This window comes from Rhizobacter koreensis (assembly GCF_013366375.1).
Lineage (GTDB): Bacteria > Pseudomonadota > Gammaproteobacteria > Burkholderiales > Burkholderiaceae_C > Schlegelella_A > Schlegelella_A koreensis.
On record NZ_JABWMJ010000007.1, the window covers coordinates 169,048 to 223,645 of the forward strand.

The 54,598-nt window shown below is 72.0% G+C and carries 56 protein-coding genes, 2 tRNA genes and 1 riboswitch (2 of these 59 running past the window's edge); of the genes, 32 read left to right on the forward strand and 26 right to left on the reverse strand.

Annotated elements, in window-relative coordinates:
* On the forward strand, nt 1–627 hold the 3' portion of the coding sequence (rarD, locus tag HQN59_RS15720; RefSeq protein ID WP_176070068.1) for an EamA family transporter RarD. Its footprint begins 276 nt before the window's first position; 627 of the gene's 903 nt are visible here — the last part of the coding sequence; its start codon lies off the left edge, out of view; its stop codon occupies nt 625–627.
* Nucleotides 628–689: 62 nt separating this feature from the next.
* On the opposite strand, the gene HQN59_RS15725 is transcribed toward rarD, so the two are convergent.
* Nucleotides 690–1,202, reverse strand: a complete 513-nt coding sequence (locus HQN59_RS15725) for a carboxymuconolactone decarboxylase family protein (RefSeq protein WP_176070069.1) — start codon at nt 1,200–1,202, stop codon at nt 690–692.
* 74 nt (nt 1,203–1,276) lie between these two features.
* Complete coding sequence (locus HQN59_RS15730; protein WP_176070070.1) at nt 1,277–1,825, reverse strand: peroxiredoxin; 549 nt, start codon at nt 1,823–1,825, stop codon at nt 1,277–1,279.
* A gap of 262 nt (nt 1,826–2,087) precedes the next feature.
* Between HQN59_RS15730 and HQN59_RS15735 the strand changes: the two genes are divergently transcribed.
* The 3 genes from HQN59_RS15735 to HQN59_RS15745 all read left to right on the forward strand — a co-directional run bounded on the left by HQN59_RS15735 (nt 2,088) and on the right by HQN59_RS15745 (nt 4,032).
* Nucleotides 2,088–2,163 (forward strand) — tRNA-Ala (locus HQN59_RS15735).
* Nucleotides 2,164–2,441: 278 nt separating this feature from the next.
* Nucleotides 2,442–3,200 (forward strand): acetoacetyl-CoA reductase, encoded by a 759-nt coding sequence (phbB, locus tag HQN59_RS15740; RefSeq protein WP_176070071.1) that lies wholly within the window; start codon nt 2,442–2,444, stop codon nt 3,198–3,200.
* A gap of 88 nt (nt 3,201–3,288) precedes the next feature.
* On the forward strand, nt 3,289–4,032 hold the full coding sequence (locus HQN59_RS15745) for a DUF6781 family protein (protein WP_246294948.1): 744 nt from the start codon (nt 3,289–3,291) through the stop codon (nt 4,030–4,032).
* 52 nt (nt 4,033–4,084) lie between these two features.
* Here the strand turns inward: HQN59_RS15745 and HQN59_RS15750 are convergent, their stop codons facing one another.
* The gene (locus tag HQN59_RS15750) at nt 4,085–5,650 is read right to left on the reverse strand and encodes a UbiD family decarboxylase (protein WP_176070072.1); all 1,566 of its coding nucleotides are present in this window, start codon (nt 5,648–5,650) and stop codon (nt 4,085–4,087) included.
* Between the two features lie 238 nt (nt 5,651–5,888).
* On the opposite strand from HQN59_RS15750, the gene HQN59_RS15755 reads away from it, so the two are divergent.
* From HQN59_RS15755 to tolA, 17 genes are all read left to right on the forward strand, one after another.
* On the forward strand, nt 5,889–6,812 hold the full coding sequence (locus tag HQN59_RS15755) for a lytic transglycosylase domain-containing protein (protein WP_176070073.1): 924 nt from the start codon (nt 5,889–5,891) through the stop codon (nt 6,810–6,812).
* A 29-nt stretch (nt 6,813–6,841) separates the two neighbouring features.
* Nucleotides 6,842–6,956, forward strand: a riboswitch (ZMP/ZTP riboswitch).
* A 57-nt stretch (nt 6,957–7,013) separates the two neighbouring features.
* Complete coding sequence (gene glyA, locus HQN59_RS15760; protein WP_176070074.1) at nt 7,014–8,264, forward strand: serine hydroxymethyltransferase; 1,251 nt, start codon at nt 7,014–7,016, stop codon at nt 8,262–8,264.
* A 12-nt stretch (nt 8,265–8,276) separates the two neighbouring features.
* A complete protein-coding gene (gene nrdR, locus HQN59_RS15765) occupies nt 8,277–8,720 on the forward strand; it encodes a transcriptional regulator NrdR (protein WP_176070075.1) in 444 nt (147 codons plus the stop codon).
* 140 nt (nt 8,721–8,860) lie between these two features.
* A complete protein-coding gene (locus HQN59_RS15770; RefSeq protein ID WP_176070076.1) occupies nt 8,861–9,418 on the forward strand; it encodes a GspH/FimT family pseudopilin in 558 nt (185 codons plus the stop codon).
* A 15-nt stretch (nt 9,419–9,433) separates the two neighbouring features.
* Nucleotides 9,434–9,883: a type IV pilin protein gene (locus tag HQN59_RS15775; protein WP_176070077.1), complete on the forward strand. Its 450-nt coding sequence runs from the start codon at nt 9,434–9,436 to the stop codon at nt 9,881–9,883.
* Nucleotides 9,864–10,610: a prepilin-type N-terminal cleavage/methylation domain-containing protein gene (locus HQN59_RS15780; protein WP_217704167.1), complete on the forward strand. Its 747-nt coding sequence runs from the start codon at nt 9,864–9,866 to the stop codon at nt 10,608–10,610. Before HQN59_RS15775 ends, HQN59_RS15780 begins: the two co-directional genes overlap by 20 nt.
* An 8-nt stretch (nt 10,611–10,618) precedes the next feature.
* Nucleotides 10,619–11,866 (forward strand): pilus assembly PilX N-terminal domain-containing protein, encoded by a 1,248-nt coding sequence (locus tag HQN59_RS15785; RefSeq protein ID WP_259372736.1) that lies wholly within the window; start codon nt 10,619–10,621, stop codon nt 11,864–11,866.
* Between the two features lie 132 nt (nt 11,867–11,998).
* On the forward strand, nt 11,999–13,279 hold the full coding sequence (locus tag HQN59_RS15790) for a prepilin-type N-terminal cleavage/methylation domain-containing protein (RefSeq protein WP_176070080.1): 1,281 nt from the start codon (nt 11,999–12,001) through the stop codon (nt 13,277–13,279).
* A 172-nt stretch (nt 13,280–13,451) separates the two neighbouring features.
* Nucleotides 13,452–14,522, forward strand: a complete 1,071-nt coding sequence (gene ribD / locus HQN59_RS15795) for a bifunctional diaminohydroxyphosphoribosylaminopyrimidine deaminase/5-amino-6-(5-phosphoribosylamino)uracil reductase RibD (protein WP_176070219.1) — start codon at nt 13,452–13,454, stop codon at nt 14,520–14,522.
* 141 nt (nt 14,523–14,663) lie between these two features.
* Nucleotides 14,664–15,290 carry a riboflavin synthase gene (locus tag HQN59_RS15800; RefSeq protein WP_176070081.1) on the forward strand — a complete coding sequence of 209 codons (627 nt, stop codon included), beginning with the start codon at nt 14,664–14,666 and terminating at the stop codon, nt 15,288–15,290.
* Nucleotides 15,291–15,574: 284 nt separating this feature from the next.
* Nucleotides 15,575–16,711, forward strand: a complete 1,137-nt coding sequence (ribBA, locus tag HQN59_RS15805; protein ID WP_176070082.1) for a bifunctional 3,4-dihydroxy-2-butanone-4-phosphate synthase/GTP cyclohydrolase II — start codon at nt 15,575–15,577, stop codon at nt 16,709–16,711.
* Nucleotides 16,698–17,162 (forward strand): 6,7-dimethyl-8-ribityllumazine synthase, encoded by a 465-nt coding sequence (ribH, locus tag HQN59_RS15810; protein WP_176070083.1) that lies wholly within the window; start codon nt 16,698–16,700, stop codon nt 17,160–17,162. Before ribBA ends, ribH begins: the two co-directional genes overlap by 14 nt.
* Nucleotides 17,159–17,704, forward strand: a complete 546-nt coding sequence (gene nusB, locus HQN59_RS15815) for a transcription antitermination factor NusB (protein WP_176070084.1) — start codon at nt 17,159–17,161, stop codon at nt 17,702–17,704. Before ribH ends, nusB begins: the two co-directional genes overlap by 4 nt.
* Nucleotides 17,705–17,746: 42 nt before the next feature.
* Nucleotides 17,747–18,169, forward strand: a complete 423-nt coding sequence (gene ybgC, locus HQN59_RS15820; protein WP_176070085.1) for a tol-pal system-associated acyl-CoA thioesterase — start codon at nt 17,747–17,749, stop codon at nt 18,167–18,169.
* Nucleotides 18,166–18,855 (forward strand): protein TolQ, encoded by a 690-nt coding sequence (gene tolQ, locus HQN59_RS15825; protein WP_176070086.1) that lies wholly within the window; start codon nt 18,166–18,168, stop codon nt 18,853–18,855. Before ybgC ends, tolQ begins: the two co-directional genes overlap by 4 nt.
* Before the next feature lie 10 nt (nt 18,856–18,865).
* A complete protein-coding gene (locus HQN59_RS15830) occupies nt 18,866–19,297 on the forward strand; it encodes an ExbD/TolR family protein (protein ID WP_176070087.1) in 432 nt (143 codons plus the stop codon).
* A gap of 3 nt (nt 19,298–19,300) precedes the next feature.
* On the forward strand, nt 19,301–20,425 hold the full coding sequence (gene tolA / locus HQN59_RS15835) for a cell envelope integrity protein TolA (protein ID WP_176070088.1): 1,125 nt from the start codon (nt 19,301–19,303) through the stop codon (nt 20,423–20,425).
* A gap of 41 nt (nt 20,426–20,466) precedes the next feature.
* On the opposite strand, the gene HQN59_RS15840 is transcribed toward tolA, so the two are convergent.
* From HQN59_RS15840 to HQN59_RS15855, 4 genes are all read right to left on the reverse strand, one after another.
* Complete coding sequence (locus HQN59_RS15840) at nt 20,467–21,198, reverse strand: DUF3047 domain-containing protein (RefSeq protein ID WP_176070089.1); 732 nt, start codon at nt 21,196–21,198, stop codon at nt 20,467–20,469.
* 166 nt (nt 21,199–21,364) lie between these two features.
* Nucleotides 21,365–21,727 carry a GFA family protein gene (locus HQN59_RS15845; protein ID WP_176070090.1) on the reverse strand — a complete coding sequence of 121 codons (363 nt, stop codon included), beginning with the start codon at nt 21,725–21,727 and terminating at the stop codon, nt 21,365–21,367.
* A 142-nt stretch (nt 21,728–21,869) separates the two neighbouring features.
* Nucleotides 21,870–25,121, reverse strand: a complete 3,252-nt coding sequence (locus HQN59_RS15850; RefSeq protein WP_176070091.1) for a bifunctional diguanylate cyclase/phosphodiesterase — start codon at nt 25,119–25,121, stop codon at nt 21,870–21,872.
* Nucleotides 25,122–25,369: 248 nt separating this feature from the next.
* The gene (locus HQN59_RS15855; RefSeq protein ID WP_342451221.1) at nt 25,370–26,587 is read right to left on the reverse strand and encodes an SUMF1/EgtB/PvdO family nonheme iron enzyme; all 1,218 of its coding nucleotides are present in this window, start codon (nt 26,585–26,587) and stop codon (nt 25,370–25,372) included.
* A gap of 134 nt (nt 26,588–26,721) precedes the next feature.
* Here HQN59_RS15855 and HQN59_RS15860 point away from each other — a divergent pair, with 134 nt between their 5' ends.
* The 5 genes from HQN59_RS15860 (at nt 26,722) to HQN59_RS15880 (ending at nt 31,011) form a co-directional block, all read left to right on the forward strand.
* Nucleotides 26,722–27,237, forward strand: a complete 516-nt coding sequence (locus HQN59_RS15860; RefSeq protein ID WP_176070092.1) for an MgtC/SapB family protein — start codon at nt 26,722–26,724, stop codon at nt 27,235–27,237.
* 185 nt (nt 27,238–27,422) lie between these two features.
* Entirely contained in the window at nt 27,423–27,899 is a 477-nt protein-coding gene (locus HQN59_RS15865; protein WP_176070093.1) for a hypothetical protein, read from the forward strand.
* 147 nt (nt 27,900–28,046) lie between these two features.
* Complete coding sequence (gene selD / locus HQN59_RS15870; protein WP_176070094.1) at nt 28,047–29,099, forward strand: selenide, water dikinase SelD; 1,053 nt, start codon at nt 28,047–28,049, stop codon at nt 29,097–29,099.
* Between the two features lie 32 nt (nt 29,100–29,131).
* Nucleotides 29,132–29,599 (forward strand): DUF3717 domain-containing protein, encoded by a 468-nt coding sequence (locus HQN59_RS15875; RefSeq protein WP_176070095.1) that lies wholly within the window; start codon nt 29,132–29,134, stop codon nt 29,597–29,599.
* On the forward strand, nt 29,596–31,011 hold the full coding sequence (locus HQN59_RS15880; RefSeq protein ID WP_176070096.1) for an MATE family efflux transporter: 1,416 nt from the start codon (nt 29,596–29,598) through the stop codon (nt 31,009–31,011). The genes HQN59_RS15875 and HQN59_RS15880 overlap by 4 nt, the downstream gene beginning before the upstream one ends.
* Before the next feature lie 33 nt (nt 31,012–31,044).
* Here the strand turns inward: HQN59_RS15880 and HQN59_RS15885 are convergent, their stop codons facing one another.
* From HQN59_RS15885 to serS, 8 genes are all read right to left on the reverse strand, one after another.
* Nucleotides 31,045–32,571: an ATP-binding protein gene (locus HQN59_RS15885; protein WP_176070097.1), complete on the reverse strand. Its 1,527-nt coding sequence runs from the start codon at nt 32,569–32,571 to the stop codon at nt 31,045–31,047.
* 1 nt (nt 32,572) lies between these two features.
* On the reverse strand, nt 32,573–33,301 hold the full coding sequence (locus tag HQN59_RS15890) for a response regulator (RefSeq protein WP_176070098.1): 729 nt from the start codon (nt 33,299–33,301) through the stop codon (nt 32,573–32,575).
* 33 nt (nt 33,302–33,334) lie between these two features.
* Nucleotides 33,335–33,880 (reverse strand): Spy/CpxP family protein refolding chaperone, encoded by a 546-nt coding sequence (locus tag HQN59_RS15895; RefSeq protein WP_176070099.1) that lies wholly within the window; start codon nt 33,878–33,880, stop codon nt 33,335–33,337.
* 115 nt (nt 33,881–33,995) lie between these two features.
* Nucleotides 33,996–34,964 carry a hypothetical protein gene (locus tag HQN59_RS15900; RefSeq protein WP_176070100.1) on the reverse strand — a complete coding sequence of 323 codons (969 nt, stop codon included), beginning with the start codon at nt 34,962–34,964 and terminating at the stop codon, nt 33,996–33,998.
* A gap of 285 nt (nt 34,965–35,249) precedes the next feature.
* Complete coding sequence (locus tag HQN59_RS15905; RefSeq protein WP_176070101.1) at nt 35,250–36,323, reverse strand: alpha/beta fold hydrolase; 1,074 nt, start codon at nt 36,321–36,323, stop codon at nt 35,250–35,252.
* 257 nt (nt 36,324–36,580) lie between these two features.
* Nucleotides 36,581–36,730, reverse strand: coding sequence for a hypothetical protein (locus HQN59_RS15910; RefSeq protein WP_176070102.1), 150 nt, complete (start codon nt 36,728–36,730; stop codon nt 36,581–36,583).
* A 258-nt stretch (nt 36,731–36,988) separates the two neighbouring features.
* Nucleotides 36,989–37,079: transfer RNA gene (locus HQN59_RS15915), tRNA-Ser, on the reverse strand.
* A gap of 162 nt (nt 37,080–37,241) precedes the next feature.
* Nucleotides 37,242–38,537: a serine--tRNA ligase gene (gene serS, locus HQN59_RS15920; protein ID WP_176070103.1), complete on the reverse strand. Its 1,296-nt coding sequence runs from the start codon at nt 38,535–38,537 to the stop codon at nt 37,242–37,244.
* 265 nt (nt 38,538–38,802) lie between these two features.
* Here serS and HQN59_RS15925 point away from each other — a divergent pair, with 265 nt between their 5' ends.
* Nucleotides 38,803–39,729, forward strand: coding sequence for a diacylglycerol/lipid kinase family protein (locus HQN59_RS15925; RefSeq protein ID WP_342451222.1), 927 nt, complete (start codon nt 38,803–38,805; stop codon nt 39,727–39,729).
* On the opposite strand, the gene HQN59_RS15930 is transcribed toward HQN59_RS15925, so the two are convergent.
* Entirely contained in the window at nt 39,678–41,045 is a 1,368-nt protein-coding gene (locus HQN59_RS15930) for a hypothetical protein (RefSeq protein ID WP_176070105.1), read from the reverse strand. The two genes, HQN59_RS15925 and HQN59_RS15930, sit on opposite strands and share 52 nt — an antisense overlap.
* Nucleotides 41,046–41,194: 149 nt before the next feature.
* Nucleotides 41,195–41,998: a metallophosphoesterase family protein gene (locus tag HQN59_RS15935; protein WP_176070106.1), complete on the reverse strand. Its 804-nt coding sequence runs from the start codon at nt 41,996–41,998 to the stop codon at nt 41,195–41,197.
* 150 nt (nt 41,999–42,148) lie between these two features.
* Here HQN59_RS15935 and HQN59_RS15940 point away from each other — a divergent pair, with 150 nt between their 5' ends.
* From HQN59_RS15940 to HQN59_RS15950, 3 genes are all read left to right on the forward strand, one after another.
* The gene (locus HQN59_RS15940) at nt 42,149–42,502 is read left to right on the forward strand and encodes a hypothetical protein (protein ID WP_176070107.1); all 354 of its coding nucleotides are present in this window, start codon (nt 42,149–42,151) and stop codon (nt 42,500–42,502) included.
* 93 nt (nt 42,503–42,595) lie between these two features.
* A complete protein-coding gene (locus tag HQN59_RS15945; RefSeq protein WP_176070108.1) occupies nt 42,596–43,375 on the forward strand; it encodes a TerC family protein in 780 nt (259 codons plus the stop codon).
* 51 nt (nt 43,376–43,426) lie between these two features.
* Nucleotides 43,427–44,122, forward strand: a complete 696-nt coding sequence (locus HQN59_RS15950) for a Bax inhibitor-1/YccA family protein (protein ID WP_176070109.1) — start codon at nt 43,427–43,429, stop codon at nt 44,120–44,122.
* Between the two features lie 108 nt (nt 44,123–44,230).
* On the opposite strand, the gene HQN59_RS15955 is transcribed toward HQN59_RS15950, so the two are convergent.
* From HQN59_RS15955 to thiD, 9 genes are read right to left on the reverse strand one after another with little or no spacing between them, the layout of a single operon-like run.
* On the reverse strand, nt 44,231–45,271 hold the full coding sequence (locus HQN59_RS15955) for a Bug family tripartite tricarboxylate transporter substrate binding protein (protein ID WP_176070110.1): 1,041 nt from the start codon (nt 45,269–45,271) through the stop codon (nt 44,231–44,233).
* On the reverse strand, nt 45,271–46,500 hold the full coding sequence (locus HQN59_RS15960) for a thiamine phosphate synthase (RefSeq protein ID WP_176070111.1): 1,230 nt from the start codon (nt 46,498–46,500) through the stop codon (nt 45,271–45,273). The genes HQN59_RS15955 and HQN59_RS15960 overlap by 1 nt, the downstream gene beginning before the upstream one ends.
* Nucleotides 46,497–47,264, reverse strand: coding sequence for an SDR family oxidoreductase (locus tag HQN59_RS15965; RefSeq protein WP_176070112.1), 768 nt, complete (start codon nt 47,262–47,264; stop codon nt 46,497–46,499). The genes HQN59_RS15960 and HQN59_RS15965 overlap by 4 nt, the downstream gene beginning before the upstream one ends.
* A gap of 10 nt (nt 47,265–47,274) precedes the next feature.
* Complete coding sequence (locus HQN59_RS15970) at nt 47,275–48,273, reverse strand: ABC transporter substrate-binding protein (protein ID WP_176070113.1); 999 nt, start codon at nt 48,271–48,273, stop codon at nt 47,275–47,277.
* Entirely contained in the window at nt 48,270–49,031 is a 762-nt protein-coding gene (locus HQN59_RS15975) for an ABC transporter permease (protein ID WP_176070114.1), read from the reverse strand. The genes HQN59_RS15970 and HQN59_RS15975 overlap by 4 nt, the downstream gene beginning before the upstream one ends.
* Complete coding sequence (locus HQN59_RS15980; protein WP_176070115.1) at nt 49,028–49,777, reverse strand: ATP-binding cassette domain-containing protein; 750 nt, start codon at nt 49,775–49,777, stop codon at nt 49,028–49,030. Before HQN59_RS15980 ends, HQN59_RS15975 begins: the two co-directional genes overlap by 4 nt.
* Nucleotides 49,774–51,240: an acyl-CoA reductase gene (locus HQN59_RS26180; protein ID WP_176070116.1), complete on the reverse strand. Its 1,467-nt coding sequence runs from the start codon at nt 51,238–51,240 to the stop codon at nt 49,774–49,776. The genes HQN59_RS15980 and HQN59_RS26180 overlap by 4 nt, the downstream gene beginning before the upstream one ends.
* A complete protein-coding gene (locus HQN59_RS15990) occupies nt 51,237–52,331 on the reverse strand; it encodes a LuxE/PaaK family acyltransferase (RefSeq protein ID WP_425342736.1) in 1,095 nt (364 codons plus the stop codon). Before HQN59_RS15990 ends, HQN59_RS26180 begins: the two co-directional genes overlap by 4 nt.
* 59 nt (nt 52,332–52,390) lie before the next feature.
* The gene (gene thiD, locus HQN59_RS15995; protein WP_176070222.1) at nt 52,391–53,236 is read right to left on the reverse strand and encodes a bifunctional hydroxymethylpyrimidine kinase/phosphomethylpyrimidine kinase; all 846 of its coding nucleotides are present in this window, start codon (nt 53,234–53,236) and stop codon (nt 52,391–52,393) included.
* Nucleotides 53,237–53,793: 557 nt separating this feature from the next.
* On the opposite strand from thiD, the gene HQN59_RS16000 reads away from it, so the two are divergent.
* Both HQN59_RS16000 and feoB read left to right on the forward strand, forming a co-directional pair.
* Nucleotides 53,794–54,054, forward strand: a complete 261-nt coding sequence (locus HQN59_RS16000) for a FeoA family protein (protein WP_176070117.1) — start codon at nt 53,794–53,796, stop codon at nt 54,052–54,054.
* Nucleotides 54,054–54,598, forward strand: the 5' portion of a protein-coding gene (gene feoB, locus HQN59_RS16005; RefSeq protein WP_176070118.1) for a ferrous iron transporter B. Its footprint extends 1,333 nt past the window's final position; 545 of the gene's 1,878 nt are visible here — the first part of the coding sequence; the start codon lies at nt 54,054–54,056; its stop codon lies off the right edge, out of view. The genes HQN59_RS16000 and feoB overlap by 1 nt, the downstream gene beginning before the upstream one ends.

The window sequence follows — 54,598 nt, forward strand, 5'->3', positions numbered from 1 at the left end:
ATCGTCGAGTCGAGCCTGGGCTACTTCATGACGCCGCTCGTCAACGTGCTGCTCGGCTACACGGTGCTGCGCGAATATCCGCGCCGTGCGCAATGGGTCGCGCTCGCGATCGCGAGCGTCGGCGTGGTCTGGATGACGGTCGCGACCGGTGCGCTGCCGTGGATCGGGCTGATCCTTGCAGCGACGTTCGGCGTCTATGGTCTGTTGCGCAAGGTGGCCGCGATCGACGCCCTCGAGGGGCTCACGCTCGAGACGACGTTGCTGGCGCCGTTCGGCATCGCAGGGCTGTGGTGGTGGTGGGGCAGCGGGCCGACGAGCTTCCCGAGTGCCGGTCCGGCGGTGACCGTCTGGCTGCTCGGCCTCGGCCCGATCACCGCGGTGCCGCTGCTGCTGTTCGCGGTCGGTGCGCGGCGCCTTTCGATGGCGTCGCTCGGGATGATGCAGTACCTGGGGCCGACGCTGCAGTTCCTGGTCGGGGTCTGGATTTTCGACGAGCCGTTCGGGCCCGACCGCCTCGTGGGCTTCGGCCTCATCTGGATCGCGCTCGCGGTCTACAGCGCCGATGCCCTCCGCAACGCGCGCCTGACGCGGCGCGACGTCGCGGAGCCGGCGACGAGCGCCGGCTGATCAGATCGGGCCGGCGGGCGCCGGCCGAGTCGCGCTGCCGGCGACGCGCGCCGGCCCTGCCGTCAGTTGGCGGCGATCACCTGCGCCGCGGCGTTGACGACCGCGGCGATGCGGCCGATGTCGCGCAGCTGCTGGGTGGTGCGGCCTTCCTTCTTCAGAAGGGCGTAGTGCGACGACACGCAGAAATGGCACTTGCCGACGATCGACGCAGCGAGCGCGTAGGCCTCGAACTTCGCCTTCGAGACCCCGCCCGACGTCGCGTACGCGTTCATGCGCAGCTCGGCGCGCTGCGTCTTCAGGTCCTCGTCGTTCGCCATCTCGACATACGGGTACCAGACGTTGTTCATCCCCATCAGCGCGGCCGCGGTCAGCGCGGCGTTCGCCTCGCCTTCGGGCAGCGCCGCCTTGAACGCGTCGACCAGCGGCTTGCTCTTGGCGGCGAAGGCGGCGGCGAGCGCGACGCCGAGCGCGTCCTCGGGCGCGAGGCTCGAGCGCGCGATCACGCCGTCGAGGTTCAGGCGAATGTCTTTCGCGTAGTCGGGGATCTGTTCCTTGATCGCGTTGAGGAATTCCATGGTTCAGCTCCGTTGCAGGATGAAAAAAGGCCCGCCGAAGCGGGCCTTCGTGCGAAGGACGGGTTCGGTGCCGATCAGAGCGTCGAGCCGCCGACGCTGCGGTTGCACGGGCAGAGCTCGTCGGTCTGCAGGCCGTCGAGAATGCGCAGCACTTCGTCCGGGCTGCGACCCACGTTCAGGTTGTTCACGCTGACGTGCTGGATCGTGTTGTCCGGGTCGACGATGAAGGTCGCGCGCAGGGCGACGCCTTCGTTCTTGTCGCGAACGCCGAGCTGGTCGACGAGCTGACCGCGGCTGTCGGCGAAGCTCCAGTGGGCCAGGCTCTTCAGCTCCGGGTGCTCACGGCGCCAGCCGAGCTTCGAGAACTCGTTGTCGACCGAGCCGCCGAGCAGGACGGCATCGCGCTCCTCGAACTGCTTGGCGAGCTTGTCGAAGCCGACGATCTCGGTCGGGCAGACGAAGGTGAAGTCCTTCGGCCAGAAGTAGATGACCTTCCACTTGCCGGGAAAGCTCGACTCGGTGATGGTCTCGAACGCCGAAGCGCCGTTTTCCTCGTGCTGGTTGAAGCCGGGCTTGACGCCGACGACGGAGAAGGATTCGAGCTTGTCGCCAATGGTTTTCATGGTGTGACTCCGTTGTAGAAGTTGAGGGAAGGTTCGGACAGACGCTATTATGGCTATCAGAACCGAAATGTCCATCGCCTCTAGCTATCGCGCACATTGGGTGCGAGGCGACGGAAGCCATCGCGCGGCTCGACGAATCCTAGCCGTGCACGAAAGCCGCATCGAGAGCAGCCCTGCACCGGAAACGCCAGCCAGTTCGGCCGTCGTCGACGTGCCCCGGCTCGAAACGTGTCGTCGGATGCGCTAAACTGCGCCGGCGCGTGGGGGGGTAGCTCAGCTGGGAGAGCGTCGCGTTCGCAATGCGAAGGTCGGGAGTTCGATCCTCCTCCTCTCCACCACCAACATGAAAAGCCAGGCAGTGCCTGGCTTTTTCTTTGGGCGGGCCAAACCGACATCGGCCTCTGGCGTCGACGGGAGTCGATGCCGTTGTCCCCGAGCCTCGCATGCGGCGCCCCCTGCCGCATCTGCCCTCCTCCACCGGCTCGTCAGATCGCGTCCTCTCCGACAAGGCCACGGCGCGTCGTCCTTCGGGGTTAGCGATGGGGCGGGTGCACGAACGTGCGAGCATCATCGCCGGCAGGCGTCATGGCGGCGCCGCAGCACGGAGGACAAGAAGATGGCGAACGAAGACAACGGCAAGCGTGTGGTTCTGGTCACCGGCGGCATGGGCGGCCTCGGCGAAACCATCTCGACCAAGATGGCCGACGCCGGCTACCGGGTGGTCGTCACTTATTCGCCGGGCAACACCAAGCATGGCGAATGGGTCGCCAACATGAAGGCCAACGGCTACGAGATCCTCGCGGTCGGCTGCGACGTCTCCGACTTCGATTCGTGCGCCAAGGCGGTCGCCGAGGTGCACAGCCGCGTCGGTGACGTCGACATCCTCGTCAACAACGCCGGCATCACGCGCGACATGACGTTCAAGAAGATGGACAAGCCGAACTGGGACGCCGTGATGCGAACCAACCTCGACAGCCTCTTCAACATGAGCAAGCAGGTCGTCGACGGCATGGTCGAGCGCGGCTGGGGCCGCGTCATCAACGTCTCGTCGGTGAACGGCTCGAAGGGCGCGTTCGGACAGACCAACTACTCGGCCGCGAAGGCCGGCGTGCACGGCTTCAGCAAGGCGCTCGCGCTCGAGGTCGCCAGGAAGGGCGTCACCGTCAACACCATCTCGCCGGGCTACATCGGCACCAAGATGGTCACCGCGATCCCCGAGGACATCCTCAACACCAAGATCCTGCCGCAGATCCCGGTCGGCCGGCTCGGCAAGCCCGAGGAAGTCGCCGGGCTCATCATCTACCTGGCGTCCGAAGAAGCAGCCTTCGTCACCGGTGCCAACATCGCCATCAACGGCGGCCAGCACATGCAGTGACCCGCGGCGGCACGCGGCGTGCCCTGCCCCACCGTCCGCGGGGCACGCGCCGCGTGGCCTCGATCCACTCCAACGACGAGGACCTCTCATGATCAAGTCAGGGATCGACCAGGATGCGCTGGTGACGCTGTTCTCGGAGGCGAGCGCCAAGCAGGGCGACTCGCTGCGCCAGGCGGTGAGCGCCGCGACGCTGAAGGCGCTGCAGAGCCGCGAACTCACCATCGAGAACATCCGCAAGGTCGTCAAGTCGGTGACGCAGGCGGCGTCCACCGGCGCCGCGCAGAACGCGCTGCCCAACGTCGACGTCGAGGGCATGCTCGAGAAGGCGCTCGCCGGCATCGACTCGGCGCTGCTGCAGGCGGTCGAGGCGAACCGCAAGGCCCTGCAGCAGTTCGTCGACCAGGGCACCGGCCTGCAGGAGAAGCAGCTCAAGACCGCGCTTGCCAATGTCGAGAAGATGGAGGACGTGTTCTTCGACGCCGTCCGCAAGGCGGTGCCGAGCGGCGGCCCGCTGCAGGGCGCGTGGGAGCAGGCGCTGAGCGCGATGCAGATGAAGGGCAGCGAGACCGGTGCGCAGGCCACGCGCACGGTCGAGGAACTGACGCAGCGCGCGCAGACCGCCTTGCGCGACAGCCGCGCCACCAGCATGCGCGCCGCGCAGGCGATGCTCGACAGCTATGCGGCGATGGTGAGCGGCGTCCTGCTCGGCATGTCGGAAGGCCTGCAGGCGGGACGCGCTGGCGCCACGCAGCAGTCGTCGGCCGAGCCTGCGGCGGGTGACGAAAGCGACGGCGGCGGCGATGCCAAGCCGGCGCGCGGCCGCAAGCGCTGAAGCGTCGCGGGCGGGAGGCGGCGCCCGCCGGCGCTGCCGCGCAGCGCCGGGGTCAGCGCGCCGGCACGTCGGCGCCGAGGTCGCGCAGCAGGCTCTCGACGCGCTCGCTGACCGCCCGGTCCATGGTGATCGGGCGCCCCCACTCGCGCGTCGTCTCGCCGGGCCACTTGTTGGTCGCGTCGAGCCCGAGCTTGCCGCCGAGGCCTGCGTCGGGTGAGGCGAAGTCGAGGTAGTCGATCGGCGTGCGGTCGACCAGCACGCTGTCGCGCACCGGGTCCATGCGGGTCGTCACGGCCCAGATCACGTCGGCCCAGCTGCGCACGTCGACATCGTCGTCGGTGACGACGATGAACTTGGTGTACATGAACTGGCGGAGAAAACTCCACACGCCGAACATCACGCGCTTGGCGTGTCCCGGGTAGCGCTTCTTGATGCTCACGATCGCCATCCGGTAGCTGCAGCCCTCGGGCGGCAGGTAGAAGTCGACGATCTCCGGAAACTGCCGCTGCAGGATCGGTACGAACACCTCGTTGAGCGCGACGCCGAGCACCGCCGGCTCGTCGGGCGGCTTGCCCGTGTAGGTGGAGTGATAGATCGGGTCGGCGCGATGCGTCAGGCGCCTGATCTCGAACACCGGGAACCAGGCCTGCTCGTTGTAGTAGCCGGTGTGGTCGCCGAACGGACCCTCGAGCGCGTGCAGGTACCCGTCGATCGACTTGAGCGGCACGCCGTGCTCGCTGACGCCCTCGAAGCCGGCAGGCGATGGCGGGATGTGGCCTTCGAGCACGATCTCGGCGTGCGCCGGCACCTGCAGCGCCGCGCCCGCGTCGCCGACGCCGGCTTCCACGAGTTCGGTGCGGCTGCCGCGCAGCAGGCCGGCGAACTGATATTCCGAAAGCGTGTCGGGCACCGGCGTCACCGCCCCGAGGATGGTCGCCGGGTCGGCACCGAGCGCGACCGCGACCGGGAACGGCTCGCCGGGCTTGGCAGCGGCGAATTCGGCGAAGTCGAGCGCGCCGCCGCGATGCGCGAGCCAGCGCATGATCACCTGTCGCGGCCCGATCACCTGCTGGCGGTAGATGCCGAGGTTCTGGCGCGCGCGTGAACCGGGCGAGCCCTGCGGCCCGCGCGTCACGACGAGGCCCCAGGTGATCAGCGGCCCGGCGTCGCCCGGCCAGCAGGTCTGCACCGGCCAGCGCGCGAGGTCGATCTCGGCTCCCTCAACGACGTGCTCCTGGCACGGAGCGCGCCGCAGCGTCGCCGGCTTCATCGACCACACCGCGCGCGCAAGCTCGAACAGCCGGCCGGCGTCGCGCAGGCCGCGTGGCGGCTCGGGCTCCTTCAGGCTCGCCAGCACGCGGCCGATGTCGCGCAATTCGGAGACGTCGCCCGAGCCCATCGCGAGCGCGACGCGCCGCGTGGTGCCGAACAGATTCGTCAGCACCGGAATGGTCGAACCCACCGGATGCGTGAACAGCAGAGCGGGCCCGCTGCTGCGCAGCACCGCGTCGCTGACCGCCGTCATCTCCAGGATGGGCGAGACCGGCTCGACGACCTTGCGGAGGTCGGAAATGCGCTCGAGCCCGGCCAGAAACTCGCGAAGATCGCGGTACTTCATACAAATAAGTTCTGATCCGCCATTCTCTTAGTGTTGACCAGGAATGAAGTGGCTTTCCATAATCGCGCCCTCGCTGAGTTCGCACGCCGGCCACCCACGCCGGCGCCTCGGGCTCGTTTCGATGCTCGCCGTGCCGGCTCTGCCCGCGGCGAGCCGGGGCGCCGGATTATGGCCACCCCGCCGCGCCAGGTTTGACGATGACCGGCTACCCGCCGGGCTTGCGTCAGGAGATCTGCGAATGACCCTGTTGGACCGCTTGCATCGCTCGGCCCGAACCCTCCCGCGCGCCACCCTGCACTCGCTCGGCGTCTTCACCAAGGACGTCGGTCGCGGGCTGCTCGAGGTGAGCCACAACTCGTTCGCCGTGATCGGCTTCGTGCTGGTCAGCGGCGTCGTGTTCGCCGGCACCCAGCCCGAGATCCGCCACGAGCTCGAGGCGCGTGCGCTCGGCTGGCTGCAGGAGCGCCACGGCGCACGCCCCGAGCCGGTCGCCGCGGCGGCGGAGCCGGCCGCCGCGGAGCCGCTGGTGTTCGACGAGCCCGACGCGATCGCCCGCGCGACCGCCGCCGATCCGAAGCAGTTGAGCCGCCAGCAGGCCGCGGTCGCGCAGTGGCTGTCGCGGCGCTACAAGGTTGCGCTCGAGCCGGTCAGCCGGCTGGTGCAGGAAGCCTGGCAGGTCGGCGCGCGCAGCCGCCTCGACCCGACGCTGATCCTCGCGATCATGGCGATCGAGTCGAGCTTCAATCCGTTCGCGCAGAGCGCGGTCGGCGCGCAGGGCCTGATGCAGGTCATGACCAAGGTCCACAACGACAAGTACGAGCCGTTCGGGGGCCGTCACGCGGCGTTCGACCCGGTGACCAACCTGCGCGTCGGCGTCCAGGTTCTCAAGGAATGCATCGCGCGTGCCGGCAGCGTCGAAGGGGGCCTCCGCTTCTATGTCGGCGCCGCCAATCTCGCCGACGACGGCGGCTACGCCGGCAAGGTGCTGAACGAGCAGAGCACGCTGCGTCAGGTCGCCGGCCTGCCGAGCCTCGCGCCGCGCGTCTTCGTGCGCGCGCCGGCCGCCGAGGCGAGCCCGGCGGCCACGCCGGCGATCGACCCCGCGTCCGCCGCGCCGGTCGCCGAAAATCTGCCGCCGGAGCAGGTCGCGCTGCTGCGCTGACCGCGCGCGGAGTTCGCTCCGCTACACTCGCCTCGCTGCGCGACTGGCGATTGGCCCCACGGGCCTGAGGTGGACGACCACCGGGGAGCGCGGCCGGCGGGGCACGGAGCCTGCGCCGATCAGCCGTTCGCCTGGGCAGCCCTCCCGGCAGCGTCGCGCGACGCGTGCCGGCCGGGATCCTTCGAGAAGGACTGCCACACCATGTTCGACCGCTCCACGTCCACCGTCGCCCAGGTCGATCCCGAGATCTGGGCTGCCATCCAGAGCGAGAACCTGCGCCAGGAAGACCACATCGAGCTGATCGCGTCCGAGAACTACGCGTCGCCGGCGGTGATGGCCGCGCAGGGAAGCCAGCTCACCAACAAGTACGCCGAGGGCTACCCGGGCAAGCGTTACTACGGCGGCTGCGAGTTCGTCGACCAGGTCGAGCAGCTCGCCATCGATCGCCTGAAGCAGCTGTTCGGCGCCGGCTACGCCAACGTGCAGCCGAACTCGGGCTCGCAGGCGAACCAGGCGGTGCTCTTCGGCCTGCTCGAGCCGGGCGACACCATCATGGGCATGAGCCTCGCCGAAGGCGGCCACCTCACCCACGGCATGCCGCTCAACATGAGCGGCAAGTGGTTCAAGGTGGTGAGCTACGGCCTCACCGCCGACGAGTCGATCGATTACGAGCAGGTGGAGCGCCTCGCCCGCGAGCACAGGCCCAAGCTGATCATCGCCGGCGCCTCGGCGTACAGCCTGCGCATCGACTTCGAGCGCTTCGCGCGCATCGCGGGCGAGATCGGCGCCTTCTTCATGGTCGACATGGCGCACTACGCCGGCCTCATCGCCGCGGGCGTCTACCCGAACCCGGTGCCGCATGCGCACGTGGTGACGTCGACCACGCACAAGAGCCTGCGCGGCCCGCGCGGCGGCATCATCCTGATGAACGACGAGGCGATCGCCAAGAAGATCAACAGCGCGATCTTTCCCGGCATCCAGGGCGGCCCGCTGATGCACGTGATCGCCGGCAAGGCGGTCGCGTTCAAGGAGGCGCTCGGACCGGACTTCAAGCGCTACCAGCAGCAGGTGGTCGCCAATGCGGCGGTGCTCGCGAACACCCTGACCGAACGGGGCCTGCGCATCGTGAGCGGGCGCACCGAGAGTCACGTGATGCTGGTCGACCTGCGGCCGAAGAACCTCACCGGCAAGGAAGCCGAGGCGATCCTCGGGCGCGCGCACATGACGTGCAACAAGAACGGCATCCCGAACGACCCGCAAAAGCCGATGGTGACGAGCGGCATCCGCCTCGGCACGCCGGCGCTCACGACGCGCGGCTTCGGCGCGGAGGAGACGCGGCGCACCGCGCACCTGATCGCCGACGTGCTCGACGCGCCGCACGACGAGGCGGTGCTCGCCGAGGTGCGCGGCAAGGTCGGCGCGCTGACGCGCGACTTCCCCGTCTACCGCTGAGCCCGACGGCCCGTGCGCTGCCCGTTCTGCAGCAGCGACGAGACGCAGGTCGTCGAGACGCGCGACTCGGACGAGGGTGACGTCGTCCGCCGTCGCCGTCGCTGCGCGCACTGCGACAAGCGTTTCACGACCTACGAGCGCGCCGAGATCGCGCTGCCGAGCGTCGTCAAGAAGGACGGCACGCGGGCCGAGTTCGACGCCGGCAAGCTGCGCGCGTCGATGGTGCTCGCGCTGAGGAAGCGCCCCGTCAGCGTCGAGCAGATCGACGCGGCCCTCGAGCGCATCCAGGACAAGCTGCTCAACAGCGGCGCCAAGGAAGTGGCCTCGTCGCGGCTGGGCGAGCTCGTGATGCGCGAGCTCAAGCGGATCGACAAGGTCGCGTACGTGCGCTTCGCGTCGGTCTACCGCAGCTTCGAGGACGTCGACGAGTTCCGCCAGCTGATCCGCGACATCTGAGCGCGCACCGGCACCGACGGGTCGTCCCGCGCTGCCGGTCACGCCGCAGCCCCCGACAGCGAGGGCACCCCGGCGCCCTCCCCCGCCATACCCCTTGCCACGGGATCGTTCGGCCACGGCCGCGTTCCTAGAGTGGCGTCATGGCACACGCGAATGCGATCCGACCGGCTGGCGCCAGGCGCGCCGCCCGCGGGTTCACGCTGATCGAGGCGGCAATCGTCCTCGCGGTCGCCATGGTGATCGCGTTTGCGGTCGCGCCGACCTTCCAGGAGATGATCGACACGCGCCGTCTCGTCGGTGCCGCCGATCAGCTCGCGAGCGACCTCCAGCACGTGCGCAGCGCCGCGGTCGCGCGCAACCAGACGCTCCGGGTGAGCTTCCATACGTCGGCGGCGTTCAGCTGCTACGTCGTGCACACCGGTGGCATCGACGACTGCACCTGCGCCGCGACCGGCGCCGCCGTCTGCAACGCCGACGTGCGTGCGCTGAAGACGATCGCGCTTCCCGCCGGCCGCATCGGCATCGCCGCCAACGTCGCCTCGATCGCTTTCGATCCGGTGCACGGCACCAGCACGCCGACCGGCACGCTGCGCGTCACCGATGCGCGCGGCCGCGCCATCCATCACGTCGTCAACATCATGGGCCGGGTCCGCTCGTGCACGCCGCTCGGCGCGGTGGCGGGCTATCGCGCCTGCTGAAGGAGATCGCGAACGATGAAGCCCGCCCGCCTGCCCCGTCGCCGCGTGCGCGGCTTCACGCTGGTCGAGTCGATGGTCGTGGTCGCGATCGTCGGCGTGCTGTCGAGCATCGCGCTGCCGTCGATGGAAGGTCACGTGCTGCGCGCGCGGCGCAGCGACGCATTGGTCTCGCTGATGCGCGCCCAGCTCGCCGAGGAGCGCTGGCTCGCGAACTCGGCAGCGTTCGGAAGCCTCGCCGAGATCGGGGTGGCCGAGCGCTCGAGCGCCGGCCACTACACGCTCGAGCTCGCAGCGGCACCCGGCGGCTACCGCATCACCGCCACGGCGACAGGCGCGCAGACCCGCGACCGCGCGTGCCGCGTGCTGCGCGTGCAGATGGCGGGCGGCGACCTCACGTTCGCGTCGGGTTCCGACGCCGAGGTGGCGAACGACGCAGGACCGAACCGTGCGTGCTGGAACCGCTGAGCCGTGCCGGCGCGTCCGGGCGCCGCGACCGCGCGGTGCGGCATCGCATCGCGCTCGGGCGCGCTCCTCGCAGCGCGGCCTCTCGCTCGTCGAGCTGATGGTGAGCGCGGCGGTGTCGCTGGCCGTGGTCGCCGCCGGCTCGACCGTGCTCGCCGGAAGCTTCCACGAAGGTCGCGCGCTTCGCACCGAGACGCGGCTCTTGCAGGAGCTGCGCAGCGCCGGCGACGTGATCGGTCGCGACCTGCGACGGGCGGGCTATTGGGGCGACGCCACCGGTTCGCTCGCGCTGCACGCGACCGGGGCGCCGGCGTCGAACCCGTACACCGAACTCGTTCCCGCCGCGGCAGCGTCGGACGCGATCGCGTTCCGGCTCTCGCGCGACAGCCACGAGAACAACCACGTCGATCCGGACGAGCAGTACGGCTTTCGCCTGCGCCACGGCGTCATCGAGATTCAGCTGGGCGGCAGCAGCTGGCAGGCGCTGACCGACAGCAGCGCGGTCGTCGTCAGCACCTTCCGCATCACGCCGGCGAGCGGCGAGATCAGCCTCGAGGCGTATTGCGCGGAGCCGTGTGCCGCCGGCAGCACGACCTGCCCGCCGCGCCAGCAGGTGCGCAGCCTCGACGTGACGATCGGCGCGCGCTCGTCACTCGACCCGCGCGTCACACGCACCGTGCAGACCCGGGTGCGGCTGCGCAACGATCGCATCGTCGGGGCGTGCTCGTGAGCCGCTCGATGCAGCGGGGTGCGCCGCGCCCTCGTCAGGGCGGCGCGGCTGCCCTCTTGATGACGACGCTGCTGTTCTTCGCGATGCTGCTCGGCGTCGCCTACAGCCACCGCGAGCTGATCGTCGAGCAGCGCACCGCGGCGAATCAGGTGCGATCGACCCAGGCATTCGAGGCCGCCGAAGCCGGGCTCGAGTGGGTGATCGCGCGCATCAACGACAACCGCCGCATCGGCGACGACTGCGAGCCCCTCGGGGGCGGTGCCGCCTCGTTGCGCGACCGCTGGCTGCGCTTCGAGCCGGCCAGCCGGCGTCATCTGCCGATCACGTGGCACGACGGTGCGGGGGAGGTCCCGACCGAGGCGGCTTGCGTGCGCGGCGCGGACGGCTGGATCTGCCACTGCCCCGCCGGTGCGTTCGCGCTCGCGCCGCCGGCGGCCGCGGCTGCCGCCGCGTTCCGCGTGCACGTGATGCCCGGCGACCGACCCGGTGCGGTGCGCGTGGTGTCGAGCGGCTGTGTAGGCGTCGCCAACGCGTGCCGGGGCGCGGCCGACGAACTCGGCGCGACCGCCCGCCTCGAGGTCGCGCTCGGCCTGCTGCCGGCGCTGCGTAGCCTGCCGGTGGCGGCGCTCACCGCACGCGGCGACATCGCGAGCGGCGCCGGCTTCGCCGCGAAGAACGCCGATCCGTCGAGCGGCGTGGCGTTGCATGCAGGTGCGCGCATCGATGCCCCTCATGTGGAGCTCGCCGGCCCGGCAGGCAGCGCACTCGCCACCACGGCGATCGCCGGCGACGCCGCTGTCGCGGCGCAGCCGCCCGAGCGCCTCTTCGCCGCGCTGTTCGGCGCCGAGCCGGCGCGCTGGAGCACGCAGCCGAACGTGGTCGAGGTCGAGTGCGCGCTCGACTGCGCCGGCGCGCTGTCGCGGGCGCTGAGCGGCGGCGGCGAGAACGCCATCCTGCACGTCAGCGGCGACGCGTCGCTCGTCGGGCCCGTCACGCTCGGTTCGCCGCGCGCGCCGGTGCTGATCGTCGCCAGCGGCACGCTCGCGCTCAGCGGCGCGGTCTCGGTCCAGGGCGTGGTTTACGCCGGCGCGCTCGCCTGGACCGGCAGCGGCGGCGCCATCCACGGTGCGGCCATCAGCGAGAGCGACTACACCGGCAGCGGCTCGCCGAGCTTCGTCTACGACCCGCTCGTGCTCGAACGCTTGCGCGGGGCCGGCACCTTCGCGCGCGTCAGCGGAAGCTGGCGCGACTTCTGAGCGCTGCGAAAACCGCCCATGTCGATAAGACGGATCCGTCGCTGCGTCGATGGCAGCCGGCTCGCCGCTCGTCGCCGCGCCCGCAACGCGCCACCGAGGGCAACGAGCGCGTCGTCGGTTCTCCGCCGCGCGGTGGACGGCACGCGGAGGGCCAGCTTCGGCGCGGCCTCGGCCCGCTGCGATCGGCGCCGCGCGCCGCGCGACCAGCGCGGCAACACGCTGATCGAGGCGCTCGTCTCCTTCCTCGTCTTTGCGCTCGGACTCCTCGCGGTCGCCGGCCTGCAGCAGCGCCTGCGCCTCGACGCCGACATCGCGCGTCAGCGCAGCGAGGCTGCCCGGCTCGGCGTCGGCGAGATCGAGGGCGTGCGCGCGTTCGCCCAGCTCGCGTCGGCGCCCGGTATCGGCTCGTTCGACGCCATCGGCGCCCACTTGCGCAGTGTCGACCGCGTCGGCGGCCACGCGCTCAACACCCGCTACCGCATCGAGCGCCGCGTCGAGCACGCCGGCGCCGCGCTGAAGACGATCCGCGTCGACGTCGGATGGTCCGACCGCTTCGGCACCACCCGCAACCTCGCGCTCGACACCCTGGTCGCGCGCAGCGCGCCCGAGCTCTCCGGCGCTCTCGTGCTGCCGCGCACGGGGCCCACACTGCGCGGCGCGCGTGCGCGCAGCGCCATCGTGCCGCTCGGCGCACGCGACCTCGGCGACGGCCGCAGCGTGTTCAAGCCGGGCGAGTCGGGCGTGCTCGCCTACGTGTTCGACAACGTCTCGGGCGACATCGTCGCGCGCTGCACGGTCGATACCGCCACGCCCACCCGCTCGCTGACCGCGGCCGCACTCGGCGACTGCGACACGCTGCGCGGCCTGCTGCTGAGCGGCACGATCCGCTTTTCGGCAGGCGCCGACCCGGCAGCGGCGAACGACGCGCCGCTGCCGCTCGAGGTGACGCTCGCGCTCACCGGCGGCCGCTACCCCGCAGCAGCCACGTGCACCACCGAGGCAACGAAAAGCGTGCAGGCCGAGCTCGGCGGGGTGCTGCAGACGACGCTGGTGCCGTTGCCAGCCACGCCGGCGTCGCTCGGCGCGAGCCGCTGGCTCGAGCTCGGCGAGCGCTTCGTCGCCTACCACTGCGTGATCGAGCCGCTCGCGAGCGGGCGCTGGTCGGGGCGCCTCACGCTGCGGCTGGCCGGCTGGCGCATCGGGAACGCGAACACCGAGCGCCGCGTCTGCCGCTACAGCCCCGACCTCGACGGCAGCGGTGCGATCGACCGGCCGATCGAGCATCCCGCGAGCTACGTCGACGTCGCCGAGGCACTGTCGCAGCAGAACTACCTCGTGATCCCCGGCGACCGGTCGTGCCCGGACGGCGTCGCGTCCAACGGCGCCTTGGCGACGCTGCCGCATCAGCCATGAGGGCAGCACGACGGAACAAGTGCCTGGGAGATGCGGTGACGCTCGTGTCCGTGACCAGCGCCTTGACGCTGCGTCGGCGACGTTGCCGCATCAGCGGTCAGATCAGCCCGAGCTCAGCCGTGAAAATGCGCGGGTGACCACTGCCCCGATCTCCTCCGCCGAACTCGCCGCCATGGACCTCGCGCTGCAGCTCGCGCGCGCGTCGATCGGCGTCAGCGACCCCAACCCGCGCGTCGGCTGCGTGCTGCTCGGCGCTGGCCGCCGCGTGATCGGGCGCGGCCACACGCAGGCCGCCGGCTCGGCGCACGCCGAGGTGATGGCCTTGCGCGATGCGGCCGCGCAAGGCGAGTCGACGCGCGGCGCGATCGCGGTCGTGACGCTCGAGCCATGTGCCCATCACGGACGCACGCCGCCGTGCTGCGATGCCCTCGTCGCGGCCGGCATCGCGCGCGTCGTCTACGCCGTCGAGGACCCCAACCCCGTCGGCGGCGGCGGCGCACAGCGTTTGCGCGACGCCGGCATCGAGGTCGTCAGCGGGGCGGGCGCCGAGGCATCGCGCGAGCTCAATATCGGCTTCTTCTCGCGCATGCAGCGTGGCCGGCCGTGGCTCCGCCTCAAGGTCGCGGTGTCGCTCGACGGGCGCAGCGCACTCGCCAACGGCCGGAGCCAGTGGATCACCGGGCCACTCGCGCGCGCCGACGGCCACGCCTGGCGCAAGCGCGCCGGCGCCGTGCTGACGGGGGTCGGCACGATCAGCGACGACGACCCGCGCCTCGACGTCCGTCTCGTCGACACCGCCGTGCAGCCGCTGCGGGTGGTGGTGGACTCGCGCCTTGCCATCGATCCGGCCGCGCGCATCCTCGACGCGCCCGGCGAGGCGCTCGTCTACACGGCGCAACCCGACCCGCTCCGCGCCGCCGAGCTGCGCGCCCGCCACGTCGCGATCGAAGCCGTCCCGGGGCCGAACGGCAAGGTCGACCTCGCCGCGATGCTCGACGACCTTGGCGGCCGCGGCATCAACGAGCTGCACGTCGAAGCCGGCCACAAGCTCAACGGCTCGTTCATCCGCGAAGGCCTCGTCGACGAGTACCTCGTCTACGTCGCGCCCAAGCTGCTCGGCCTCGGCCGCGAGCTCGCGACCTTCGGCCCGCTCGAGTCGCTCACCGACGGCGTGCAGCTGCGCTTCGTCGACGTCACGCCGATCGGCGACGACCTGCGGATCCTGGCGCGGCCTGCTGGCTGACGCCCGCAGCGGCACCCGGCCAGCCGAGCGGTCAACGCACTTCAAGGCGAGCGCGCCGCCGGTACGCAGCCAGCCGCGCCCCTCCGACCCGCGTGACGCGTACGGCAAGTCCTTCTGCCGTCCGCTGACACAATCGACGCCATGTTCACCGGCATCATCAGCGCGCTCGGCCGCATCGTCGACGTGCGCGCGCTCGGCAGCGGCGCCGAGCACGGCAATCGCCTCACGGTCGAAGCGCCGCCCGGCTACCTCGACGACGTGCAGATCGGCGACAGCATCGCGATCAACGGCGCCTGCATGACCGCGGTCGCGCTCGACCGCGACGGCAGCCGCTTCGCGATCGACGTGTCGGCCGAAAGCCTCGACAAGACCTCGGGGCTCGGCACGGTCGGCCCGGTGAACCTCGAGAAGTCGATCCGTCCCAACGAGCGCCTCGGCGGCCATCTGGTGAGCGGCCACGTCGACGGCGTCGGCCGGATCAGCCACTTCGCGCCGGTGGGCGAGTCGACCGAGCTGCGCGTCGACGCGCCGCGCGAGCTGGCGCGCTTTCTCGCCCGCAAGGGCTCGATCGCGGTCAACGGCGTCAGCCTCACCGTCAACGACGTCGTCGATCGCGCCGACGCGTGCACGTTCAGCGTCAACGTGATTCCGCACACGCTCGCCGCGACGACGCTCGGCGCGCTCGCGGTCGGCGACCGCGTCAACCTCGAGATCGACCTCATCGCGCGCTACGTCGATCGCATGCTCGAGGCACGCCGGATCGGCTGAGGCGCCGACCCGTTCGGCCGTCACCGAACGAGCGACGCCGGTCCGTCCGCGACCGCGCTGCCCCGAGGCCAATCGCACCCGGATCATCTCGAGGTGCGAGCCCGCAGCCCGGTCGCCCGGGCGCCCGGGTCCCCGCACCCACGTCGCAGCGCCGTTCGTCAAGCGGAGTCGTTGCGCGGAGCGAGCGGCGCACCCGGACCATCGGGGCAGTCGAGCGACGCACCCGCGTGCTGCGCGTTGCCCCTCCCGCAGCACCCCCCCAAGCCCCGTGCATAGAATCGCGGATGCTGATTTCCCCGGTTCCCGAGCTCGTTGCCGAACTGGCAGCGGGTCGCATGGTGATCCTCGTCGACGAGGAAGACCGAGAGAACGAAGGTGATCTCGTGCTGGCGGCCGACCATGTCACGCCCGACGCGATCAACTTCATGGCGCGTTTCGGGCGCGGCCTGATCTGCCTCACGCTCACCCGCGAACGCTGCGAACGCCTGCAGCTGCCGCCAATGACGACGCGCAACGGCACCCGCCACGGCACCGCCTTCACGGTGTCGATCGAGGCGGCGACCGGCGTGACCACCGGCATCTCGGCCGCCGACCGGGCGCGCACGGTGCAGGCCGCCGTCAAGCGCGACGCTAAGGCCAGCGACCTGGTGCAGCCGGGTCACATCTTCCCGCTGCAGGCGCAGGACGGCGGCGTGCTGATGCGCGCCGGACATACCGAGGCCGGCTGCGACCTCGCCGCGATGGCCGGTCTCACGCCGGCCGCGGTGATCTGCGAAGTCATGAACGAGGACGGCACGATGGCGCGCCTGCCCGACCTCATGACGTTCGCCGAGACGCACGGCCTCAAGATCGGCACCATCGCGAGCCTCATCGAATATCGCAGCCGCAACGAGTCGCTGATCGACCGCCTCGGCCAGCGGAAGCTCCTCACCGCGCAGGGCGAGTTCGACTGCACCGCGTTTCGCGATCGCTCCGGCGGCCTGCACCTCGCGCTGACGCACGGCCGCTGGTCCGCCGGCGACAGCGTGCCGGTGCGCGTCCACGAGCCGCTCTCGGTGATGGACCTGCTCGACGCCGGCCCCGGCGACCATTCGTGGCCGCTGCCGCGCGCCCTGGCGGCGCTGCAGGCGCGGCCGTACGGCGTCGCGGTGCTGCTCAACTGCGGTGAAGGCGTCGAGGATCTGCTGCCGCACGTGCTGGCGCGCAGCCGCGGCGCGCGCGGCCCCGCCGACCGCATGGACCTTCGCACCTACGGCGTCGGCGCACAGATCCTGCGCGAGCTCGGCGTCGGCCGCATGGAGCTGCTCGGCAGCCCGCGCCGCATGCCGAGCATGACCGGGTACGGCCTCGAGGTGGTCGGCTTCATCGCCGACGAACCAACCCTCGCGATGCCGCTCGCCGAGACGCATGCAGCAGGCTGACCTCGGAGCGCCGGGCGACCTCGACGGCAGTGGTCTGCGCGTCGCCATCGTCCAGGCCCGCTTCAACGCGCCGATCACCGGCCAGCTCGCCGAGAGCTGCTTCGCCGAGCTGCACGCCCTCGGCGTCGCGCCGGCCGACGTCCGCCACGTCACGGTGCCGGGTGCGCTCGAGATCGGCGTCGCGCTCGCCGCGCTTGCCGAGACCGACGACTACGACGCGCTGATCGCGCTCGGCTGCATCATCCGCGGCGAGACCTACCACTTCGAGCTCGTCGCCAACGAGAGCGGCGCCGCGGTCACGCGGGTCGGCCTCGACCATGGGGTGCCGATCGCCAACGCGGTGCTCACGGTCGAGAACGAGCAGCAGGCGTGGGCGCGTGCCGCCGACAAGGGCCGCGACGCCGCGCGGGTCGCGGTCGAGATGGCCAACCTTCTCGAGAGCCTGCGATGAGCGAGCCCGTGCAACCCGGCAACGACGAGGTCGACGCCCGCGCCGACGATGCGGGTGTCGCTGCCAAGGTCGCCAAGCCGAAGTCGGCACGCCGACGCTCGCGCGAGTTCGCGCTGCAGGGCCTCTACGAGTGGCTGGTCAGCCGCTCGGACGCCGGCTTGATCGACGCCCACGTGCGCGAGCAGGCCGACTTCGCCAAGTGCGATCGCGCGCATTTCGAGAAGCTCCTGCACGGCTGCATCCGCGACGCCGCGACGATCGACGCGCTGCTCGCGCGTCACGTCGACCGCAAGACCTCGCAGCTCTCGCCGATCGAGCACGGGGTGCTGATGATCGGCTGCTACGAGCTCACCCACTGCATCGAGATCCCGTACAAGGTCGCGATCAACGAGGCGGTCGAGCTCGCCAAGAGCTTCGGCGGCACCGACGGCCACAAGTACGTCAATGGCGTGCTCGACAAGGCGGCGATCGAGCTGCGCGCGGTCGAGGTCGAGGCGGCGCGCAACGCACGCGGCGCGCGGCCGGCGCGCCCGGGGCGCTGACCGCATGCCGCGTCGTGCCGGGCCGGGGCTCGCGGCCCCCGCATGAGCGAGGCGGCCGATGCGGTGTTCCGCACCGCGCTTCGCATCTACTGGGAGGACACCGACGCCGGCGGCATCGTGTTCTATGCCAACTACCTCAAGTTCTTCGAGCGCGCGCGCACCGAATGGCTGCGCACCCGTGGCGTCGAGCAGGAAGCGCTGCGCACCCGGCGCGGCATCGTCTTCGTGGTGACCGAGACCGCCCTGCGTTATCGCGCACCGGCGCGCCTCGACGACGTGATCGACGTGAGCGTCGACGTGGTCCATGCCGGTCAGGCCAGCATGCGCTTCGCCCAGCAGGCGCGGCGGGGCCCTGAATTGCTGGTCGACGCGACGATCCGGGTCGGCTGCGTCGACGCCGGAACCTTGCGGCCGAGCCGTATTCCCAACGATGTGCTGGATGCCCTGAGGACGGGTTCCCGATGAACCAGGATTTTTCGATTCTCACGCTCGTCACCCAGGCGAGCTTCGTCGTCCAGGTGGTGATGGCGGGCCTCATGCTCGCGTCGCTCGCGAGCTGGACGGTGATCTTCGGCAAGCTCGTCGGCCTGCGTCGGGTGCGCGCCGGCAACGAGGAGTTCGAGCGCGACTTCTGGGCCGGCAAGAACCTCAACGACCTTTACGACGATGCGATCCGCCAGCCCGAGCGCGCGCCGATGGGGCGCATCTTCGCGTCGGGCATGCGCGAGTTCTTCAAGCTGCGCGAGAAGCGCGTCACCGACGGCGGCGCCCTCCTCGACGGCGCTCGCCGCGCGATGCGCGCGAGCTTCCAGCGCGAGATGGACAGCGTCGAGTCGAACCTGTCGTTCCTCGCCTCGGTCGGCTCGGTGTCGCCGTACGTCGGCCTGTTCGGCACGGTGTGGGGAATCATGCATGCGTTCGTGGGCCTCTCGAACATGACGCAGGTGACGCTCGCCACGGTCGCTCCCGGGATCGCCGAGGCACTGGTCGCCACGGCGATCGGCCTCTTCGCGGCGATTCCGGCGGTGATCGCCTACAACCGCTTCGCGCGCGACATCGACCGCATCGCGATCCAGCTCGAGACCTTCATCGAGGAGTTCTCGAACATCCTGCAGCGCAACGCCGGCAGCCTGCCGGACGCCACCCGATAGCGGAGGGACCATGCCGGCCGTCAGCCAGCGCACCGCCTCGCGCCGCCGCACGATCAACGAGATCAACATGGTCCCGTTCATCGACGTGATGCTGGTGCTGCTGATCATCTTCATGGTCACGGCACCGCTCATCACCACCGGCATGATCGACCTGCCGAGCGTCGGCAAGAGTGCGCAGCGACCCGAGCACGTGATCGAGCTCGTGGTCGAGAGCGACGAGAGCCTGCGCCTCAGGGTCGACGGCAAGGACAGCGGCGACGCCGTCTCGATGAACTCGCTGCGCGCGCGCGTGTTGCAGGCCCAGGCCGGTGACGCGAAGACGCCGGTCGTGATCTCGGCCGACAAGGGGGTCCGCTACGACGTCGTCGTGAAGGCGATGGACGTGCTGCAGCGGGCCGGCATCGAGCGCGTGGGCCTTTCGGTGAAGAACGGCGGCGGCTGAACGATGAGCGGCCAGCTCGCGCACGACGCCTTCGCACCGCGCTCGACCGACGGGCACGGCCCCGGCGCGCTGCTCGCGCTGCTGGTCCATGCGCTGCTGATCGTCGCGATCGCGATCGGCGTCAACTGGCGCAGCCGCGACCCGGAGGGTGCGAGTGCCGAGTTGTGGGCCAGCGTGCCGCAGGCGGCGGCGCCGCGCGCTGCCGAGACGCCGCCGCCGCCCGCGCGCACCGATCCCACGCCCGCGCCGCCGCCGCGACCCGACCCGCCGGTCGAACGACGCGCACCGCCGCCGCCGCCCGAACCGCCGAAGCGGGCGGTGCCGGAGCCGGCTGCGCGGGCCCAGCCCAAGCCGCCCGACGCCCGCGCGGCCGACGCCAAAATCGCGCTCGAGCGCGCGCGCGAGGAAAAGCGCCGCGAAGAGGCCGAGCGGGCCGCCGCCGCCAAGCGGGCCGCCCTCGAGCGCGAGGACAAGCGCCGCGAGGACGCCGAGCATCGTCGCGCCGCCGAGCGCGAGAAGCAGCGCGAGCAGCAGCGCCTCGCCCAGCAGCGCGAACGCGAGCAGGCCGCCGAGCGCGAACGCGAGCGCGCCGAGCAGCAGAAGCAGGCGCAGCGCGAACGCGCCGAGCAGCTCAAGGCCGAACAGCGCAAGGCCGAGCAGCAGAAGCGCCTGGCCGCCGAACAGGCGGAGAAGAAAGCCGAAGCGGAGCGGGCGGCGGCAGCCGCGCGCGCCAAAGCCGAGGAGGCGAAGGAAGCGGCAGCACGTGAGAAGCAACGCGCAGAGACACTCGCGCGCCTGCAGCAACGCGCCGGCAACGGCGAAGCCGATTCACCCGGCACCGCCGCGCGCTCGTCGGGGCCCTCGGCGGGTTATGCCGGCCGCATCAAGGCGCGCATCAAGCCGAACATCGTGTTCACCGGCGACGTGCAGGGCAACCCGACGGCCAGCATCGAGGTACGTGTCGCGCCCGACGGCACCATCGTCGGCCGCAAGCTGCTCAAGAGCAGCGGCAACGCCGCATGGGACGAGGCGGTGCTGCGCGCGATCGAGAAGACGGAGGTCCTGCCGAAGGACATCGATGGCCGCGTGCCGCCAAGCATGTCGATCGATTTCCGGCCGCGCGAGTAGCCGACGCCCTCCGGCTGCCAATGCCGGCGGCGCCGGGCGACTCAAGGCTCCAGCTTCAACGCGTCGACATACCCCAGGCTGCGGCTCTGCGTGTTGTCGGCGTCCGCGCCGACCGCGACGCCGAACAGCGGCGGCACCTCGCGGCTTTCGTCGCCGAACAGGCGGATGAAGTCGGCGACGATGTCGCGCCGCTCGCTGAGCCACTCACGGCGGTGCGCATCGCCGCTTTCGAGCACCACCGTGCGGATGCGCCGCGTGTAGGCGTTGTCGAGCTGGGTGCCTGGCGCGAGGCCGGTGTCCCACACGTAGCAGATCGTCGCGGCCGGAATCGGCTCGCGGCTGCGCGCCCGCGCGTAGCGCAGCAGCTGGCGCTCGATGAACGGCACCCGCTCGAGCGCAAGGTCGAACGACACGCAGACCTTGAGCGACGCGTCGTCGCCGGCGCGCGTCCGCAGGTCCGCGCCATCGACGAGCTGATCGACGCGCCATTGCCACGACAGGTGCGCGTGCGTGACCTCGGCGGCGAGCGGATGCACCAGATTGCCGAACGAACGCACCGCTTCGACGCGCAGCGCACGCCGGCCGTCGAGCTCGGCGAGCGCGAAGCGGGTGAACGGCTTGGTCTGGTTCGGCAGACCCGCGACGTGCCACGGCCCGGGGAACGGCGCGGGGACCTCCGGAAACGGCTCCAGCGCCGGCACCTCGGCGATCTCGGCGCTGGCGGAGGCGAGCGGGAGCGCAGTGCAGATGCTGATGAGGACGCGACGCAGCATGCAGGAGCGGGCCAGAGTCAGTCGGCCGCGTTGAGAGCACGCGGCATGCCGAGTGCGCCGCCGCGGCACGCATCGAGTGCCGCCAGGTGTCCAATCTCGCTCCTGCAGCCGGTGCCGGCGCGAGCACTTCCCCTCCCGCGATGGGCGCCAGCACGCCGCCCGCTGCTCAGGGCATCCCAGCGCCCACGGTCTGGCGCACGGGAATGCCGGCGGGGTCGAAGCCTTCGAGGCAGAACACGTTGACCCCGAAGTGATCGGGCGTGACGCGCTTTCGATGGAAGGGATAGATCCCGCACACCTTGCAGAAGTAGTGGCGTGCGGTGTGGGTGTGGAAGCGGTACTCGGTGAGGTGCTCGTCGCCGGCCAAGAGGCGCAGACGGCTCTCCGGAACCTTCACCATCACTGCGTTCTTGCGCCGGCAGATCGAGCAGTCGCAGGTCGTGAGCTCGGGAAAGTCGCTCTCGATCGAGAAGCGCACCGCGCCGCAATGGCAGCTGCCGAAGAAGGTCTGCAACGCGGGTTCGGACATGACGACAGGGGCGGCGTGCGGAATGCGCGACGCGATGTTTGCACATCGGCCCGTCCGGACGAGCGCCGGTCGACGGCCGGCGGCGCGCGGCGCGCGGCGCGCCGATTCGTGCCACCGGGCGTGTCCGCCCACGCCCGCCGCGTCAAATCGTGGGAGTCGCCGCCTCGAGCGCGCTGCCCACCTTCGCGCGCCGCTCGACCAGCCAGGCGATCAGCTCTGCCGCCGGCAGCGCCGGGGCGAACACGAAGCCCTGCAGCTCGTCGCACGCGGCCGCGCGCAACTCGGCGGCAACCGCCTCGGTTTCCACTCCCTCGGCGACCACCTGCAAGCCGAGCGTGTGACCGAGTCCGACGATCGCGCGGGTGATCGCGAGATCGGCCGGGTCGTCGAGCACGCGCCGCACGAACGAGCGGTCGATCTTCAGGCGGTCGATCGGGAAGCGGTTGAGGTAATTCAGGCTCGAGTAGCCGGTACCGAAGTCGTCGACCGAGAGCTTGACGCCCAGGCGCTTGAGCGCGTGCAGCTGCGCCAGCGTCTCCTCGACGGCCTCCATCAGGGTCGACTCGGTGAGCTCGAGCTCGAGCGCGGCCGGCTCGACGCCGAACTCGGCGAGAGCGGCATCGAGCGTCCCGACCAGCGCCGGATCGCGCAGCTGCAGCGCCGAGACGTTGATCGAGATCGGGATCGCGCCGTACCCGGCCGCCTTCCACGCCGCATGCTGGCGGCACGCCTCGCGCACCACCCAGGCACCGATCGGGACGATGAGACGCGACTCCTCGGCAATCGGGATGAACTCGGCCGGCTGCACGCAGCCGAGCTCGGGCGAGTCCCAGCGCAGCAGCGCCTCGACCGCGACCATGCGCCCGCTCGCGGCGGCGACGCGCGGCTGGTAGTGCAAGGCGAGCTCGCTCCGGTCGGCCGCATGGCGCAGGCGCGATTCGAGGCGCAGCCGCTTGTGCGCGCGCTCGTTGAGCTCGGGGGTGAAGAACTGCACGCCGTCGCGGCCGAGCGCCTTCGCCTGGTACATCGCGACGTCGGCGTGGCGCATCACCTCGTCGAGGTCGCGCGAGTCGTCCGGGTACATCGAGATGCCGACGCTGCAGGTGACGTGCAGCTCGGCGCCGCCCGCGACGTGCGGCTGGCGGATCAGCGGCACCAGGCGACGCTCGACGATGCCGAGCACCTCGTCGGCGTCCTGGATGCCGTGCAGCGCGATCACGAACTCGTCGCCGCCGAGGCGGCTGACCGTGTCGCCGGTGCGCACCGCGTCGAGCAGGCGCGCCGAGACCGAGCGCAGCAGGCCGTCGCCGACGTGGTGGCCGAGCGAGTCGTTGATCGTCTTGAAGCGGTCGAGGTCGATGAACAGCACCGCGACGCGGTTCGACTCGCGCTTGGCGTGCTGCATCGCCATGCGCAGGCGCTCGGTGAAGAGCAGCCGGTTCGGCAGGCCCGTGAGCACGTCGTGGTGGGCAAGGAAGTGGATGCGCTCCTCGCTCGCCTTGCGGTCGGTGATGTCCAGGAGGGTCCAGATGTAATGCGAGATGCCGCTCTGGCCGTCGCGCACGGCGCTGACGACGAGCCACGCCGGGTAGCTGGTCTCGGAGCGGCGCCGCACCTGCACCTCGCCCTGCCACGAGCCGCGCCGGTCGACGATCGGCCAGATGCCCGGAAAGCGCGCGCTGTGCTCGTCGGTCAGCAGCAGCTCGGGCCGGTCGCCGAGCACCTCGCCGGCCTCGTGGTCGGTGTGGCGGCAGAACGCGCGGTTCACCGAGAGGATCCGGTGGTCGCCGTCGATGATCATGATCCCTTCGGACGACGCCTCGAACACCTTGGCCCAGAGCTCGAGCCGGCGCTCCATCACCTTGATCTGGTTGATCGGCGTGAACGCGGTCAGCACCGCGTCGCGGCCCTGGTACATGAGGCGACGCGCCGAGAGCAGCGCCCACGCCGGCTCGCGGCCGCCCTTCCAGCGCACCTCGAACTCGTCGACCTGCTCGCGGTCGGCGAGCTGCTGGAAGAAACGGCGCCGCACCGCGCCGTCGAGGCCGCTCGCCCACGGGTCGGTCGCGCGGCCGCCGAGCCACGCTTCGGCCGGCCGGTTGGCGTGCAGCACCTCGTGACCCGGGATCGCCGTCACCACCATCGGGATCGGCGTCGACTCGAGAAGCAACTGCTGCGCCTCGGACGCGCGCGTGGTCGCGGCAAGCTCCTGCTGCACCTCGCGCTGGTGGTCGAGCTGCTGCAGCATGTCGTTGAACGCGCGCACCAGGCGGCCGATCTCGTCGCTGCTCTGCCAGTGGGCGCGCAGCCCGTAGTCGCCGCTCGAGCGCACCCGCTCGGCGACGCCGCTGAGGCGGCGCAGCGGCCGCGTGATCTGGCTGGCGACGAAGAACACCGCGCTCAGCAGCACGAGCAGCATCACGAGCGCGGTGCCGAGGTGCAGCCACATCCGCGCGAAGAAGCCGTCGATGCGTGCCTCGAGCAGGCGGTCGAGCTCGGCCGAGCCGGCCTGCCACGCGCGCTCGAGGCTCGCGAGCAGGGCGAGTTCGGCGCTGCGCAGGGGCGTCGCGTCGCCGGCGTCGCCACCCTCGCGCGGCGCGGCGGCGGGGCCGGCGCTGGCGGCCTCGAGACGGGCCCGGCTCGCCGCGCGGAAACGCTCGATGCTCGCCATCAGCGCGGTCTGCGCGGGCTGCAGCGCGGCGGCCAGGCGCGGATCGGACGCCGCCGCGAAGCCCTCGGCCTGATCCGACTCGATGCCCTTGGCGACCGCCGTCAGGCGTCCTTCGAGGATGAGGTAGCGCGTGCTCGCCTCGTGCGGCGGCAGCGGCCGGCCATCGGCCGACGCGCCGAGCAGCTCGTGGATGCTGGCGACGATCTCGGTCAGCTCGGGATAGCGCAGCAGCACCACCGACATCGTGTAGTAGCTGTCGAGGTCGGGGTCGAGGATGAGGTTCGACTGGTTGCCGACCCGCGTGATCAGCGCGCGTGCCTGCTCGAGCGCGTGCTGCTGCACCGGCGCCGACGCGACGCGCGGCGCGCCGGCATGCGCGGCGAGGCGGCGCAGCTCGTTGGCAAGCACGCGGCTCGCCTCGAGGGTCTGCATGCCGGTGCCCCAGCGCCGCTCGGCCGTCTCGATCGCCGCGGCCCGATGCTCGAGCTCGGAGCCGCTCGCCGCGCCGGGCTCGCGCCGCGCGATCGCGAGCAAGGCGTCGCGCGCCTCGGCGATGTAGGCGTTGCCGGCGAGTTCCTTGCGCGCGAAGTCGATCGCGATGAACTTCTCGTGGATCAGGATCCCGCTGATGAAGATCACCGCCGACAGGTCGAGCAGGTAGATCAGCATCAGCTTGCGGCTGACGCTGAACCGGGCGAGCAGTCGGGTCACGAAGGCGATCATCGGTGGGCGTTGCAGCGGCGGTGGCGCAGATGGGGCGAGGCGAGCGGTGGCAAGGCCACCCGAAGCGGCTGCACCTCCGCTTTTCGGCGCCGTGAGCGAAAACTTTCGGGCTCGCCGAGTGCTGCGGCCATCGATCGCAACGCCCGTGCCAGCGCCCGCGCCTGAGCAGGGCCATCCTTGGGGCCGTCCGAGGCTTCGTCGACCGCCATCGGCACCCGGCGGCGAGCCCGGGTGCGGCGTGCCTCGACTCAGAGCGCGCAGCTTCGAAAGCCGAAGAAGCCGTCGTCGCGCTCGGGCGCTTGGAAGTTGCGGAAGGTGGGGCTCAGCAGGCGGCGCCGGGTCGCGAACGAGGCGCCGCGCAGCACGCGGGTGCGCCCGAACCCGGCCGGCGCGCCGCCGCGGTAGGGCGCGACGACGAAGCCGGGGTACGGCCGGAACGTGCTCGCGGTCCATTCCCACACCGCGCCGAACGCGAACCCGCGCGACGCGCCCTGGCGCGCGGCGGCCTCCCACTCGACCTCGGTCGGCAGGCGCCGCCCGGCCCAGCGGCACCAAGCCTCGGCTTCGAACGCGTTGACGTGCACCACCGGCTGGTTCGGCGGCACCCGCACCAGCTGACCGAAGCGGCGCTGCAGCACGCCGTGGCGCATCTGGTCGACGTGGCGCGGTGTGCGTCGCCCGCTGCGCTCGAGCCAGTCGCGCCCCTGCGCGCTCCAGTGCGCCGCCTCGTCGTAGCCGCCGTCCTCGACGAACTCGCCGTACTCGGCCCAGGTGACCGGCTGGGCGTCGATCTCGAACTCGGGGATCGCCACCTCGTGCGGCGGCTTCTCGTTGTCGAACACGAAGCCGCTGGCGGCGCTGCCGACGCGCCAGCGCGCGGCCGGGTAGAGCAACGGCGGCCGTGGCGCAGTGGTCGGCGCGGTCGCCACGAGCTTCGTGTCGACGCCGATCGTCTGGGCCAGCGTCGCGAACGCCTCGAACTGCAGGTCTTCATGGAACAGCGCGACGCGATAGAAGTAGAGCGCCGCGTCGGTCTCGGGGCTGCCGTCGAGGAGGTCGAGCGTGGTCTCGAGCGTCGCCGCCAGGTACTGCCGCGTCGCCTGCGCGTCCGGCAGGTCGGCAGGCGCCGGCGCATTCGCCCGCTCGTAGAGCTGGTCGGCGCCGCCGAGCACCGACGGCAGGCGCGGCAGCGCGCCGTCGGCCCGCTCGCCGCGCGCGCGCTGCGCGTTGCGGGCGATCCAGTACTCCTGGAACCAGCCCACGTGTCCGGCAAGCCAGAGCGGCGAGCGCTGCTCCGGATCATCGACGACCGGCGTGCCCAGCCGCTCGGGGCCGAGCGCCGACTCGAACGCGGCGAGCCAGCGCAGGGTGTGGTTGCGCGCGTCCATCAGCGCGAGCGAGAGCAGCCCCTTGCCCGCGTTCTGCGCATGGGCGAAATCGAGTTCGGAAGGCTGGAGGTCGAGCACGGCGGATCGGCGGGTGGGGGCGATCCTACCGCCGCGCGCCCGCCGGCCCGGGCGCTCCGCGCCGCTACCGGGCTCGGACGCCGGCGGGGTCGGCGTCGGGTATCTTCGGCCGCTCGCCAGGGAGGTGTCGCCACATGTGGGACCAGGTGCTTCGCACGCTTCAACACGAGTTCTCCGATGTCCCCGACGTCGAGCAGCTCACGCGCATCGTGCTGCGCTTCGTGCTCGCCGTCGTGCTCGGCGCGCTGATCGGCTACGACCGCGAGCGCGCCGAGAGCACCGCGGGCCTGCGCACCCACATGCTGGTCGCGCTCGGCACGGCGATGTTCGTGCTCGTGTCGCAGCAGGCCGGGCTCGACGCCGAGGGCATGAGCCGCGTCATCCAGGGCCTGCTCGCCGGCATCGGCTTCCTGGGAGCCGGGGCGGTCATCAAGCTCAGCGAGACGGGGCAGGTGCGCGGGCTCACCACCGCGGCCGGACTGTGGTCGACCGCCGCGATCGGCATGACGGTCGGGCTCGGCCGCGAGATGACCGCGGTGATCGCGACCCTGTTCGTGCTCGCCATCCTTGCCCTCGTGCTGCGCTGGGAGCACTACGCCGAGCTCAAGCAGGGCGCGCGCCGCAACGAGCACGCGACGACCGAGGACTGAGCCGCGGCGCGGCGCGCCACTGGCCGAGCCGATCGCGGGTCGCGTCGGGCTCCTCGCCGGATCGCCGACCGCCGGTCCCCGCCCGCCGGCTCCGGACGGGGCGGCACGGCGCTTTCCTACATCGAGGCTCCCAAGCGCTGGCTAATCTCGCCGCACTTGCCCATCGGGCGCACCAGGAGACGACGATGACGAAGCCCACCGACACCCGGATCGAGGCCCTGCGCGTGCGCAGCCTCGCGGCGCTCGCCGGCAGCGCGCTGGCGCTCGCCGCGGCCGGCGCCTTCGCGGCCGACAAGGCGCCCGCCGACTCGCGTTACCAGCAGGAGCGCTCGGTGTGCACCGGCGGCATGTCGCAGCAGGACCGCGCGACCTGCCTGCGCGAGGCCGGCGCCGCCAAGGACGAGGCACGTCGCGGCCAGCTCTCGAACGGCACCTCGGGCGCGTCGCGCGACGCCAACGCGACCGATCGCTGCAACGCGCTGCCGGCCAAGGATCGCGCCGACTGCGTCGCGCGCATCCAGGGCCCGCAGGCGGCCAACCAGCGCACCCAGACCTCGGGCAGCGTCGCCGGCGGCGGCGTGCTGCGCGAGACGACGACCACCACGACGACCATCACGACCATTCCCGGCGGCAGCGCGGCCCCGGCGAGTCCGGCGCGCTGAGCGCGGCCATGGGCGGGGGTCGGCGCGCCCGTGCAAGGCCGATGACGGCTCGAGGGGGCTCGTAGGGGCGCTGGCGGCGACGCGGGGCCGCGCTCGGCGGCGCGCCCGACAATAGGCGCCCTCCCCGATCTCCGTCCGTCCCGCGCCATGTCGACCTCGCCCGCTCCCGTCCGTCTCACCTCGCTGTCGCACGGAGGCGGCTGCGGCTGCAAGATCGCGCCGGGCGTGCTCTCGCAGATCCTGCGCGGCAGCGCCGGGCTGCCGGTGCCGCCCGAGCTGCTGGTCGGCATCGAGACCGCCGACGACGCCGCGGTCTACCGCCTGAACGACGAGCAGGCGCTGGTCGCGACGACGGACTTCTTCATGCCGATCGTCGACGACCCGTACGACTTCGGCCGCATCGCCGCGACCAACGCGATCAGCGACGTGTATGCGATGGGCGGGCGGCCGATCATGGCGCTGGCGCTGGTCGGCATGCCGATCAACGTGCTGCCGCTCGAGACGATCGGCCGCATCCTCGAAGGCGGCCGCGCCGTCTGCGCCGCCGCGGGCATCCCGGTCGCCGGCGGCCACTCGATCGACTCGGTCGAGCCGATCTACGGCCTGGTGGTGCTCGGGCTCGTGCACCCCGACCGCGTCAAGCGCAACGCCGGCGCGCGCGCCGGCGACGCGCTGGTGCTCGGCAAGCCGCTCGGCGTGGGCGTGCTGTCGGCCGCGCTCAAGAAGGACCGCCTCGACGGCGCCGGCTACGACCGCATGATCGCCAGCACGACCCGGCTCAACACGCCGGGCGTCCCGCTCGCCGAGCTCGCCGGCGTGCACGCGCTCACCGACGTCACCGGCTTCGGCCTCGCCGGCCACGCGCTCGAGCTGGCGCGCGGCGCCGGCTGCCGCGTCGCGATCAACTGGGAGCAGGTGCCGCTGATCGAAGGCGCGCGCGCCTTGGCGGCAGGCGGCGCGATCACCGGCGCGTCGGCGCGCAACTGGGCGAGCTACGGCGCCGAGGTCGTGCTGCCGGACGGGTTCGAAGCGGTCGACCAGGCCCTCCTCACCGACCCGCAGACCAGCGGCGGCCTGCTCGTCGCCTGCGCGCCCGATGCCGTGACGAGCGTGCTCGACATCTTCAAGCGCGAAGGCTTCGCGAGCGCCGCCGTCATCGGCGCGGTCGAGGCGGGGCCGGCCGAGCTCGTCGTCCGCTGAGCCGCGCCGGACCGCTTCGGCCGCGCGCCGCCATGGCAGCGATCCACATCACGGACATCGAGGCGGCCATCAACTGGTGGCGCGAGCGCTCGCCCTCGCCCGACGGCATCACCGCATGCCGCGAGGTGCTGGCGCTCGCCGAGGTCTACGCCCTCCTCGTCTACTACCACGAGGAAGGCTGCGACGAGGCGTCGATGCCGCCGGCGGCGCACGACGCCTGGCTCGCTTGGTACGCGACGACGCCCGACGCGCCCTGCATCGCGATCTGCTCGACGACGCAGGGCGACGCGGTCTGCAAGGGCTGCGGCCGCACCTTCGACGAGGTGCAGCACTGGCCGCGCATGACGCCCGCCGAAAAGCGCACGACGTGGCGCCGCATCACGCTCGACGGCACCGCCTGGCGCTTCAACCGCTACGCCGAACGCGCCCCGGACGTCACGACGGCCGCGGCCCCGACCGCCGCTGCAGCGGCCGCCCCGGCAAGCGACCCGCCGGCATGACGCGGCCGACGCTGCTCGACGCCGCCCGCCGCATCGCCCCGCTCGCCTGGCCGGTGTTCGTCGGCCAGGTCGCCGTGCTCGCGTTCAGCACGGTCGACACGCTGATGGTCGCGCGCGTCGGCGCGCTCGACCTCGCCGCCCTCGCGATCGGCGCGTCGGCGTACATCTCGATCTTCATCGGCCTCATGGGCGTGGTGCTCGCCGTGGGTCCGATCAGCGGCCAGCTGTTCGGCGGCGGGCGCTTTCGCGAGTGCGGCGAGACGCTGCGCCAGGCGATCTGGCTCGCGCTCGGCCTCTCGGTGGTCGGTTGCGCGCTGCTGCTGTTCCCGCGCCCGTTCCTCGAACTCGCGCACGCGCCGCCCGAGGTCGCCGGCAAGGTACGCAGCTATCTCGCCGGACTTGCGTTCGCGCTGCCGCCGGCGCTGCTGTTCACCGCGTACCGCGGCTTCAACATCGCGTTGTCGAGGCCGCGTGCGGTGATGGTGCTGCAGCTCGGCGCGCTCGTGGTCAAGGTGCCGCTGACGGCGCTGTTCGTGTTCGGCGTCGACCTGCCGGCGCCGCTCGCCGGCCTCGCGATCCCTGCCCTCGGCGCACCCGGATGCGGCATCGCCACCGCGATCGTGATGGCGCTGCAGATGCTCGCGGCCGGCTGGATGCTGCGCCGCGACCCGTTCTACGCCCCGTTCGAGCTCGGCGGCGGCATCGGCCGGCCGCGCCGTGCCGAGATCGGCGCCCTCCTGCGGCTCGGCATCCCGATGGGCGGCTCGATCCTGATCGAGGTCACCGGCTTCACCTTCATGGCGTTCTTCGTCTCGCGCATCGGCACCTCGGCCGTCGCCGGCCACCAGATCACCGTCAACGTGGTCGCGCTGATCTTCATGCTGCCGCTCGCGATCGCCAACGCGGCGAGCACGCTGGTCGCGCAGCGCGTGGGCGCCGGCGACCACCGCGACGCGCGGCGCCTCGCCTGGCACTCGCTCGAGCTCGGCACCCTGATCGCGCTCGGCGTTGCGGCGTCGGTGTTCGTGCTGCGCGATCCGATCACGCGGCTCTACACGAGCGACCCGGTGATCGTCGCGGCCGCCCTGCCGCTGCTCGCCTGGGCCGCCCTCTTCCACCTCGCCGACGCCGCGCAGACGATCGCCGCGTTCGTGCTGCGGGCCTACCGCATCGCGACCGTGCCGCTGGTGGTCTACGCGGTCGCGATCTGGGGCGTCGGCCTGGGCGGCGGCTACGCGCTGGTGTTCGGCGGCATCGCCGGCGTGCCGGCCTGGCTGCACGGCGCGCGCGGGTTCTGGGTCGCCGCGACCGCCGGGCTCTTCATCGCGGCGTTCGGCATGGCGGGGTACCTGGCGCGGCTGCTGCGGCGCCAGCGCGCGGCGCGCGTCGAGGCACCGGCCACGGCGGCGTAGACGCCCCTACCGCCGAGCTCCCGAGCCCGCGTTTCAGCCTCCGGCGTCGCCCGGCAGCTCGATCACGAAGCGGCTGCCCCCGCCGTCGCGCGCTTCGCAGCGCACGCTGCCGCCGTGGCGCTCGACGATCTGCTTGACGAGGCTGAGGCCGAGGCCGACGCCGCCGGCCTGCTCGGCATGCCCCGGCAGGCGAAAGAACGGCTCGAAGATGCGCTCGCGCATGCCCTCGGGAACGCCCGGCCCGCGGTCCGACACCGCGACCTGCACGCGCGCCGGTGCACCGGCCGCGTCGGCAAGGCGCGCGGTCGCGACGCCGATGTCGCCCCCACCGTAGCGGCGCGCGTTCTCGAGCAGGTTGCGCAACGCGCGGCGCAGCAGGCGCTCGTCGCCGTTCACGAACACTGCGGGGCCTTCGACCGCGGCGTCGATGCGTGCGGCTTCCTCGGCCGCGAGGCCGAGGAGGTCGATGCGCTCGTGCTGCAGCATGTCGTGGCGCGCGTCGAGGCGGCTCGCGAGAAGCACCTCCTCGACCAGCGCGTCGAGCTCGGCGACGTTGTGGTCGATCTCGCGCTTGAGCGACTCGCGCTGCGCGGGACTCGCGTCGTCGAGCATCGAGACCGCCATCTTCATGCGGGCGAGCGGCGAACGCAGCTCGTGGCTCGCGTTGGCCAGCAGCGAGCGGTGCGCCTGCACCAGCGCCTGCACGCGCTCGGCGGCGACGTTGAAGCTCGCCGCCACGGCGGCCACCTCGTCGCTGCCGGAGGCGTCGACCCGATGGTCGAGCGCACCCTCGCCGAACTGCTCGACACCGCGCTTGAGCGTCTCCAGGCGACGCGTCAGGCGCCGCACCACCGGGTAGGCCGCCGCCGAGACGGCGGCGAACAGCACGATCAGCAGCACCAGCAGCCCCGCGCTGCGCTGCCACTCGGCCGGCACGAACGGCAGCAGCGGCGGCGGCAGGCGGCGCCGCTCGGCGCCCGAGCGGCCGCGCCACGCGTCGTCGCCGCGCTCGGCCGTCGCCTCGACGGTCACACCCGAGCCGGCGACGTCGGGCGAGCGCTCGGCAAGCGAGCGCCCGTCGGCCCGTGGGCTTGCGGCCGCGCTGGCGCGGCCCGGCCGCTCGGCGTCGCCGCGACTGCGCTCGCCGCCACGCTCGCGCGCTTCGCGGTTCGCCTGGCGCCACCCGCCGCGGATCAGCCACAGCGTGCGGCCGTCGTCGAGGTGCAGCGCGTACGGCCTGCCGAGGCCCTCGGCCATGCGGCGGTCGAACGATTCGGAGCTGCCGATGCGGATGCCCTTGGCATCGTCGAGCGCCATCGGCAGGCGCAATCGGTTCGACCATTCGCGAACGGCGTCCAGCTGCACCGCGGGCGGCTGGTCGGCGCCCGGCAGCGAGCGCTCGAGGAGATCGCCCCAGGCCTCCAAGCGCTCGTTGACGGCGACGTCGACCTGCGCGCGCTCCTGCTCGATGCGGCGCTGGAACAGCCAGCCCGAGCCGAACGCGAACAGCAGCAGGACCGCGACCAGCGTCGCGTAGATGCGCAGGTAGAGGCTCTTCACGTCAGGCCGCGGGGGCGCGCGCGTCCTGATCGGCGTCCTGCTTCCTCGCGAACACGTAGCCGGCGCCGCGCACCGTGAGCACGCGGCGCGGCATCTTCGGGTCGTCCTCGATCACCGAGCGGATGCGCGAGATGTGCACGTCGATCGAGCGGTCGAACGCTTCGAGCGGATGGCCCTTGAGCGCGTCCATGATCTGGTCGCGCGAGAGCACGCGGCCGGGGCTCTGCGCGAGCACCACGAGCAGGTCGAATTGGTGCCCGGTCAGGTCGCACACCTTGCCGTCGAGCCGCGCGACGCGCGCGCCGAGGTCGATCTCGAGGCGGCCGAAGCGCATCACGTCGTCGCCGGCGGCGTGCGGGCTGGCGCGCCGCAGCAGCGCCTTCACGCGCGCCAGCAGCTCGCGCGGCTCGAACGGCTTGGTCAGGTAGTCGTCGGCGCCGAGTTCGAGGCCGACGATGCGGTCGAGCGGCTCGCCGCGCGCGGTGAGCATCAGGAGCGGCAGCTGACGCGTGCGCGGATCGGCGCGCAGCGCCCGGCACAGGTCGAGGCCATCGCCGTCCGGCAGCATCAGGTCGAGGATCAGCGCGTCGTAGGTGTGAGCCGCCAGCAGCTCGCGCCCTTCGGCGAGCGAGCCGGCGGCCGTGACCTCGAAGCCGGCCTGGCCGAGGTAGTCGCGAACCATCGACGACAGGCGGGCGTCGTCATCGATCAGCAGCAGTCTGGCGGTCATCGGCCGGCTTCTCCTTCGCTCTTCAACTCGTCGTCAGCGGCGCTCGCGTTCCAGGCGCTGCATGCGCTCCTGCATGCGGGCGGCGCGCTCCTTCATGCGCTCCCCGATCTTCGCGCGTTGCTCGGGAGTCAGCACGCGGCTGGCCTCGATCATCGCCTGCGTCATGCGCCGGCTCACCTGATCGCGGTGCGCCATCATCTCCTGGCGAACCTGCTCGGCGGCGCGTGCGTCGACCGTCGGCGCCGTGAAGATCTGCATCTGGCGCTGATGCAGATCGCGCGCAGGCTGGCGCTGCGCCTTCAGGTCGGCCGCCGCGGCGGCGTAAATCTGCTTGATCTGCGCGCGCTGCGCATCGGTCGCGTTGAGGCCGTCGAGCATGCGGTCGAGGTGCCGCCCCATGCGCTCGGGCGAGCTCGCCATCGCACCGTGATGCCCGTGGTGGCCGCCACCCATCATCGGCTGCGCGGACGCCGGCGTGGCGACGAGCCCGGCCGCCGCGATCAAGAGACCCGCCGCCATCATCTTCGCCGTCGCGACGCGGTCACCCCAAACGCCGACCGGCTTGCTTGCTTGCTCCATCTTCAACTCCTGACGCCCGAAGACATTCCGGGATAGAGACGATGCTCGGACCGACGCGTGAAGAGGCCTTGGCGAGGCGGTAAAGATCTGTGAACGCTGCTGCCGGGAAACGGCTTCACTGCGTCGGCGCTGCACGCGAGCGCCTCGGCACCGCGTACGCGAGCGGCGCCAGCGCAGCCTCGATGCGGGCGAGCTGGGCATCGGCGAGGAACTCGCGCAGCAGTGCCTGGAAGCGCGGATGACCGGCGCCCGAGACGATGTACTGCCAGCGGTACGCCTTGAGCACGCCGGCTGCGATGTCGTCGCGCCGCTCGCGAACCGCCGGCCCGGCGACCGCCACGAAGTAGTCGGCGTCGGCCACCGCCTGCGTCTGGAGGATGCCGTCGATGCCGCCGACCAGCTCGATCAGCTCGCCGACCGCGGCATCGCGCGCCTCGGGCGACATCAGCGCGTTCTCGCGGCGCCACTCGAGCTCGTCGATGATCGCGTGCTGCGACTCCTCCTTCCAATGGAACCGGAAGATGTCGCGGAACAGGTCCGAGAGGCCCGGCGCGGCGTCGATGCTCTCGCGGTAGTGCGCCTGCGAGAACAGCTCGATGTGGCAGGTGAGCGCGAGCACCGCCCAGGTGCTCTTGCCGAGTACGAAGGCGGCGACGTCGTTACCCGAAATGTCGAACCGATAGCCGTCGGGCATGCCCTCGGCGACGAGTCGCTCGACGCGCCGGAACAGCTCCTGATGCTTCAACTCCTCGTCGGTGAAGCGGACGATCGCCTCGAGCGCGGTCTGGTCGCCGAACCAGTGCACCCGGCTCAGCTCGAGCATCTTCGAGCCGATGAAGCGCTCGACAAGCCCGAACATGTTGGCGTAGGTGCGGCCCTGTACCTGGCCGAGGAAGCGCTGCGCCTCGGCGCCCACGAAGTCGAGCTCGTCGACGAGCGAGAGGCCGTCGGGCAGGAAGGTCTGCGAGAGGTCGAAGGTGCGGCCGCGGATCACGTCGCGGTCGATGTCCCAGCGCACGCGCTTGGAGGCTTCGATCGTCCTGGCATAGCGCGTGGTGTCGGTGCTGGTGTCGGTGGTGAGCATGGTGGGCTCCTCGGTGTCGGCGCGTCGGAGTGACGCGCTGACATGGTCGAAAGCCGGGCCCGGCGGCGCATGAGGCGCGCGTCCCGCACGGGCGCCTCGCGAGCGTCTTCGCGCGGGACGTTTGTCCCGGGCGCGGCGTCGCGGGCTCGATCGGCTTGCGCAGGGGTGCTTGCGCCCTGCGACGGCAGGGTTGGTTCACCCGCCCACGTGCGGACCTGTCATCACCCGGCACTCATGGAAGCACGCGAAGCCAGAGGACCGGGCCGCTGGTTTCGCCGCCACGCTTCACTCGCGCTCGCGCCGCCCGAGCGCGTGTACGATCGCCTCGGAACGCGTGTGCACCCCGAGCTTGTCGAAGATGCTCGAGAGCTGGTTGCGCACCGTCTTCTCGGTCTTGCGCAGGCGCTCGGCGATCGCGCGGTTGCCGAGCCCGCGCGCGACGAGGTCGAGCACCGCGGCTTCGGCGGGGGTGAGAGACTCGCCTGCGACGGCGGCGCCAGTGGCATTGGCCTCATCCTCGGCGAGGAACCGCTGCAGCTCGCCGAGAAAGACCGGCCACGCCGGCTCGCCTTCGAGCAGCACATGATTGGCGCTTTCGAGCGCGACGAAACGCGCGCCGCGGATCAGTGCGGCGAGTTGGCGCCCTTCGTCGAACGGCACGCGTGCGTCGTGCCGCGCGTGCATGACGAGCGTCGGCAGCGCGAGCGCGCGCGCCGCGTCGACCACGTCGACCGCGTGGAACGCCTCGAGTGTGCGCGCCGCCACCTCGGCGCTTGCGGTGAGCCGCTGCAGATCGGTCCACCAGCGGTGCTGCTCGGGCGTGCCGCCCGGGATGAACTGGCTCGTGAACACCTGCCGGAAGGCATCGCTGTCGCTGCCCCAGCCGACGCGGATGACGTTCACCATCGTCGCCGCCTCGAGCCGCTCGAGCTCGGTCGCGGCGCGCCGCATGGCCCCGCGCGCATACGCGCCGACGAGGATCAGCCGCGACACCCGCTCCGGGTGGCGCAGCGCGTACGTGATCGCCACCGCACCGCCCTGCGACATGCCAATCAAGGGGAAGCGTTCGAGGCTCAGGTGATCGACCACCAACTCGAGGTCGCGGACCCAGACGTCGAGCGAAAAGCCCGCGAACGCGCGGTCCGACAGCCCGCAACCGCGCTGGTCGTAGCGCACATAGGTATGGCTCCGCGTCAGCTCGCGCAGCCACGGCCGCCACACGGGGCTCTCGAGGTCGTGCTCGACGTGACTCAGCCAGTGCGCCGCCCGCACCAGCGGCGGCCCCGATCCGATTGACGCGATCGCGATGCGCGTGCCATCGGACGAGGTGCAAAAGCGCAGCTCCTGGCGGGTGGTCATGCGAGTCCGCGACGGTAGCTCCAGGGTTCAGCTGCATGGCTGGCGGATCGCTACTGTGTTCGACGCAGCGGCGCGGGGCAAGCCATCTGCGAGGCTGCGGTGATCGTGCCGGCGACACTCCTCCGGGTCGACGCGTTCATCGGAACCGGGCGCGACGAACGACGAAGAAGGCGTCGAGTGGTCACCGCTTCGCACATCGAAGAACGAGCGCGCCGGATCCGACGACGCGATGGCATGAGCTGCCGCGTCGTCGGGTCTCACCCCCACTTGGCAAAGCGGCGGCGATCCTTTCGCGCCTTACGCTCGCGCCACCACGGGATGCCGAGCGCCACCGCGACCACCAGACCGATGGCGGCGAATACGGCTACAGCGTGTTCCGAGATGAACGTCAGAAGAGTCAGCAGCATGGGCGGTAGTGTCATCCACCACCACCGGCCATCGACAGCCGCCTGTCGCTCGATTCCGCCGCAACGCCGCGGCGGCTCGCCGCATGGACGGCGAACGCGCGAAAGCTCCGCATGCCCAGGAGCGGCAAGCCGGGCCAAGTCGTTGTTCCCGACCACCCAAGTAAGCGCCCCATGGTGCCGCCGGCATCTGCGCACTCTCTTCGCAAGCGACGCGGTGGGACTCTGGTCGAGCCAATCGGTCCGTTGCAGACCGATCGCTGGTGGAGAGGGTGGGATTCGAACCCACGTCACGGCATAACCGTGAACCGGATTTCGAGTCCGGCGCATTCGACCACTCTGCCACCTCTCCCGTTCGGTGCTCGGCGGGTCCGTGCCGAAGCCGGCATTCTAGCGGGCTCTTGGGGCCACTTCGCCGCGAGGTGCGATCGGTGCCTCGATCGGCGGGCGCTGCGTGCGCTCCCGCACACGTCGCCGCGGGGCCGCCCCGCAAACGGCCGCACTTGGGCGGCGGTCAGGCCCGCAGCGTCGTCGTCCCGCCCAGGTACGGCTGCAGCACCGCGGGGACCGTGATCGAGCCGTCGGCGTTCTGGTAGTTCTCGAGCACGGCGACCAGCGTCCGGCCGACCGCGAGGCCGGACCCGTTGAGCGTGTGCACGTAGTCGTTCTTTCCTTGCGCGTTCTTGAAGCGCGTCTGCATGCGGCGCGCCTGGAAGGCGTCGCAGTTCGAGCACGAGCTGATCTCGCGATAGGTGTTCTGTGCCGGCACCCAGACCTCGAGATCGTAGGTGCGGCTGGCGCCGAAGCCCATGTCGCCGGTGCTCAGCAGCATCACGCGGTACGCCAGGCCGAGCTTGCGCAGGATCGTCTCGGCGTGGCCGACCATCTCGTCGAGCGCCGCGGCGCTCGCGTCGGGATGGACGATCTGCACCATCTCGACCTTGTCGAACTGGTGCTGGCGGATCATGCCGCGCGTGTCGCGGCCGGCGCTGCCGGCCTCGGACCGGAAGCACGGCGTATGCGCGGTCAGCTTGATCGGCAGCGCGTCGGCGGCCAGCACGCGCTCGCGCACCGAGTTGGTCAGCGAGATCTCGGACGTCGAGATCAGGTACTGCTCGGGGCTCTCCTCGTCGCCGCCCCGGCTGACCCAGAACATGTCTTCCTTGAACTTGGGCAGCTGGCCGGTGCCTTCGAGCACGTCGCGGTTGACGATGTACGGCGTGTAGCACTCGGTATAGCCGTGCTCGCCGGTGTGCGTGTCGAGCATGAACTGGGCGAGCGCGCGATGTAGCCGCGCGATCGGGCCGCGCAGGAAGCTGAAGCGCGCGCCCGACAGCTTCGCGCCGGTCTCGAAATCGAGCCCTAGCGGCGCGCCGAGGTCGACGTGATCGCGCGCCGCGAAGTCGAACGTCGGCGGCGTGCCCCAGCGTCGGATCTCGACGTTGGCGGTCTCGTCGGGTCCCACCGGAACGCCTTCGTCAGGTAGGTTCGGCAGTGCCATCAGCATCGCCGCGAGTTCGCGCTGCACCGCGTCCACGCGCTCGGCCGACGCCGCGAGCCGCGCGCCGATGCCGCCAACCTCGTCCATCTGCGCGCTCGCGTCCTCGCCGCGCCCCTTGCGCTGACCGATCTCCTTCGAGAGCGCGTTGCGGCGCGCCTGCAGCTGCTCGGTCTCGGTCTGGATCGTCTTGCGCTCGGCCTCCAGGCGCTGGAAGCGTTCGACGTCGAGGAAGGTCTGCGGCGAGGCGCGCGTTTCGAGCCGGGCGATAACGTGCGCGAGGTCCTTGCGCAGAAGGTTGACGTCGAGCATGCGGAGCGCGGCGGCGGCGCCGCCGAAGGAAGGCAGGAGGAGCGCGGATTGTAGGCAGCGCCCCTCCCGCTCAACCCGGTTCACCGGGCCGGCGTTGGGTGACCGCGTGCGCGCCCGGCGACCCTGTCGCACACTGCGCGACCACACGCCCGCCGCACCTTCCGCGCCGGGCACCGAGCGAGACGCCTTGCCCGCAGCCGAACCTCCCGCCACGCCTGCCCGAGCGCCGGACGCGCCCCGCCGCGACCCCGAGCGCCGCGCGTTCGTGATCAACGCCAACGCAGGCGGCGGCGCCCACCGCGGATGGCTCTCGAGCGCAGGCGAGGCGATCGCGAGGGTCGCGGGCGGCGGCGCGGTGACACTGGTCGCCGACGGCGACGCCCTCGATGCTGCCGTGGACGCCGCGCTGGCGAACGGCTGCCGCTGCATCGTCGCCGGGGGCGGCGACGGCACGATCAGCGGCGTCGCCGCGAAGCTCGTCGGACGCGACGTGGTGCTCGGCGTGCTGCCGCTCGGCACCCTCAATCACTTCGCCAAGGACCTCGGGCTGCCGCTCGACCCGGACGCGGCGCTGACGGTGGTCGAAGCCGGGTGCGCGACCCGCGTCGACGTCGGCGAGGTCAACGGGCGCGTCTTCCTCAACAACTCGAGCCTCGGCCTCTACCCGGCCATCGTGCGCCATCGCGAGCGCCAGCAGGAGCGCCTCGGCTGGGGCAAGTGGCCGGCTTTCGCGTGGGCGACGCTCGCCGCGCTGCGGCGCTATCCCTTTCTCGACGTGCGCCTGCGCACCGACGGCGCACCGCCCGAGGCGCTGCGCACGCCCTTCGTCTTCATCGGCAACAACGCCTATCGCATGGAAGGCATGCAGATCGGCACCCGCGACGGCCTGGCCGACGGGCTGCTCAGCCTCTACATGGCGCAGCGTACCGGTCGTTGGGGGCTGATCCGCCTCGCGCTGCACGCTCTATTCCGGCGCCTCGAACAAGCCGACGACTTCCGCATGCTGAGCACGCCCGAGGTGACGATCGAAACGCGGCACCGGCGCGTGCCGGTCGCGACCGACGGCGAGGTGACGCTGCTCGAGGCGCCGCTGCGCTATCGCATCCGGCCGCTCGCGCTGCAGGTGCTGGTCGCGGACGACTACGGGCGCTCGCGCGCCGGCACGCGCGACTCGAGCGCCGGCGGCGTGTAGCCGGGCGCGAAGCTGCAACCGGCGCCGAAGGGCGCCTCGAACGGGGTGCACGCCGCGGCGACGCTCGCCGGCGTCGGCTTGACGCCCTGCTCGACCCAGCGCAGCAGCTCCGCCAGCAACGCCGGATAGGTCGGATCGCTGATGTAGCTGTGCGTGCCGCGGGTCGTGAACGTCTGCACCAGGCGCGGGCCACTGCCGCCGGCTTCCATCACGCTTCGGAAGTACGCGTCGAGCTCGACGAACGCGGTCGGGTCGTCGATCCATTTCACGCTGAGAACCGGTACCGGAATGTGGCCGGTCGGATCGGTGTCGGCCGCGAAGCGCTGGTACGCGACCGGGTCGGCGCGGTAGCGCTGCACGCCGGCGTTCAGCGCCGCATCGTCGGCCGAGCCGGTGTATCGAGCGCCGACGTTGCCGAACGGACTCGCGCCGCCGGTGCGCTGGCTCGTCACGTCGCGAAAGTGGAACGTGCCCCAGCTCAGGTGCGACTGGATCGAACCGGCGGGGATCCGGATCACGCGCTCGACGGCCTCGACCTTCGCCTGCTGCTCGGGCGTGCGCTGCGCCGCCGGCTTGTCGAGCGCCAGGCACTCGTTGACGCGGGCGGCGAGCTGCGGCGGCGTCATGCCGGCGCCCGCAGGCAGCCCGAAGTTGAGCGGGTAGCCCGGCTCGTCGGGGCGCGGATGGTTGTTGCAGAGGTATTGGTAGACCACGCGCAGGTCGGTCCGGAAGTCGTACGAGCGGGTGCCGCCGGCCAGCACCCCGCTGGTCAGCAGCACCGCGTCGTACGGCTGCTCGCCGACGGTGCTTTCGGTGAACATCTCGGCGGCCTTCACCGCGACCCCGGCGCCCCATGACTGGCCGTGCAGGATGGTGCGCGCCGGCGTCGCCACATGGCGGAGGAAGATGCCGCGCAGGCGCTCGGTATCCTCGGCGGCGGCCCGTACCGCGACGCCGCCCTGGCGGAACGTCGAGCCGGCCCAGGCGTAGCCCGCCCGCACCGTGATCGCCCAGCGCGTCAGATCCTCGGCGGCTCGCGCGGCGCTCGGCGGCCCGAGCTCCGGACCGCCGTGCGCATGCAGCACCAGGCGGCCGTTCCAGCTCGCCGGCACGGCGATCAGGTAGTACGCGCCGAGCGAGTCGACACCCGCGAGGCAGCGCGTCGTCCCCGGTACCGCCGGCGGGCAGGCGACCGCGCCAGGCGCCGCTTCGGCCGAGGTGGCGGGTCCGCGCAGTCCGCCGAAGGGGCCCGAGCCGGCACAGCCGGCGAGCGCGACGAGCGCCAGCGCCCGGGCCGCGTGAAGACGAACGTGCATGGCCAAGGAGCTCTCCGCGAGTGGATCGAGCGTCGATTCTTGGCAGCCGCGGCCGCGATTGCAACGCGATTCGCGGACTCCCGCGATCGCAGCGCCGCGCGGCGCGTGCGCAGCATCGAGGGGGGCGTGGACCGAAGCCCTTGGGGAGCCTAGAAGCGCAGGTCCTCGATCACCACGCGCTCGAAGCGCCCGCGGTCGCCCGAATAGTCCCAGCGCTCGACCTCGCAGCGCCGTGGCGACTCCGACGGCGAGTGCCGGACCAGGTTCACCGAGTTGCAGGTGTTGTGCCTGAGGCGCGACGACACCGCGGTGCCGGCCTGCACCACGTACGCCGGCGAGCCGTCGGTCAGCGCGCGCTCGTGCAGCCGCACGATGAACGGCAGGTGGATGTGCCCGCCGAGGATGAGGTCGACGCCCGACATCGCCCAGCGGCGCAGCGCGCGCTGGTTGCCGTGCAGCACGTCGGGCTCGTCCTCCTCGCGTGTCACCGCGATCGGCTGATGCGTCACCACGATGCGCAGCTGCGCCCGCGTCGCCTGCTCGAGACGTCGCGCCACGCGGTCGACCTGCTCGCGCGACACCTCGCCATCCTTGTGACGCCAGGGCCGAGTGGTGTTGAGCGCGATGACCAGAAGCTCGTCCGATTCGTAGACCGGCTCGAGCTCGCCGCCGAACGCGCGCCGGTACTCGGCGTAGGGCGCGACCAGGCGCTTGCCCAGATTGAACAGCGGCAGGTCGTGGTTGCCCGGGATCGCGAGCATCGCCGGCACCTTCAGGCGGTCGACGAAGCGGCGCGCGGCGTCGAACTGCTCGCGCGTCGCGCGCTGGGTGATGTCGCCCGAGAGGATCAGCACGTCGGGGCGCTCGCGATGCGTCAGCTCGACCAGCGCCTCGACGACGTGTTCCTTCTCGGTGCCGAAGTGGGGATCGGAGATTTGCAGCAGGAGCGTCATGCGAGGGCTGGAAGCGACGGCCAAGGATAAGGACCAATCGCGACGGCAGCGATCATGCCTGCCCGCGCGCAGGGCGCGGTGGCGTCGGGAACGCCCACGCGACGAAGGGACACCCGGCGCGAACACCCGCTCTCGTAGAATCCGGCGCTCATGGCAACCCGCCTCACCGCCTTCCTGCTGATGCTGGTGCTCGTCTGCGCCGGCGTCTTCGGCGGGCCGTTCGCGAACGCGGCACCCGCCGTCGAGCAGGCTGCCCAGGTGACGGAGGTCGCGCTGGCCAGCCCCGCCAGCGAGGACGGCGGCGATTCCAGCCCGGGCGACCCTGCGGGCCAGAGCCCTGCCGAGACGGTCCACGACCTGCCGGCGCTCATCATGGCGGGCGCTCCGACGCCGGACAGCGGCCTCACGATGGCCGCGCCGCGCGCCTTCGCCGAGCGCGCCCCGCTGGCACCCTACCTGGACGGACCGCAGCGTCCGCCCCGCGCGACGACCCTCGTCGCCTGAGTCCGGCCGCGACGCGTTCGCGGCCGCTTCGCCCCCAGGCGTGTTCCCCGTGTGCCGTGCGGCACGCGCGCCACGCCATGCCAGCCCGCCGCCATGGACATCCTGCTCGACCCGAACGTGTGGATCGCGTTCGCCATGTTGACCGGCCTCGAGATCGTTCTCGGGGTGGACAACATCATCTTCATCTCGATCCTCGTCGGGCGCCTGCCGCCGGAGGTGCGCGACAAGGCGCGCCGCCTCGGCATCGGCTTCGCGATGGTCTCGCGGCTCCTGCTGCTGCTCACGCTGAGCTGGATCATGGGCCTCACGGCCGACCTGTTCCACGTTCTCGGCCAGGGCATCAGCGGGCGCGACCTGGTGCTGCTGTTCGGGGGCCTCTTCCTGCTCTACAAGGCCTCGCACGAGATCTTCGTCGAGGTCGAGGCGCCCGAGCAGGAAGGTCCGGCCCCCAGCGACCCGGTTGCGCTCAAGGCGGCCGGCCGGCGCGCCTTCTGGGCCGTGATCGGGCAGATCGCCATCATCGACATCGTGTTCTCGCTCGACTCGGTGATCACCGCGGTCGGCATGGTCGACCAGATCGGCGTGATGGTCGCGGCGGTCATCGCGTCGGTCGGCGTGATGCTGATCGCCGCCAAGCCGATCGGCGAGTTCGTCGACCGCCATCCGTCGGTGAAGGTGCTGGCGCTCGCCTTTCTCGTGATGGTGGGCATGGCGCTCACGGCCGAAGCTTTCGACGTCGGCATTCCCAAGGGCTACATCTACGCCGCGATGGCGTTCTCGCTGGCCGTCGAGTCGCTCAACATCCGCGCCCGCGCCAAGCGGCGGGCCGCCGCGCCGCCGGCCACCCCGACCGGGCCGGTGGCCGAGGCCTGACCCGTTCCTGCATTCCCTGTTCGTCCACTTCCGCAACTTCGAGGAAACACCATGACCCCCAGCTACGAGTCCTACCCGAGTTCGGCCGCCGGCACTGCCGTCGTCGCCGAGCGCAACCGCGTCCTGCGCAACACCTACTGGCTGCTCGCCCTCTCCATGGTGCCCACCGTCCTGGGCGCGTGGCTCGGCGTGACCACCGGCATCGCACGCGCGATGTCGCCCGGCATCGGCCTCGTGGTCTTCCTGGTCGGCGCGTTTGGCTTCATGTTCGCGATCGAGAAGACCAAGAACTCGGCGGCTGGCGTGCCGGTGCTGCTCGCGTTTACGTTCTTCATGGGCGTGATGCTGTCGCGCCTCGTCGGCACGGTGCTCGGCCTCGCCAACGGCGCCGGGCTCATCATGACCGCGTTCGCCGGCACCGGCGTCATCTTCCTCGGCATGGCGACGCTGTCCTCGGTGATCAAGCGCGACCTCAGCTCGATGGGCAAGTTCCTGTTCATCGGCGCGATCATGCTGCTCGTGGCCGGCATCGCGAACGTGTTCCTGCAGTCGAGCGCGCTGATGATCACCCTCGCGGTGCTCGCGATCGGCATCTTCTCGGCGTTCATCCTGTACGACCTGAAGCGCGTGCAGGACGGCCTCGAGACCAACTACATCAGCGCGACGCTCGGCGTCTACCTCAGCCTCTACAACGTGTTCCAGTCGCTGCTCGCGCTGCTCGGCATCTTCGGCGGCCGCGACGAGTAAAGCCGGGTTCCGGCCGCTGCGGCGGCCGATGCCTGCCGGCCCGGTGCGCTCCTCGCGGAGTGCACCGGGCCGTTTCGCTTCCGGCGCGAGCAAGCCGTGTGGCGGCGCTCAGTTCAGCTTCGCGCCCGACTCGCGCACCGCGACACGCCAGTGCTCGATCTCGCGCCGGATCACCTGCGCGAACTCCTGCGGCGGCGCCGCGATCACGTCCATCGACTGCCGTTCGAGCTGCTCGCGCACCTCGGGGTCGCCGAGGATCTTCACGATGTCGGCGTGCAGTGCGCGCAGCAGCGCAGGCGGCAGACCGGCCGGCGCGACGATGCCGAAGATGCCCTCGTAGCCGAGCCCCGGGTAGTGCTCGGCGAGCGTCGGCACCGCCGGGAACTGGCGGTTGCGACGCGGGTCGGTCACGGCGAGCAATCGGAGCGTGCCGTTGCGAAGGTGCGGCAGCGCCGACTCGAGCACCACGAATGCCGCCTGCACGCGTCCCGGCAGCAGCTCGCGGTAGGCCCCGCTGCTACCCGAGAACGGCACATGGACCATGTCGATGCCGGCGCGGCGGGCGAGCAGCTCGCCGGTGACGTGACCGCCGGTGCCGATGCCCAGCGACGCCCAGCTGACGGCGCCCGGCTTCGCCTTCGCGTACGCGACGAACCCCGGCAGGTCGTCGACGCCGAGCGAGGCGTGCACGACGAGCGCGACGGTCACGCTGCCGATCAGCGTGACCGGCGTCAGCTGGCTCAGCGTGTCGTACGGCAGGTCGCTGCGCAGGCTCGGGTTGATCGTCAGCGAGTTGATCGCGAGGCCGAGCGTATGGCCGTCGGGCGGCGCCTGCACCACCGTCTGCGTCGCGATGATGCTGCCCCCGCCCGGCTTGTTCTCGATGTTGACGGCCTGACCCCAGAGCTCGGCGAGCTTGCCGGCGAGCGGCCGCAGGATCGCGTCGGTCGAGCCGCCGGCCTGCTGCGGCGAGACGATGCGCACCGAGCGGGTCGGGTGGAACGCCGCGCCCGCCGGCTGCGCCAGGGTTGGCAAGGCGACCGGCAACAGGCTGCACACAGCCGCCCGGACGAGCCAGTCGCGGCGGGTCGACGCGCGGTCGAGGTCGTGCACGGGCGTCGGTTCGGTTGCCGGAGAGTCGGCGTGCATCAGGCGGACGCGCCGAGGTCCGCCGGCGCGCGTCGTGCCGCCACCGAGGCACCGGCCGCGGGGTCGTGGTCGGCGGGCAGGCTCGGGTGCAGCGTGCGCAGCGGCGGCGGCTCGCTGCGCGCGCGCTCGCGCCCCGCTTCGAGCGCGCGCTGCAGCGTGGGCGCGGTCCGGCGCGGATCGTCGCCGAGGCCGCGAACGATGCACACGCCGGCGGCGCCGCACGCCGCCGCCTCGGCGACCTGCGCGGGCTCGAGGATGCCGCCGATCGCGACCACCGGAACGCCGGCCATGCGGCACCACCAGGCGAGGTTGTCCATGCCTTGCGGACGCCACGGCATCTCCTTGGTCAGCGTCGGCCAGACCGGGCCGCAGGCGACGTAGCCCGGGCCGAGCGCGAGCGCGCGACACAGCTCCCACAGGCTGTGCGAGCTGACGCCGAGCGCCATGCCCGTCGCGCGAAGGGCCTGTCGTCCGTCGCGGCCGAGCCCGAGCAGGTCCTCCTGGCCGAGGTGGACGCCGCCGGCGCCGAGTTCGGCGGCGAGCTGCCAGTGGTCGTTGACGAACAGCTCGGCCGACGCGGCGCGGGCGGCCGCGACGCTCGCCGCGATCTCCGAGCGCAGCGCCGCAAGCCATGCGGTGCCTGGCTCGGGCGGCGTCTTGATGCGCAACTGGACGGTGCGTACGCCGGCGTCGAGCACCTGGCGCACGCGCGCGGCGCTGTCGACGATGGCGTAGAGGCCGAGCGATGCCTGCGAACCGGGAGCCGCAGGCGGCGGCTCCACCGGCTCGTCGCCCCACGAGAGCAGCGGCAGCGCGCGTGCATCGCCGCCGTCGAGCGCACCCTGGATCTGCAAGGTCGCGGCGATCACGGCATCGGCGTCGACGAAGCCGGCGGCAAGCGCGTCGAGCAGAGGCTCGGCGCAGCGCGCTGCGGACGTGCCGCCGCCGCCGAGGTCGCGGCGCAGCCAGCCGCAGGCGTGACGGGTGTCGATCCAGTCGGGCGCGCCGGCGTCGCCGAGCACCCAGACCGCGCGGGCGCCGGCGTCGCGCAAGGCACCGGCGAGCGCCGGTGCTGCCGGCACTGCATCGGCCGCGCGGCCGAGCGCCGCCAGCGCCGCGCGAGGCGACGCCGTCGTGACCGCGGCTGCAGCGCGCGCATGCACCTGCAACGCCGCGTCGCCGCGCCGCTCGATCACGCACACCGCACCATCGAACGTGCGCGCGCTCATCGCATCACCCTGCCGCCGTCGACGATCAGCACCTGGCCCGTGACGAACGCCGCCGCCTCCGAGGCCAGGAACAGCACCGGCCCCGCGACGTCCTCCGGGCGGGCGAGCCGGCGCAGCGGCGTCGCCGCCATGATCTGCTCGCGAAAGCTCGCGCGCGTGGCGGCGCTGCCGGCGGTCGGATGCACCAGCCCGGGAGCGACGCAGTTGACGCGCACGCCGAGCGGGCCGACCTCGGCCGCAAGGTTGCGGCTGAAGCCGACCAGCGCGCTCTTGGCGGTGGCGTAGTCGTGGTACGGGACGATCGGATCGTCGACGAGATCGCTCACCAGGTTGACGATCGCGCCGCGCGCGCGGCCCCGGAAGTGCGGCAGCACGGCGCGGCAGAGGTGATATGCCGGGCCGACTGCGCCGTCGAACTGCGCGCGATAGTCGGTCCACGCGAGGTCGTCGAAGCGCGCGCGCCGTTCGGGGTCGAACGCGTAGCCGGCGAACGCATTGTTGACGAGCACGTCGATGCGGCCGAACTCGTCGGCGGCGCGGGCGACGAGGCCGGCCGCCGCGTCGGGCTCGGTCACGTCGGCGGCGATCGCGAGCGCGTCGCCGCCGGCCTCTCGGCACGCCTGGACCACTTCGCCCGCGGCGGCGTGGTTCTCGCGGTAGTTCACCACCACGCTCGCACCCCTTCCCGCGAACGCCCGCGCGATCGCCGCGCCGATGCCGCGCGAGGCGCCGGTGACGAGCACCACCTGTTCGCTGAAATCCATGGGCGGTCCTTCAGCGGCCGGGCAGCAGATCGACGGCCGCGTGCCGCGCGATCGCGAGAGGCTGGCGCACGAGCCCGAGCTTGCGGTAGACGTCGGCGGCGGCCTGCAGCGACGCGACGTCGAGCGCGCCCAGGCCCTTCTGCCGGGTCAGGTCGGAGACCGATGCCGCATTGCGCAGGCGCACGATCTCGAGGTTGAGCGCCGGGTCGCTGCCGTCGATGGCGCGCGTGGTCGCAAGGCCCGCCGCCTCCTCCGGCGCGGCGATCATCCATGCGGCGGCATCGCGGTAGGCGCGCAGGAAACGCGCGAGCGCCGCCTTGCGCGACCGGTACGCCGCCTCGGTGACGACGAAGAGGTCGCTCGACACGTTGAGGTGGCGCGCGACGTCGATCACCTCGACCTCGCCGAGGCCGCGCCGCCGCCCGACCAGAAGGCCGGTATCGGTCGCGGCGGTGGCGTCCACCTGCCCCTGCAGCAGCGGTGCGAAGTTGAGGATGCCCGTCACGACCACCGTGACGTCGGCTTCCGAGAGGCCCGCCTGGTGCAGCAGCACCTGCAGGTTCTGGCGCGTGCCGCTGGCGAGGCTGTAGACGCCGATGCGCTTGCCCCTCAGGTCGGCGGGCGTGCGGATGCCGCTCTTCTTCAAGGCGACGACGTTGAACACGTTCTGCGGGTAGACGTCGTACACGGCGACGAGCTTCTCGCCCTTGTCGAGCGCCGCGAAGAACGAGCCGGGGTCGGTGAACGCGACGTCGGCGCGCCCGCTCAGCAGGTTGCGGATCGCGTCGCCGCCGCCGGTCCCCGGCACGTATTCGAGATCGATGCCCTGGGCGCGGTAGAAGCCCTTGTCGGCATCGACCAGCAAGGGCGTCACCTCGACGATCGGCTTGCTCCAGCCGGCGACGGTGATCTTCTCCAGCGGCGCGCCCTGCGCGCGCGCGGCGACCGGCAGCGCGCAGGCGAGCGCGAGCAGGTGGCGCCGCGAAAGCCCGTTGCTGTGCCGGTTCATCGCGCGCCCTCGCTGTAAGGCCGCAACAGGCGCTGCTCGAGCAGCAGCATCGCGTGATACGCCACGACGCCGAGCAGCGAGACGAGCACCAGCACCGCGAACATCAGCGGCGTGTCCATGCTGCCCTGCGCGGCGATGATCAGCGCGCCGAGACCGTGGCTCGCGCCGACGAACTCGCCGACCACCGCGCCGACCAGCGCGAGCACCACCGCGATGCGAACGCCGGCCAGGATCGCCGGCAGCCCCGCGGGCACCTTGAGGCGCCACAGCGTCTGCGCGCGCGTCGCACCCAGCATGCGAAACAGTTCCAGGCGCTCGGGCGGCACCTGCTGCAGGCTCGTCATCGTGTTCTCCATCACCGGAAAGAAGCAGATCAGCAGCGTGATCACGATCGTCGAGGTCATGCCGAAGCCGAACCAGACGATGAAGAGCGGCATCAGCGCGAGCTTGGGCACCACCTGGCTGACGACGACGTACGGCATCAGGAGGCGTCGCAGCACGGCCGACTCGGCCAGCAGCACGCCGGCGCCGAAGCCGACCGCGCAGCCGGCGACGAAGCCGGCCGCGAGCTCGACAGCGGTCGCCCGCAGATGCGGCCAGAGGTAGCCGGTCGCGAGGCCGCGCCACAGCGCGCCGGCGACGACGCTCGGGGCCGGCAGCACCAGGCTGGACAGCGCCAGCGCGCGCGCGGCGGCCTCCCAGGCGAGCAGCAGCGCCGCCAACAGCAGCGCCTGTGCGAGCCGCGTCCGCGGGTTCATGCCGCGACCGCCTCGACGCCGAGCGCCGCACGCAGCACCGCACACGCGGCCACGAACCCGGTGCTCTCGCGCGTGCCCGGCTGGCGTGGCACTTCGAGCGGTACCGGTACGGTCCGGCGCAGCCGCCCACCGGCGAGCACCGAGACGCGATCGCCCAGGTAGACCGCCTCGGCGATGTCGTGGGTGACGAAGAGCACGGTCGTACCGAGCCGCTCCGCGAGCCGCAGCAGGTCGTGCTGCAGTTCCTCGCGCGTGATCGCGTCGAGCGCAGCGAACGGCTCGTCGAGCAGCAGCAGCGGCGGGCTCGGCAGCAGCGCGCGGGCGAGCGCGACGCGGCTCTGCTGGCCGCCCGAGAGCTGGCGCGGGTGACGTGCGGCGTGGCGCGCCAGCCCGAGCTGGGCGAGCAGCGCCTCGGCCTGCCGGACGTCGGCCGGCGTCGGCCGGCGCTGCAGCGCGACCGGCAGCAGCACGTTGTCGAGCACCGTCCGCCACTCGAGCAGCGTCGGCGCCTGGAACACGAAGCCGACCCGGCGCTGGTCGATCGCGGTGCTGCCGTCGACGAGCACACGCCCTCGCCGCGGCGCGACGAGGCCGGCGGCGAGCCTGAGCAGCGTCGTCTTGCCGCAGCCGCTGCGCCCGACGAGGCAATGGAACTCGCCCGGCGCGATGGCGAGGTCGATGCCGTCGACGACCGGCGGCGCGCCGGGAAAGCCGAACGTCACGCCCTCGAAGGCGAGGAAGCTCACGCGCCCTCCTCCTCGGCGTACGGGGCGAAGCGGTCGGCGGCGCGCTCGGCGGCGCCCTCGATCTCGACCATGCGCACGAGATCGGCGAGGTTGAAGCGCCCGTCGTGGTGCCACCCGGCCTCGGGCTGCGTCATGCCGCCGATCGGCGCGACGCGGGTGACGCCGGCTGCGCCAAGCGGTTCGGCGAGCCGGTACAGCTCTTCCGGCGTGGTCGCGACGCCGACCGTCTGCAGGTACGCGGCGTGCGGCGCGAGCAGCGCCGGAACCTCGTCGAGCGCATCGACCGCGCTGACCTGCACGCAGCGCGCGCCGGCGGTCGGGGCGAGCGCCATCGCGGCATCGGCAAAGGCGACGGACCAGCCGGCGGCGTCGCCGATCAGCTCGGCGCCTTCATGGGCCATGGCGCGCCACTCGGCAGCCTGCCGCCACGCCGCGAGCGCGGCCGATTCGCCGAGCGCGAGTTCGGGCGCGGGGTGGCGCCGCTCGAGGTTCGCGAGCTCGGCGGCGAGGTACTGCGCGAAGCCGCGCGGGTCGACGCGGGCGCCGCGCTCGACGTAAACGGCGTGCGGCGAGTAGCAGCCCTGCTGCTCGTGGCGCACGAGGTCGAGCGCGAGGCGGCGCGCGGTCTCGACGCCCTTGACCGCGTCGAGTGCGGCGCGCCCGACCAGCGCGGCGCCGACCTTGTGGCCGTAGCCGAGAAAGCGCGTCGTCACGGGCAGCTGGGCGCGGATCTCCGCGAGCGCGGCATTGCCGCCGTAGGCGAGCACGCAGTCCGCCTGGGCGTAGAGGCTCGCTGCCGCGGCCGCATCGCCGCCCTGCCACCAGACGACGCCGACGCACGCGCCGAGCGCCGGGTCGACGTCGGCAAGGCCGCGCGCGAACAGGCTCGCGAACACCGGCTCGGCACTCGGCAGCTTGCCGATCGACGCCGCCTTGACCAGCAGCCCCGAGACCAGGCTCCAGAGCGGCAGCCCCGCGACGTTGCCGGCCCAGCTGTGCACCAGCAGGCGCGGCCCGAACGCGCGCACCGCACCCCCCTTCACCGCCGGCTGGAAGCCGTCGAGCAGCTTCGGGTTGGCGAAGTCCTCGGCGACGAAGCGGTGCAGCTGCGGCGCACGAAAGGCCTTCAGGTACGCGGTCGTCTGCAGCCGAAGCCGCTCGGCATCGTGACCGGTGACGATCGGCAGCAGTTCGTCGAGCTCCCGGCGCAGCGGGTCGGCCGCGTCGAGGAAGCGGGCGACGACACGATCGAGCACGCGGACGATCGCGTCCACGGTCATCCGGTGCAGCGTCTCGCGCGCGGCTGCCTGCACCGCGGTGGCGAGCGCCTGCATCGCCGCGTCGGCAAGCACCGGCAGCTCGACGTCGATCGCGCCGGCACGCGACGCGAAGCGCAGCGTGCGCCAGGCCACGCCGTCGGGCGCTAGCCCCGGCAGGTGGCCGGCCCGCCAGGTGCGCGTCATCGCGCCGCCGCCTCGACGAATTCCTGCACCGCCATTGAGCAGCCCTTGGCCTCGGCACCCTCGGCGCGGCCGAGCAGGAGGAAGCCGCCGTCGGCGGCGATGCCGACGTCCTCGGTCAGGATCGCCGTCACCGAGTTGAAGTTGGCCAGGTCGACGTGCAGCAGCACGCCGCGCTCGCCGGCGGCGAGCTCGCGGCCGGAGAGCGGCTCCACCACGCGCGAGCGCACCCAGTGCGGCGCGCGCTTGACCGACGGCACGCGGGCGTTGCCGGCGTCGTAGAACTGGCTGCTCAGCTCGGTCATGCCGTACATGTTGATGCAGCGTTCGCGCGGCACGCCGAAGGTCGCCGCCAGCGCGTCGTAGAACGCGTCGAGCGGAAGCTCGCGCGCCTGGTTCTTGTAGCCGCCCGTGTCGAGGATGCGACTGCCGGGCGGCAGCGCGAACACGCGGCCGCGCCGCTCGAGCGCCTCGAACACGTGCACGAAGCTGTAGCTGGCACCGAGCACGGCGACCGGCTCGCCGCGATCGATCGAGGCATCGAGCCACGCGACCAGGCCGTCGACGTCGATGCCGTCGGCCCCGACGAAGCTCGGGCTCTCGCCGACGCCGAAGGTGCGCGCGGCGAGGGCCAGGTAGTGCGCGAGCGACGAGTTCGGCAGCTCGCGCTCGGCCGGGAACAGCAGCGCCATCGGCAGGCGCTCGCTGCCCGCCATGAAGCGCGCGGCGAAGTGGCGCTGCATCGACGCCTCCCAGACCGCGAGCGTCGGATGGTGGTTGCGCCCCTTGACGTCGCCGCGCGTGGTGCCGCTGGTCGCGAAGACGCGCTCGCAGTCGTCGACCGGATGCGCGCTCAGCGTCGCGTCCTTGAACGCGCTGATCGGCACCGCCGGAATGTCGCGCCACGAACGCACCGTGCGCGGCGTCGCGCCGCGGCGCTGGCAGAAGCGCCGGTACGGCACGTCGTGCGCGTGCTGGTGCGCGAACAGCGCGAGCGCGAGGGCGTCGAAGTCGGCTTCCGCCGGGGCGTCCGCGCCGATGAAGTCGAGCACGCGCCGGGCGATCGACCGCGTCGGCTCGGGCAGGCTGTCGATCGGGCGCGGCCCGATCACCGGTCCGGCGCCGACGTGCCCGGCGTCCCTGGCCGCGTGGCTCACGAGAGCGCCTTCAGCCGCATCGGCTGCGGATCGAAGCCGTGGTTGAGCGGACCGCTGCCCGCGCCGGTGCGCACCGCCGCGCCGGCCTCGAGCGCGCCGCGCACGAACGCCGACGCGTCGAGCACCGCCTCGCGCAGGTCGCGCCCGAGCGCCAGGAACGCCGCGATCGCACTCGACAGGGTGCAGCCGGTGCCGTGGCTGTTCGCGCTCGCGATGCGCGGCGCGCGGATCCAGAACGGCGCTGCGCCCGGCGTCAGCAGCAGGTCGCTGACGGTGTCGCCGGCGAGATGACCGCCCTTGAGCAGGACCGCGCGCGCGCCCATCGCGAGCAGGCGGCGTGCGGCGCTCTCCATGTCGGCCTCGTTCGCGAGCGTGCGCTCGACGAGCAGCCCGGCTTCGTCGAGGTTGGGCGTGATCACGAGCGCCCTCGGGAACAGCTCGGCGACGAGCGCACCGACCGCGCCTCGGTCGATCAGCACCGCGCCGCTGGTCGCGATCATCACCGGGTCGAGCACGACCTGCCCGAGGGCGTGGCGCTCGATGGCCGCGGCGACGGTCGTCACCGTCTCGGCCGAATGCAACATGCCGATCTTCACCGCGTCGACGCCGATGTCCTCGACAACGGCGTCGATCTGGTCGGCGAGCATCGCGCTCGGCACCGCGTGGATCGCGCGCACGCCGAGCGTGTTCTGCGCCGTCAGCGCGGTGAGCGCGGTCATGCCGAAGCAGCCGAGCGCCGCGAAGGTCTTGAGGTCGGCCTGGATGCCGGCGCCGCCGCCGCTGTCGGAGCCTGCGATCGACAGCACGCGCGGGTAGCGCCAGCGTGGAGCGGCGCCGCTCATGGTCGGCAGCACGCGAACGGCGCGATTGGATGCATGGGACCTCTTTCCGACGTGGCGTTCGCTCCGCAGGAAAGACCCCGACGCGGACGGCGACGTCCGCTGGGAATGCTCTTCTTACGCCGGCATGAACCGGTTCAAGTTCGCGGGTCTGGATCTCAGCGCGCTTCACGCACGCACCCCGGAGCGGCGCCGATTCTGGCACGGCTCGCGTGCGTCGCCGGCATTTCCCTTCGGATCGCGCGAGGGCGGCCGTGGGGGTCGAGAACCGTCTCCGCTCGACGCGACAGCCCGCCCATCCGCATGCGCGTCGTCGGTCGACGTCGACCCGGCGTCGCGAGCCCGCGCAAGGCAGGCAGCTCCCGCCGCCGGCGCTGCGGTCCCGGCAGCAGTCACGGGAAACGGACGCCGAAGCGTCCCTGACATGGCTGCGTGAGCCAACGAGGGGCGGGGCAACGCCCTCGCCCGCGGCGACTCAGTCGGTGCCAAGGGTCTTCGGCGGGGTTCGGCGCCGACTTTGATTGATAATCGTTCTTATTTAGACGGCACCAATTGCGACCATGACACCGCGTTCCGAACGCTCGCTGGACAGCCTCCCGATCGGCGCCGCCGCGCGTGTGGCCCGGGTGGTCGCCGCGTCGCCCGATGTCGACGCGGTGGCGCTGCGCCGTCTCGGCGAGCTCGGCTTCATTCCCGGCGAGCCGGTGCAGCTGCTGCACCGCGGCCCCGGGGGTCGCGAGCCGCTCGCGGTGCTGATCGGCGAGACGATGTTCGCGCTGCGCCTGCTCGAGGCGCGATGCATCGAGGTCGAAGCAGCCTGATGGCGGCGTCCGTCAACAACACCGCCGCGGCGCCCTGGAGCGTCGCCCTCGTCGGCAATCCGAACTGCGGGAAGACGGCGCTCTTCAACCTGCTGACCGGCGCGCGTCAGAAGGTCGCCAACTACGCCGGCGTCACGGTCGAGCGCAAGGTCGGCACCACGCGTCTGGCGAGCGGGCGCAGCGTCTCGGTGATCGACCTTCCGGGCGCGTACAGCCTGTCGCCGGTCACGCCCGACGAGCAGGTGACGCTCGACGTGCTCGAGGGCAGGCGCGAGGGCGAGGCGGTTCCGGACGCCATCGTCGCGGTCGTCGACGCGACCAACCTGCGCATGAACCTGCGCCTGGTGCTCGAGCTGCGCGAGCTCGGCCGACCGATGCTGGTGGCGCTCAACATGGCCGACGTCGCGCGCGCCGAAGGGCTCTCGATCGACGTCGACGCGCTCGCCGCCGAGCTCGGTTGCCCGGTCGTCGAGACGGTCGCGGTGCGCCACGACGGCCACGTCGCCCTGCTCGCGTCGCTCGAGGGTCAGCTCGGCCGCGCCAT

Excerpts from the sequence above, each read along its gene's own strand:
- HQN59_RS15965 (WP_176070112.1), bottom strand. The coding sequence starts at position 47,264 with ATGGATTTCAGCGAACAGGTGGTGCTCGTCACCGGCGCCTCGCGCGGC.
- HQN59_RS15970 (WP_176070113.1), bottom strand. The coding sequence starts at position 48,273 with ATGAACCGGCACAGCAACGGGCTTTCGCGGCGCCACCTGCTCGCGCTC.
- HQN59_RS15895 (WP_176070099.1), bottom strand. The coding sequence starts at position 33,880 with ATGGAGCAAGCAAGCAAGCCGGTCGGCGTTTGGGGTGACCGCGTCGCG.
- HQN59_RS15755 (WP_176070073.1), top strand. The coding sequence starts at position 5,889 with ATGACCCTGTTGGACCGCTTGCATCGCTCGGCCCGAACCCTCCCGCGC.
- HQN59_RS15785 (WP_259372736.1), top strand. The coding sequence starts at position 10,619 with ATGCAGCGGGGTGCGCCGCGCCCTCGTCAGGGCGGCGCGGCTGCCCTC.
- HQN59_RS15905 (WP_176070101.1), bottom strand. The coding sequence starts at position 36,323 with ATGACCACCCGCCAGGAGCTGCGCTTTTGCACCTCGTCCGATGGCACG.
- HQN59_RS15840 (WP_176070089.1), bottom strand. The coding sequence starts at position 21,198 with ATGCTGCGTCGCGTCCTCATCAGCATCTGCACTGCGCTCCCGCTCGCC.
- ybgC (WP_176070085.1), top strand. The coding sequence starts at position 17,747 with ATGAGCGAGGCGGCCGATGCGGTGTTCCGCACCGCGCTTCGCATCTAC.
- HQN59_RS15875 (WP_176070095.1), top strand. The coding sequence starts at position 29,132 with ATGGCAGCGATCCACATCACGGACATCGAGGCGGCCATCAACTGGTGG.
- HQN59_RS26180 (WP_176070116.1), bottom strand. The coding sequence starts at position 51,240 with ATGACGCGCACCTGGCGGGCCGGCCACCTGCCGGGGCTAGCGCCCGAC.
- HQN59_RS15900 (WP_176070100.1), bottom strand. The coding sequence starts at position 34,964 with ATGCTCACCACCGACACCAGCACCGACACCACGCGCTATGCCAGGACG.
- nusB (WP_176070084.1), top strand. The coding sequence starts at position 17,159 with ATGAGCGAGCCCGTGCAACCCGGCAACGACGAGGTCGACGCCCGCGCC.
- thiD (WP_176070222.1), bottom strand. The coding sequence starts at position 53,236 with ATGAGCGGCGCCGCTCCACGCTGGCGCTACCCGCGCGTGCTGTCGATC.
- tolQ (WP_176070086.1), top strand. The coding sequence starts at position 18,166 with ATGAACCAGGATTTTTCGATTCTCACGCTCGTCACCCAGGCGAGCTTC.
- HQN59_RS15730 (WP_176070070.1), bottom strand. The coding sequence starts at position 1,825 with ATGAAAACCATTGGCGACAAGCTCGAATCCTTCTCCGTCGTCGGCGTC.
- HQN59_RS15940 (WP_176070107.1), top strand. The coding sequence starts at position 42,149 with ATGGCAACCCGCCTCACCGCCTTCCTGCTGATGCTGGTGCTCGTCTGC.
- HQN59_RS15860 (WP_176070092.1), top strand. The coding sequence starts at position 26,722 with ATGTGGGACCAGGTGCTTCGCACGCTTCAACACGAGTTCTCCGATGTC.
- phbB (WP_176070071.1), top strand. The coding sequence starts at position 2,442 with ATGGCGAACGAAGACAACGGCAAGCGTGTGGTTCTGGTCACCGGCGGC.
- HQN59_RS15910 (WP_176070102.1), bottom strand. The coding sequence starts at position 36,730 with ATGCTGCTGACTCTTCTGACGTTCATCTCGGAACACGCTGTAGCCGTA.
- serS (WP_176070103.1), bottom strand. The coding sequence starts at position 38,537 with ATGCTCGACGTCAACCTTCTGCGCAAGGACCTCGCGCACGTTATCGCC.
- ribBA (WP_176070082.1), top strand. The coding sequence starts at position 15,575 with ATGCTGATTTCCCCGGTTCCCGAGCTCGTTGCCGAACTGGCAGCGGGT.
- HQN59_RS15890 (WP_176070098.1), bottom strand. The coding sequence starts at position 33,301 with ATGACCGCCAGACTGCTGCTGATCGATGACGACGCCCGCCTGTCGTCG.
- HQN59_RS15960 (WP_176070111.1), bottom strand. The coding sequence starts at position 46,500 with ATGAGCGCGCGCACGTTCGATGGTGCGGTGTGCGTGATCGAGCGGCGC.
- selD (WP_176070094.1), top strand. The coding sequence starts at position 28,047 with ATGTCGACCTCGCCCGCTCCCGTCCGTCTCACCTCGCTGTCGCACGGA.
- ribH (WP_176070083.1), top strand. The coding sequence starts at position 16,698 with ATGCAGCAGGCTGACCTCGGAGCGCCGGGCGACCTCGACGGCAGTGGT.
- HQN59_RS15930 (WP_176070105.1), bottom strand. The coding sequence starts at position 41,045 with ATGCACGTTCGTCTTCACGCGGCCCGGGCGCTGGCGCTCGTCGCGCTC.
- HQN59_RS15880 (WP_176070096.1), top strand. The coding sequence starts at position 29,596 with ATGACGCGGCCGACGCTGCTCGACGCCGCCCGCCGCATCGCCCCGCTC.
- HQN59_RS15950 (WP_176070109.1), top strand. The coding sequence starts at position 43,427 with ATGACCCCCAGCTACGAGTCCTACCCGAGTTCGGCCGCCGGCACTGCC.
- HQN59_RS15955 (WP_176070110.1), bottom strand. The coding sequence starts at position 45,271 with ATGCACGCCGACTCTCCGGCAACCGAACCGACGCCCGTGCACGACCTC.
- HQN59_RS15945 (WP_176070108.1), top strand. The coding sequence starts at position 42,596 with ATGGACATCCTGCTCGACCCGAACGTGTGGATCGCGTTCGCCATGTTG.
- HQN59_RS16000 (WP_176070117.1), top strand. The coding sequence starts at position 53,794 with ATGACACCGCGTTCCGAACGCTCGCTGGACAGCCTCCCGATCGGCGCC.
- HQN59_RS15935 (WP_176070106.1), bottom strand. The coding sequence starts at position 41,998 with ATGACGCTCCTGCTGCAAATCTCCGATCCCCACTTCGGCACCGAGAAG.
- HQN59_RS15800 (WP_176070081.1), top strand. The coding sequence starts at position 14,664 with ATGTTCACCGGCATCATCAGCGCGCTCGGCCGCATCGTCGACGTGCGC.
- HQN59_RS15865 (WP_176070093.1), top strand. The coding sequence starts at position 27,423 with ATGACGAAGCCCACCGACACCCGGATCGAGGCCCTGCGCGTGCGCAGC.
- HQN59_RS15750 (WP_176070072.1), bottom strand. The coding sequence starts at position 5,650 with ATGAAGTACCGCGATCTTCGCGAGTTTCTGGCCGGGCTCGAGCGCATT.
- HQN59_RS15850 (WP_176070091.1), bottom strand. The coding sequence starts at position 25,121 with ATGATCGCCTTCGTGACCCGACTGCTCGCCCGGTTCAGCGTCAGCCGC.
- HQN59_RS15975 (WP_176070114.1), bottom strand. The coding sequence starts at position 49,031 with ATGAACCCGCGGACGCGGCTCGCACAGGCGCTGCTGTTGGCGGCGCTG.
- glyA (WP_176070074.1), top strand. The coding sequence starts at position 7,014 with ATGTTCGACCGCTCCACGTCCACCGTCGCCCAGGTCGATCCCGAGATC.
- HQN59_RS15745 (WP_246294948.1), top strand. The coding sequence starts at position 3,289 with ATGATCAAGTCAGGGATCGACCAGGATGCGCTGGTGACGCTGTTCTCG.
- HQN59_RS15775 (WP_176070077.1), top strand. The coding sequence starts at position 9,434 with ATGAAGCCCGCCCGCCTGCCCCGTCGCCGCGTGCGCGGCTTCACGCTG.
- tolA (WP_176070088.1), top strand. The coding sequence starts at position 19,301 with ATGAGCGGCCAGCTCGCGCACGACGCCTTCGCACCGCGCTCGACCGAC.
- HQN59_RS15830 (WP_176070087.1), top strand. The coding sequence starts at position 18,866 with ATGCCGGCCGTCAGCCAGCGCACCGCCTCGCGCCGCCGCACGATCAAC.
- HQN59_RS15845 (WP_176070090.1), bottom strand. The coding sequence starts at position 21,727 with ATGTCCGAACCCGCGTTGCAGACCTTCTTCGGCAGCTGCCATTGCGGC.
- ribD (WP_176070219.1), top strand. The coding sequence starts at position 13,452 with ATGGACCTCGCGCTGCAGCTCGCGCGCGCGTCGATCGGCGTCAGCGAC.
- HQN59_RS15725 (WP_176070069.1), bottom strand. The coding sequence starts at position 1,202 with ATGGAATTCCTCAACGCGATCAAGGAACAGATCCCCGACTACGCGAAA.
- HQN59_RS15770 (WP_176070076.1), top strand. The coding sequence starts at position 8,861 with ATGGCACACGCGAATGCGATCCGACCGGCTGGCGCCAGGCGCGCCGCC.